This is a genomic window from Actinokineospora sp. NPDC051303, from assembly GCF_055586285.1.
The window spans coordinates 1-46631 of the sequence record NZ_JBVJIN010000012.1; the positions used below are offsets into that span (position 1 = coordinate 1).

General features: G+C 70.2%; 47 protein-coding genes, 2 pseudogenes and 1 CRISPR repeat array. Of the genes and pseudogenes, 21 read left to right on the forward strand and 28 right to left on the reverse strand.

Annotated features, from left to right (window positions below; genetic code table 11):
• Window positions 1-324: 324 nt before the first annotated feature.
• The 4 genes from ACZ6SD_RS11855 (at window position 325) to ACZ6SD_RS11870 (ending at window position 3336) form a co-directional block, all read left to right on the forward strand.
• Window positions 325-855: a hypothetical protein gene (locus ACZ6SD_RS11855; RefSeq protein WP_465316910.1), complete on the forward strand. Its 531-nt coding sequence runs from the start codon at window positions 325-327 to the stop codon at window positions 853-855.
• A 21-nt stretch (window positions 856-876) separates the two neighbouring features.
• Window positions 877-1350, forward strand: coding sequence for a thioredoxin-dependent thiol peroxidase (bcp, locus tag ACZ6SD_RS11860; RefSeq protein WP_465316911.1), 474 nt, complete (start codon window positions 877-879; stop codon window positions 1348-1350).
• A gap of 75 nt (window positions 1351-1425) precedes the next feature.
• Window positions 1426-2427, forward strand: a complete 1002-nt coding sequence (locus ACZ6SD_RS11865) for a serine hydrolase (protein ID WP_465316912.1) — start codon at window positions 1426-1428, stop codon at window positions 2425-2427.
• Window positions 2428-2478: 51 nt separating this feature from the next.
• Window positions 2479-3336 carry a serine hydrolase gene (locus tag ACZ6SD_RS11870; RefSeq protein ID WP_465316913.1) on the forward strand — a complete coding sequence of 286 codons (858 nt, stop codon included), beginning with the start codon at window positions 2479-2481 and terminating at the stop codon, window positions 3334-3336.
• Between the two features lie 294 nt (window positions 3337-3630).
• Window positions 3631-3904: direct repeats of the CRISPR family, unit length 30 nt; unit sequence GGGTCTTCCCCGCGCACGCGGGGCTGTTCC.
• A 138-nt stretch (window positions 3905-4042) separates the two neighbouring features.
• Here ACZ6SD_RS11870 and ACZ6SD_RS11875 read toward each other — a convergent pair.
• The 8 genes from ACZ6SD_RS11875 to ACZ6SD_RS11910 form a co-directional block, all read right to left on the reverse strand.
• Window positions 4043-4249, reverse strand: a complete 207-nt coding sequence (locus ACZ6SD_RS11875) for a helix-turn-helix domain-containing protein (protein ID WP_088985077.1) — start codon at window positions 4247-4249, stop codon at window positions 4043-4045.
• Window positions 4249-4728 carry a DUF2975 domain-containing protein gene (locus ACZ6SD_RS11880; protein ID WP_465316914.1) on the reverse strand — a complete coding sequence of 160 codons (480 nt, stop codon included), beginning with the start codon at window positions 4726-4728 and terminating at the stop codon, window positions 4249-4251. Before ACZ6SD_RS11880 ends, ACZ6SD_RS11875 begins: the two co-directional genes overlap by 1 nt.
• A 31-nt stretch (window positions 4729-4759) precedes the next feature.
• Entirely contained in the window at window positions 4760-5374 is a 615-nt protein-coding gene (gene rdgB, locus ACZ6SD_RS11885; RefSeq protein ID WP_465316915.1) for an RdgB/HAM1 family non-canonical purine NTP pyrophosphatase, read from the reverse strand.
• A complete protein-coding gene (rph, locus tag ACZ6SD_RS11890) occupies window positions 5371-6132 on the reverse strand; it encodes a ribonuclease PH (protein WP_465316916.1) in 762 nt (253 codons plus the stop codon). The genes rdgB and rph overlap by 4 nt, the downstream gene beginning before the upstream one ends.
• Before the next feature lie 23 nt (window positions 6133-6155).
• Window positions 6156-6926, reverse strand: a complete 771-nt coding sequence (locus tag ACZ6SD_RS11895; RefSeq protein WP_465316917.1) for an MBL fold metallo-hydrolase — start codon at window positions 6924-6926, stop codon at window positions 6156-6158.
• Between the two features lie 36 nt (window positions 6927-6962).
• Window positions 6963-7763, reverse strand: a complete 801-nt coding sequence (gene murI / locus ACZ6SD_RS11900) for a glutamate racemase (protein ID WP_465316918.1) — start codon at window positions 7761-7763, stop codon at window positions 6963-6965.
• Window positions 7760-8389 carry a rhomboid family intramembrane serine protease gene (locus ACZ6SD_RS11905; RefSeq protein WP_465316919.1) on the reverse strand — a complete coding sequence of 210 codons (630 nt, stop codon included), beginning with the start codon at window positions 8387-8389 and terminating at the stop codon, window positions 7760-7762. Before ACZ6SD_RS11905 ends, murI begins: the two co-directional genes overlap by 4 nt.
• Before the next feature lie 420 nt (window positions 8390-8809).
• A complete protein-coding gene (locus tag ACZ6SD_RS11910; protein WP_465317040.1) occupies window positions 8810-9493 on the reverse strand; it encodes an aspartate/glutamate racemase family protein in 684 nt (227 codons plus the stop codon).
• Between the two features lie 56 nt (window positions 9494-9549).
• Between ACZ6SD_RS11910 and ACZ6SD_RS11915 the strand changes: the two genes are divergently transcribed.
• Entirely contained in the window at window positions 9550-10401 is an 852-nt protein-coding gene (locus ACZ6SD_RS11915; protein WP_465316920.1) for an SMP-30/gluconolactonase/LRE family protein, read from the forward strand.
• A gap of 28 nt (window positions 10402-10429) precedes the next feature.
• Window positions 10430-11158, forward strand: coding sequence for a Type 1 glutamine amidotransferase-like domain-containing protein (locus ACZ6SD_RS11920; RefSeq protein ID WP_465316921.1), 729 nt, complete (start codon window positions 10430-10432; stop codon window positions 11156-11158).
• Here the strand turns inward: ACZ6SD_RS11920 and ACZ6SD_RS11925 are convergent.
• Window positions 11133-12428, reverse strand: a complete 1296-nt coding sequence (locus ACZ6SD_RS11925; RefSeq protein WP_465316922.1) for an XRE family transcriptional regulator — start codon at window positions 12426-12428, stop codon at window positions 11133-11135. The two genes, ACZ6SD_RS11920 and ACZ6SD_RS11925, sit on opposite strands and share 26 nt — an antisense overlap.
• Window positions 12429-12697: 269 nt before the next feature.
• Between ACZ6SD_RS11925 and ACZ6SD_RS11930 the strand changes: the two genes are divergently transcribed.
• Entirely contained in the window at window positions 12698-13108 is a 411-nt protein-coding gene (locus tag ACZ6SD_RS11930) for a hypothetical protein (protein ID WP_465316923.1), read from the forward strand.
• Window positions 13105-13716 (forward strand): hypothetical protein, encoded by a 612-nt coding sequence (locus ACZ6SD_RS11935; protein ID WP_465316924.1) that lies wholly within the window; start codon window positions 13105-13107, stop codon window positions 13714-13716. Before ACZ6SD_RS11930 ends, ACZ6SD_RS11935 begins: the two co-directional genes overlap by 4 nt.
• Before the next feature lie 4 nt (window positions 13717-13720).
• On the opposite strand, the gene ACZ6SD_RS11940 is transcribed toward ACZ6SD_RS11935, so the two are convergent.
• The 6 genes from ACZ6SD_RS11940 to clpS all read right to left on the reverse strand — a co-directional run bounded on the left by ACZ6SD_RS11940 (window position 13721) and on the right by clpS (window position 17411).
• On the reverse strand, window positions 13721-14671 hold the full coding sequence (locus tag ACZ6SD_RS11940) for a PLP-dependent cysteine synthase family protein (RefSeq protein WP_465316925.1): 951 nt from the start codon (window positions 14669-14671) through the stop codon (window positions 13721-13723).
• A 22-nt stretch (window positions 14672-14693) separates the two neighbouring features.
• Complete coding sequence (locus ACZ6SD_RS11945) at window positions 14694-14972, reverse strand: MoaD/ThiS family protein (RefSeq protein ID WP_465316926.1); 279 nt, start codon at window positions 14970-14972, stop codon at window positions 14694-14696.
• Between the two features lie 76 nt (window positions 14973-15048).
• Window positions 15049-15510, reverse strand: a complete 462-nt coding sequence (locus ACZ6SD_RS11950; RefSeq protein ID WP_465316927.1) for a M67 family metallopeptidase — start codon at window positions 15508-15510, stop codon at window positions 15049-15051.
• 55 nt (window positions 15511-15565) lie between these two features.
• Entirely contained in the window at window positions 15566-16528 is a 963-nt protein-coding gene (locus tag ACZ6SD_RS11955) for a P1 family peptidase (RefSeq protein ID WP_465316928.1), read from the reverse strand.
• A gap of 26 nt (window positions 16529-16554) precedes the next feature.
• Window positions 16555-17115: a DUF2017 domain-containing protein gene (locus ACZ6SD_RS11960; RefSeq protein WP_465316929.1), complete on the reverse strand. Its 561-nt coding sequence runs from the start codon at window positions 17113-17115 to the stop codon at window positions 16555-16557.
• Window positions 17112-17411, reverse strand: a complete 300-nt coding sequence (gene clpS / locus ACZ6SD_RS11965) for an ATP-dependent Clp protease adapter ClpS (protein ID WP_091455904.1) — start codon at window positions 17409-17411, stop codon at window positions 17112-17114. The genes ACZ6SD_RS11960 and clpS overlap by 4 nt, the downstream gene beginning before the upstream one ends.
• Window positions 17412-17529: 118 nt before the next feature.
• Here clpS and ACZ6SD_RS11970 point away from each other — a divergent pair, with 118 nt between their 5' ends.
• Entirely contained in the window at window positions 17530-18855 is a 1326-nt protein-coding gene (locus ACZ6SD_RS11970) for a nicotinate phosphoribosyltransferase (RefSeq protein ID WP_465316930.1), read from the forward strand.
• Window positions 18852-19427, forward strand: a complete 576-nt coding sequence (locus ACZ6SD_RS11975; RefSeq protein WP_465316931.1) for an isochorismatase family protein — start codon at window positions 18852-18854, stop codon at window positions 19425-19427. Before ACZ6SD_RS11970 ends, ACZ6SD_RS11975 begins: the two co-directional genes overlap by 4 nt.
• Before the next feature lie 2 nt (window positions 19428-19429).
• On the opposite strand, the pseudogene wecB reads toward ACZ6SD_RS11975, so the two are convergent.
• The 3 genes and pseudogenes from wecB to ACZ6SD_RS11990 all read right to left on the reverse strand — a co-directional run.
• Window positions 19430-20551, reverse strand: a pseudogene (wecB, locus tag ACZ6SD_RS11980) (non-hydrolyzing UDP-N-acetylglucosamine 2-epimerase); the annotation flags it as partial.
• A gap of 31 nt (window positions 20552-20582) precedes the next feature.
• On the reverse strand, window positions 20583-20747 hold the full coding sequence (locus tag ACZ6SD_RS11985) for an LPXTG cell wall anchor domain-containing protein (RefSeq protein WP_465316932.1): 165 nt from the start codon (window positions 20745-20747) through the stop codon (window positions 20583-20585).
• Between the two features lies 1 nt (window position 20748).
• The gene (locus ACZ6SD_RS11990) at window positions 20749-21492 is read right to left on the reverse strand and encodes a choice-of-anchor P family protein (RefSeq protein WP_465316933.1); all 744 of its coding nucleotides are present in this window, start codon (window positions 21490-21492) and stop codon (window positions 20749-20751) included.
• A gap of 209 nt (window positions 21493-21701) precedes the next feature.
• On the opposite strand from ACZ6SD_RS11990, the gene xrtP reads away from it, so the two are divergent.
• The 4 genes from xrtP to ACZ6SD_RS12010 all read left to right on the forward strand — a co-directional run bounded on the left by xrtP (window position 21702) and on the right by ACZ6SD_RS12010 (window position 26292).
• Window positions 21702-22277, forward strand: coding sequence for an exosortase P (xrtP, locus tag ACZ6SD_RS11995; protein ID WP_465316934.1), 576 nt, complete (start codon window positions 21702-21704; stop codon window positions 22275-22277).
• Window positions 22278-22499: 222 nt separating this feature from the next.
• Window positions 22500-23804 carry a glycosyltransferase gene (locus ACZ6SD_RS12000; protein WP_465317041.1) on the forward strand — a complete coding sequence of 435 codons (1305 nt, stop codon included), beginning with the start codon at window positions 22500-22502 and terminating at the stop codon, window positions 23802-23804.
• Between the two features lie 89 nt (window positions 23805-23893).
• The gene (locus ACZ6SD_RS12005; RefSeq protein WP_465316935.1) at window positions 23894-25936 is read left to right on the forward strand and encodes an ATP-dependent DNA helicase; all 2043 of its coding nucleotides are present in this window, start codon (window positions 23894-23896) and stop codon (window positions 25934-25936) included.
• A 41-nt stretch (window positions 25937-25977) separates the two neighbouring features.
• A complete protein-coding gene (locus ACZ6SD_RS12010) occupies window positions 25978-26292 on the forward strand; it encodes a hypothetical protein (RefSeq protein WP_091455893.1) in 315 nt (104 codons plus the stop codon).
• Window positions 26293-26549: 257 nt separating this feature from the next.
• Here ACZ6SD_RS12010 and ACZ6SD_RS12015 read toward each other — a convergent pair whose 3' ends face one another.
• The 4 genes and pseudogenes from ACZ6SD_RS12015 to ACZ6SD_RS12030 all read right to left on the reverse strand — a co-directional run.
• Window positions 26550-27320 (reverse strand): peptidyl-tRNA hydrolase, encoded by a 771-nt coding sequence (locus ACZ6SD_RS12015; protein ID WP_465316936.1) that lies wholly within the window; start codon window positions 27318-27320, stop codon window positions 26550-26552.
• The gene (gene serB / locus ACZ6SD_RS12020; RefSeq protein ID WP_465316937.1) at window positions 27317-28549 is read right to left on the reverse strand and encodes a phosphoserine phosphatase SerB; all 1233 of its coding nucleotides are present in this window, start codon (window positions 28547-28549) and stop codon (window positions 27317-27319) included. Before serB ends, ACZ6SD_RS12015 begins: the two co-directional genes overlap by 4 nt.
• A gap of 209 nt (window positions 28550-28758) precedes the next feature.
• Complete coding sequence (ctaD, locus tag ACZ6SD_RS12025; RefSeq protein ID WP_465316938.1) at window positions 28759-30537, reverse strand: aa3-type cytochrome oxidase subunit I; 1779 nt, start codon at window positions 30535-30537, stop codon at window positions 28759-28761.
• A gap of 151 nt (window positions 30538-30688) precedes the next feature.
• Window positions 30689-31960, reverse strand: a pseudogene (locus tag ACZ6SD_RS12030) (aldehyde dehydrogenase family protein); the annotation flags it as partial.
• A 19-nt stretch (window positions 31961-31979) separates the two neighbouring features.
• On the opposite strand from ACZ6SD_RS12030, the gene ACZ6SD_RS12035 reads away from it, so the two are divergent.
• Complete coding sequence (locus tag ACZ6SD_RS12035; protein ID WP_465316939.1) at window positions 31980-32768, forward strand: class I SAM-dependent methyltransferase; 789 nt, start codon at window positions 31980-31982, stop codon at window positions 32766-32768.
• 15 nt (window positions 32769-32783) lie between these two features.
• On the opposite strand, the gene ACZ6SD_RS12040 is transcribed toward ACZ6SD_RS12035, so the two are convergent.
• The gene (locus ACZ6SD_RS12040) at window positions 32784-33425 is read right to left on the reverse strand and encodes a M50 family metallopeptidase (protein ID WP_465317042.1); all 642 of its coding nucleotides are present in this window, start codon (window positions 33423-33425) and stop codon (window positions 32784-32786) included.
• A 146-nt stretch (window positions 33426-33571) separates the two neighbouring features.
• On the reverse strand, window positions 33572-34696 hold the full coding sequence (locus ACZ6SD_RS12045; RefSeq protein ID WP_465316940.1) for an FAD-dependent monooxygenase: 1125 nt from the start codon (window positions 34694-34696) through the stop codon (window positions 33572-33574).
• A 59-nt stretch (window positions 34697-34755) separates the two neighbouring features.
• Between ACZ6SD_RS12045 and ACZ6SD_RS12050 the strand changes: the two genes are divergently transcribed.
• Together ACZ6SD_RS12050 and ACZ6SD_RS12055 are read left to right on the forward strand one after the other, a co-directional pair.
• Entirely contained in the window at window positions 34756-35325 is a 570-nt protein-coding gene (locus ACZ6SD_RS12050; protein WP_465316941.1) for a TetR/AcrR family transcriptional regulator, read from the forward strand.
• 414 nt (window positions 35326-35739) lie between these two features.
• Window positions 35740-35943, forward strand: a complete 204-nt coding sequence (locus tag ACZ6SD_RS12055; protein WP_465316942.1) for a cold-shock protein — start codon at window positions 35740-35742, stop codon at window positions 35941-35943.
• A gap of 975 nt (window positions 35944-36918) precedes the next feature.
• Here ACZ6SD_RS12055 and ACZ6SD_RS12060 read toward each other — a convergent pair.
• From ACZ6SD_RS12060 to ACZ6SD_RS12070, 3 genes are all read right to left on the reverse strand, one after another.
• A complete protein-coding gene (locus ACZ6SD_RS12060) occupies window positions 36919-37533 on the reverse strand; it encodes a LutC/YkgG family protein (protein WP_465316943.1) in 615 nt (204 codons plus the stop codon).
• Window positions 37530-38963 carry a LutB/LldF family L-lactate oxidation iron-sulfur protein gene (locus ACZ6SD_RS12065; RefSeq protein WP_465316944.1) on the reverse strand — a complete coding sequence of 478 codons (1434 nt, stop codon included), beginning with the start codon at window positions 38961-38963 and terminating at the stop codon, window positions 37530-37532. Before ACZ6SD_RS12065 ends, ACZ6SD_RS12060 begins: the two co-directional genes overlap by 4 nt.
• A 247-nt stretch (window positions 38964-39210) precedes the next feature.
• Window positions 39211-39945 carry a (Fe-S)-binding protein gene (locus ACZ6SD_RS12070; protein ID WP_465316945.1) on the reverse strand — a complete coding sequence of 245 codons (735 nt, stop codon included), beginning with the start codon at window positions 39943-39945 and terminating at the stop codon, window positions 39211-39213.
• 196 nt (window positions 39946-40141) lie between these two features.
• Between ACZ6SD_RS12070 and ACZ6SD_RS12075 the strand changes: the two genes are divergently transcribed.
• Entirely contained in the window at window positions 40142-42550 is a 2409-nt protein-coding gene (locus tag ACZ6SD_RS12075) for a Tex family protein (protein ID WP_465316946.1), read from the forward strand.
• A 706-nt stretch (window positions 42551-43256) separates the two neighbouring features.
• Here the strand turns inward: ACZ6SD_RS12075 and ACZ6SD_RS12080 are convergent.
• A complete protein-coding gene (locus ACZ6SD_RS12080; protein WP_465316947.1) occupies window positions 43257-44696 on the reverse strand; it encodes an ankyrin repeat domain-containing protein in 1440 nt (479 codons plus the stop codon).
• A 61-nt stretch (window positions 44697-44757) separates the two neighbouring features.
• Between ACZ6SD_RS12080 and ACZ6SD_RS12085 the strand changes: the two genes are divergently transcribed.
• The 3 genes from ACZ6SD_RS12085 (at window position 44758) to ACZ6SD_RS12095 (ending at window position 46401) form a co-directional block, all read left to right on the forward strand.
• The gene (locus tag ACZ6SD_RS12085; RefSeq protein WP_465316948.1) at window positions 44758-45492 is read left to right on the forward strand and encodes an arginase family protein; all 735 of its coding nucleotides are present in this window, start codon (window positions 44758-44760) and stop codon (window positions 45490-45492) included.
• A 590-nt stretch (window positions 45493-46082) separates the two neighbouring features.
• The gene (locus ACZ6SD_RS12090; protein ID WP_465317043.1) at window positions 46083-46211 is read left to right on the forward strand and encodes a tetratricopeptide repeat protein; all 129 of its coding nucleotides are present in this window, start codon (window positions 46083-46085) and stop codon (window positions 46209-46211) included.
• Complete coding sequence (locus ACZ6SD_RS12095) at window positions 46174-46401, forward strand: tetratricopeptide repeat protein (RefSeq protein WP_465316949.1); 228 nt, start codon at window positions 46174-46176, stop codon at window positions 46399-46401. The genes ACZ6SD_RS12090 and ACZ6SD_RS12095 overlap by 38 nt, the downstream gene beginning before the upstream one ends.
• Window positions 46402-46631: the final 230 nt, after the last annotated feature.

Below are 46631 nucleotides of genomic sequence, written 5' to 3' on the forward strand. Positions count from 1 at the left end.
ACGACGGGATCTTCCTTCGTAGGGGCCCCAAAGAAACCACTCCACCCCATCGAGCAGACAGACCCAGCCAGCCACCCGGGAACCCGCTCCACCCCATCGAGCAACCCCACCACGCAAACCCACGAGAGCCCAGGACGGCTGCAATTCCACAGCTGCAACCAGCACCAAGTGGCCCCCATCACCACCAGCCCCACCCCTGATCACGGCTCGGCCACAGTGCGACACCAGCTCCGACTCGACGCCCGATTGAAGGCCACGTCCACGGCATCCGCCCGTCACTGTAGAGCGCGTACCCACACGTGACGAAGAAAGAGGCAACCGCCCGTGAAGACCGTCGGACTGGCGGCCGCGACCAGCGCGCTCCTGGTGGTCCTCACCACCAGCGCGTGCGGCGGCGGACCCGCGACGGCCCAAGCGGGCGCCCCCACCACCTCCGGCGAGCAGGTGGCCCGCTCCGCTGGCCCGCTGTCCCGGAGCAACGACCGCGTCGACCTGGGCAACGGCATCACCATCGTGATCTCCGCGCCCAAATCCTTCGTGCCGACCGCGTCCGCGTCCCCCGTCGCCCCGCGGGCGGTCGGGTTCGAGATGACCCTGCAGAACGACGGCGCCACCCCGTACCGCCCCACGCTGCTGTCCCTGTCGGCGAGCGCGGACGGGACGGGCACCCAGCAGGTGATCGACTCCACGCAGGGCTACAGCGGCGTCGTCGGCCAGGACGAGATCCAGCCTGGGCGGAGTGTCCAGTTCTCGGTGGCGTTCGCCGTGCCCGCGGAGAAGGCGCTCGTGGTGGTCGAGGCGCAGCCGGACCCGGCGCGCGGCGCCACCGTGACCGTGTTCCACGGGGTGGCGTGAGGGCCCGCTAGCGTCAGCGGCATGAGTGAGCAGAACCGCCTGTCCGCTGGCGATCAGGCCCCCGACTTCACCCTGCCCGACAGCGAGGGCAACCCGGTGTCGCTGGCCGACTTCCGCGGCCGGTCCGTGGTCGTCTACTTCTATCCGGCGGCGGCGACGCCGGGCTGCACGAAGCAGGCGTGCGACTTCCGGGACAACCTCGCCGAGCTGAACGACGCGGGTTTCGCCGTGCTCGGCGTCTCGCCGGACAAGCCCGCGAAGCTGGCGAAGTTCGTCGCCGACGAGGGCCTGACGTTCCCGCTGCTGTCCGACGCCGACCGCGCGGTGATGACCGAGTGGGGCGCGTACGGCCAGAAGCAGCTTTACGGCAAGACCGTGACGGGTGTGATCCGGTCCACGTTCGTGATCGACCCCGAGGGCGCGGTGACGCACGCGCTCTACAACGTGCGGGCCACCGGGCACGTCGCCAAGCTGCGCAAAGACCTCAAGATCTGACGTTTTCCGGCCAGTTCGCCCCGCTGGGGCAACCATCGGGGCCGGTGCGCCGTAACGGCGTGCTGAGCGGAGAAGTTGACCCACGATCGGGTCAACTTTTCCCGCCGGGTGGGCGTGTTTCCCGACATGCGCCACCACCGGATCGGGACTTCGCTGGTCTTGCTGAGCCTGTTCGCCGTCGCGGCCACCGGCTGCGCGAGCCCGTCGAGGACCGTCGCGCTGCCCGCCGCCGCACCTGCCGTGGAGTCGATCGTGGAGTCACCCGCCGCCTCGCCCACTCCGGAACCGAAGCCGTCGGCGATGCCGTCCCTGGAGCCGTCCCCGACACCGACGCCGTCCCCGCCGCCGACCCGGTCGCCGGGCAAACCCCCGAAGGCCGCCAAGCCGGACGCGATCACCGCGGCCGTCCGCGCCGTGCAGGGCTCGGCGACCGTGGGCGCGCTGGTGATCGACCGGGAAAGCGGCGACGAGGTGCTGGCCGTCCAGCCCGACCGCGGGTTCCGGTCGGCGTCGCTGGTGAAGCTGCTCATGGCCATCGACGCGCTCGGCCGGGGCGCGGACGCGCGGACCCGGCAGCGGATCGAGGTCATGCTGCGGCTGTCCGACGACGACGTCGCCGACGACCTGTGGGTCCAGGGCGGCGGCGCGGCGCTGGTCACCCGGACCGCGCGGGCGATCGGCCTGACCGGCGCCCGCCCGCCCGCGATCCCGGGCCGCTGGGGCGATGTCCTGCTCACCCCGCGCGACGTCGGCCGGATATACCAGCACGTGCTGAACCGGCTGCCCTCGGCGGACCGCGACCTGATCGTGGCCGCGCTCGCCGCCGCCCCTCGGCAGGCGGCCGACGGGTTCGACCAGTACTTCGGCATCCCGGACGGCATCTCGGCGCGGTGGGCGGTGAAGCAGGGCTGGTCGAACAGCAAGAGCGACATCGTCCTGCACAGCACGGGACTGGTCGGGCCGGAGTGGCGGTACGTGGTGGTGCTGCTGACCGAGCACCCCTTGTCGGTGCGGTGGAAGACCGCCGCGCACTCGGTCACCGCTGGGGCGGAGACCCTGAACCGCCTGTTTACCTGATCTTTTCACGCGTTGCCGAACTCTCCCGGCCGATCTCGCGTTGACGCCGGTATGCGCAGTCGATCGACTCGGCTCGCGGCGACGGGGGCGGTCGCGATCACCGTGTCGTTCGTCCTGGTGGCCTCATCGGCCGCCGCCCCACTCGCGGCGAGCGCCAGTTCGCCGGTGGCCTCGCTGGCTCGCCCAGCGGCACCACCCGTCCTCGCCGCGGCCAGCGTCGACTCCGCCGCCGTCGCCACGGCCGTCACCGCGGCGGTGCGCGCGGTGTCGAAACGCGCCGACGTCGGCCTGATCGTGTGGGACCGCGCCCTGGCCGGGCCCCTGGTCTCGGTCGAAGCCGACCGCCGATTCCGGTCCGCGTCCCTGGTCAAACTGCTCATCGCGATCCAAGCCGCCCCCGACCCCACCCACCGCGCCCGCGTCGAGCGAATGCTGCGCGACAGCAACGACAACGACGCCAGCATCCTCTGGGGCTTACACGGCGGCGACGCGCTGCCCGCCACCGCCGCCACCACCCTCGGCCGAACCGGCCCCACCGCCCCCGACATCCCCGGCCGGTGGGGCAACACCCCACTCACCCCGAACGACGTCCTGGCCGCCTACCAACACCTGCTGACCACCCTGCCCACCCTGATCGACCCCATGCGCGCCGCCCCCCGCCACGCCGCGGACGGCTTCGACCAGCACTTCGGCATCCCCTCGGCCTTCCCTGCGCCCTGGGCGGTGAAACAGGCCTGGGGCAACGCCGCCGACCACGTCGCCGTCCACTCCACCGGCACCCTCGGCCCCGACGACCGCTACATCGTGGTGCTGATGACCAACCACCCACCCGGCACCCCGTTCAGATCAGCCACGGCAGCCGTCACCGCAGGCGCCCAAGCCCTCGCCAGCTCCCTCCCCCTGACCTGACCACGTTCCACGTCGGGCCCCGACCACTCCCAGCTCCTGTCAAGTCCCCTGTCCACATAGGCCGAACCTGTCCACAGCTTTCGCGCACCCCCTCCCGCAGGCCCCCACAGCCGATAGACTGGAGCGGGGGCGGCCCCCAGGGAGGGCGGGGTTGTGCCGGGGCCTGTTCGCGCCGGTTCTGGGCGGTGCCGGTCCAGCCCTATCGACACGGACATCGACGGATCGCCCCAGCTCCACCTCGACTGAAAGTGAATTCAAAACACCGTTCCGACTCATAGACCCCCAGGTCAACAAGTGTCTTCCCCGCGCACGCGGGGCTGTTCCCGCCTGGTCGCCGCCCTGACGGCCGCCTGGCGGGTCTTCCCCGCGCACGCGGGGCTGTTCCCAACGCCCAAACCGTCCCGCACCAGGCGCTGGGGTCTTCCCCGCGCACGCGGGGCTGTTCCTCCGTGGGGAATCACCTACCCCTTTTACGGTGGGTCTTCCCCGCGCACGCGGGGCTGTTCCCGTCCTGCGCCAAGTGGTCCCCGCCATCGCCGATTCTTCCCTGCGCACGCGGGGCTGGTCCGGCTTCGGCCGTCGCTCGGGAGTCCCTCGATGCTCTCTCCCCGCCCGGGAGATCCTGGGACCCAACCGACCACCACCGCTGGCACCCACAAACCGTTAAGCGGTCGTCTGGGGATCAGGGCGGGGAGGTGGGCACCTTTCAGTCCTCGACCCATTCGAGCAGGTCGCCAGGCTGGCAGCCGAGGACTCGGCACATGGCTTCGAGGGTGCTGAACCGGACGGCCTTGGCGCGGCCGTTCTTGAGGACCGCCACGTTCGCCGGGGTGAGGCCGACGCGTTCGGCGAACTCGCCGACGCTCATTTTGCGTTTGGCCAGTTCGACGTCGATGCGCACGACGATCGGCATCAGATCACCGCTTCCATGTCGGTGCGCAGCGTGGTGGCCTGCCGCAGCAAGGCCCGCATCACCACCATCAACAACCCCACCACCGTCAGACCCACGCACAGCAGGAACAAGAGCATCGGCATTCCCGGGTCGTCCGCGTTGATGGTGACCAGGAACGACACGCCCACGAGTGCCACCCACGCCGCGCCGATCGCCCACACGATCGCGTCCACCCACCGCATGGACGCCGCACTGAAGATGCGGTCGTTCTTGACCAGGGTGAGCAGCTTCCAGGTGGACACCACCACCACCTGCACGCACAGCACCCAGTAGACCGCCAGGGCGGTCAGCGGCCACCGCAGGTGCGCGTCCTGCGGCGACTCCTGGGCCATGTGCGCGAACTGCCCGGGCAGCGACAACGTCTGGAAGACGACCAGAATCCCGAACAGCACCACCAAAAAGACTCGGAGCAGGGCAACAGCCCGATGCGTTGTGATCATGCATCGAGTATCGCTAGCTACCTATCGAAAGTCAATCGACAGTTATCGCTCCGCGATCTAGGTGCGGCAGCAGCATGCGCAGCGCCCGCGCCCGGTGGGACAGCGCGTCCTTCTCCTCGGGCGCGAGTTCCGCCGAGGTCCGGTCATGCCCCTCCGGCACGAAGATCGGGTCGTAGCCGAAGCCGTTGGCCCCGCGCGGCTCCCGGATCAACCGGCCCCGCCACTCGGCGCGCAGGACGGTCTCACCGCCGCCCGGCACGACGAAGGCCACCGTGCACACGAAGGCCGCGCCGCGCCGGTCGTCGGGGACGTCGGTGAGCTGCCCCAGGACCAGGTCCAGGTTGGCCTGGTCGTCGCCGTGGCGGCCCGACCAACGGGCCGAGAGGACGCCCGGCATGCCGTTGAGCGCGTCGACAGCCAGGCCCGAGTCGTCGGCGATCGACGGGAGGCCGGTCTCCCGGGCGGCGTCCCGCGCCTTGGCCAGGGCGTTCTCCTCGAACGTCGCCCCGGTCTCGGGGGCGTCGGGGAACTCCGGGACGTCGGCCAAGCCGACGATCTCGACGCCGGAGATGTTCTCGGCGGCCAGGATGCGGCGCAGCTCGGTGAGCTTCTTGGCGTTGCGGGTGGCGAGCAGGACGCGGGTCACTTGGCCGCCTTCGGCTCGGGCAGCTCCTTGGGGTACGGCAGGGCCAGCGCCTCGGCCTGCACTCGGTTGAGCTCAGCGCACCCGGCCAACGCCATGTCCAGCATCCGGTCGAGGGTGGACCGGGCGAAGGTCGCGCCCTCGCCGGTGCCCTGGACCTCGATCAGCGTGCCCGCGTCGGTCGCGACCACGTTCATGTCGACCTCGGCGCGGACGTCTTCCTCATACGGCAAGTCCAGCCGAACCCGGCCGCCGACGACGCCGACGCTGACCGCGGACACCGCGCACGACAGCGGCTGCGGGTCGGCCAGCCTGCCCGCGGCGGCGAGCCAGGTGACCGCGTCGGCCAGCGCGACATAGGCCCCGGTGATGGCCGCGGTGCGGGTGCCGCCATCGGCCTGGATGACGTCGCAGTCGAGGTGGATGGTGTTCTCGCCGAGCGCGGCCAGGTCGATGCACGCGCGCAGCGACCGGCCGATGAGCCTGCTGATCTCGTGCGTGCGGCCGCCGATGCGGCCCTTCACCGACTCCCGGTCGCCGCGGGTGTTGGTGGCCGAGGGCAGCATGGCGTACTCGGCGGTCACCCAGCCCAGCCCCGAGCCCTTGCGCCACCGGGGCACGCCCTCGGTCACGCTGGCCGCGCACAGCACCCGGGTGCCGCCGAACTCCACCAGGACCGAGCCCGCGGGCCACAGCTGGTAGCCGCGGGTGATCTTGATGTCCCTGAGCTGGTCGTCGTTCCTGCCATCGCTTCTCACCACGACGGCCAGCCTAGAGGCCGGTCTCAGATCTCGTAGCGAGCGCCCTGCTCGACCCGGATCGTCTCCCCGCTGAACGCGGCCTCCGCCTCGGCCATGACGGCGTCGGCGTCGGTCCACGGCGGGATGTGGGTGACCAGCAGCCGCCGCGCGCCCGCGCTCTCGGCCAACTCGCCCGCCTCGCGGCCGGACAGGTGCAGGTCGGGGATCACCGCCGCGCCGTGCGTCCAGGACGCCTCGGCCAGCACCACGTCGGAGCCCTCGGCGAGCGCGGTGACCCCGGCGCTGACACCCGTGTCACCGGTGTAAACGAGGGTGCGGCCCGCGTGGGTGATGCGGAAGCTGAACGACTCGCACGGGTGCGCGGCGGACGCGGCGACCACCTCGAACGGGCCGATGTGGAACTTGCCCACGGCGAGCGCGTGGTAGTCGTACACATCGGACAGATCGGTGATCTGCCGGTCGGCCTCGTCGGTGGCGTAGGCGTTGATGAACCGCTGCGGCGCCTCGTGCGGTGCGTACACCGGCAGCTTGTGCACCCGGGGGTCGCGCGGCGGGCGCGGGTGGTAGCGCCGGTACACACTCAGCCCGGCGAAGTCCGCGCAGTGGTCGGCGTGCAGGTGCGAGAACAGCAGGGCGTCCAGCTCGAACGGGTCGCGGATCGCCTGCAGCGCGGCGAAGGTGCCGTTGCCGAGTTCGATGCCGAGCAGGAAGCCCTCGGCCTCCAGCAGATAGCCGGACGCGGGGGCGTTGGGTCCGGGAACACTCCCGGAGCAGCCGAGGACGGTCAGCAACACGTGGGACAGAGTGTCACAGCCGAGCCCCGAGCACGATCACCGATCGGCCAGCGAGGCCACGCTGGCCAGTTCCGGGCCGAGGAACCGGCGGGCCAGCCGGTGGAACGGCTCGGCCGCCCCGGTGGCGGCGAACTCGTGCTTGGGCTCGGCGTCGGACTCGGCGAGCAAGCCGTTCTCGGTGAGCACCCGGAAGACGTCTTTGGCGCACTCTTCCGCGCTGGACACCAGGGTGGTCTCCGGCCCCATGACGACCTGCAGAACCCCTGTGAGCAGCGGATAGTGCGTGCAGCCGAGCACGACGGTGTCGACGTTGGCCTGTTGCAGCGGCTCAAGGTAGGTCTGCGCGAGACCCAGGATCTGCCGCCCGGAGGTGACGCCGTGCTCGACGAAATCAACGAATCTCGGACACGCCGAACCGGTCACCGTGATCCCCGGCGCGGCGGCGAACGCGTCCTCGTAGGCCCGCGACCGAATCGTTCCCGTGGTTCCGATCACGCCGACCCGCCCCGTCCGCGTCGCGGACACCGCACGCCGCACGGCGGGCACCACGACCTCCACGACGGGTATGTCGTACCGCTCCCGCGCGTCGCGCAGGCAGGCGGCGGACGCGGTGTTGCAGGCGATCACGAGCATCTTGACCCCGCCCGCGACAAGATCGTCCGCGATGCGCAAGGCGTGCGCCCGGACCTCCGCGATCGGCAGGGGCCCGTAGGGGCTGTTGCGGGTGTCGCCGACGTAGCGCAACCGCTCGCGCGGAAGCTGGTCGAGGATCGACCGGGCGACGGTCAGCCCGCCCACTCCGGAGTCGAAGATCCCGATCGGGGCATCCGGGTTCACGCGGCGAACCCGCCGGGCGCGGGCTTGGGCGCCCGTTTGTCGCTCAGCGCCACCAGCCAGGCCGCGAGCACCCCGCCGAGCGCCCCGAACAGGTGCCCCTGCCAGGAGATGCGCGGGTCGCCCGGCAACACGCTGAACAGCATCGTGCCCCAGTACAACAGCAGCACAGCGGCGACGCCGAGTTGCCGCAGGCTACGGTTGAACACGCCCCGGACCAGCAGGAACAGCAACCAGCCGAAGCACAGCCCGGACGCCCCGACGGTCACCGCGCCACCGACGCCGGTCAACCAGACCCCGACCCCGCTCACCACCCAGATGGTCGCGGTGACGGCCGCCCACTGCCCGATCCCGTTGGCCATGGCCAGGAACGCGAACACCAGCAGCGGCACGGTGTTGGACACCAGGTGCCCCCACCCGTCATGCAGCAGCGGCGCCCACAGAATCCCGTCGAGCCCAGCCACTTCGCGCGGCAAGATCCCATTCTGGTCCAGACTCGCAGGCACGATGACGTCGACAAGCTCAACCAGGTACAGCAGCACGGCGAACACGCCGACAACCACCGCGGCCTGCCCCGGATCCGGCGGCAGGACCCGGCCACCACCAGGTTTGACGGGCGAGATGCTCACCTGTCCGAGGTTACGTGGGCTCGGCACCCGATGGGCAGGCAGCAGCGAACCCGCCCCTCCTGCCAACCGAACCCAAAGCTGCGAGGTGCTCGACGGGAGCGAAACACCGAACCCGCCCTCCCACCAACCGCACCCGAAGCTGCCAGGTGCCCAACGGGGGCGAACACCGAACCCGCCCTCCCACCAGCCACACCCCAACGCTGCCAGGTGCCCGATGGGCCAAACAGCGAACCCGCCAACCGCCGCCCGGTCCCGCCAGGTGCTCGATGGGGTGGAGTGGTTTCTTCGGGGGAGAAGGAAGATCGCTAAGCTGGCTGCGCGTGTGAGGCCGTAGGCTTCCCACCCGTCTTTCACACGGCGATCTTCCTTCGTAGGGGCCCCGAAGAAACCACTCCACCCCATCGAGCAAGACAGACAAAATCACCCAACCCCGAGAGCCACATCGACCGCCAACTCAGCATGCAGTCGGGCGCTGGGAAAGACCGGAACCGGGCTGTCCGCCTGGTCAACGAGCAGTTCGATCTCAGTGCAACCGAGGATGACGCCTTCCGCCCCACGGTCCACCAAGCGGTCTATCACCTGCCGGTAAAGCTGACGCGACTCTTCGCTGACGACACCGACGACCAACTCTTCGTAGATGACGCGGTGGACAGAGGCACGGTCATCGGAATCAGGCACGAGGACGTCCAAGCCGTGCCCGGCGAGGCGACCGGTGTAGAAGTCTTGCTCCATCGTGAACGCCGTGCCCAGCAGCCCGACGCGGGTAAGGCCCGCCCGGATGACAGCGGTAGCGGTGGTGTCGGCCAAGTGCAGCAGGGGAACGCCCAGATCGTCGGCGACCTTGTGCATGGTGTTGGTGCACAGCACGATCACCTCCGCCCCCGCCCGCACCAGGGCCTGCGCGGCGGCGCGCAGCACGGCCGCCGCATCGTCCCAGCGGCCGTCGGCCTGCATCCGCTCGATCTCGGCGAAGTCGACCGAGTACAGCACGCAGTGCGCCGAGCGCAGCCCGCCCAGCCGCTCCCGGACGCGCTCGTTGACCACCCGGTAGTACTCGATGGACGATTCCCAGCTCATGCCGCCGAGCAGCCCGATCACCTTCACCCGGCGATCGTGCCGCAGCGGATGCGCCCTGGTCATCCCTATTACATGATCAGCCCATGGACGTGGCGGTGCGCGCGGAAGCGGTGCTCGGCGAGGGCCCGACCTGGGACGTGCTTACCCGCACGCTGGTTTGGGTCGACATTCTCTCGTCAGAAGCGCACCGCTATGACCCGGTCACCGGTAAGGACGAGGTCTTAGCGCTACCGCAGCACGTCGGCGCCGTGAAACCGCGCGCGTTTGGCGGCTTGGTCGCCAACCTGCGCGACGGTGTGGCGCTGCTGGACCGGGACGGGTCGCGGCGCTGGCTGGTCTACTGGGGCCGCGAGGGCTACCGAGGCAACGACGCGGGCGTTGACCCCGCCGGGCGCCTCTGGGCGGGCACGACAGCCTACGGGGCAGGCTCGGCGGCGGGCTGGCTGGCGCGGGTGGACCCGTCCGGCGCGGCCCACGTCGTGCTTAACGACGTCCAGGTAAGCAACGGCATCGGCTGGAGCCCGGACGGCACCCGCCTCTACTTCATCGACTCCCCCACCAACCGCGTCGACGTCTTCGACTACGACGTGACCACCGGCGACGCGGTAAACCGACGCCCCCTGTGCGCGGTAGCGGGACCAGGCTTCCCAGACGGCCTCTGCGTGGACGCCGACGGCTGTGTCTGGGTCGCCCTATGGGACGGCAACGCCATCCACCGCTACACCCCCACCGGCGACCTAGACCGCGAGATCCAGGTCCCAGTGTCCCGCCCGACCGCCTGCTGTTTCGGCGGCCCCGACCTGACCGACCTCTACGTCACCACAGCCCGCCGGGGCCTCACCGACACCCAACTATCCGAGCAACCGTTAGCCGGTTCCGTCTTGGTCTTCCCCGGCGCGGGCACCGGCCACCCCACCACTGCATTCGCGGGCTGATAAGTCCGGAAGAAGTCAAAGGGGAACCATGCCCACGAACAACCCGACAATCCTCGCCACCTCCATGGGATTCAACCGCTCTTGCGAACCCTGGCAACCGTCCCCTGTGTTTTCCTACGCCTTCGACCTCGCTCGAACCACAACCCCCCGTTTGTGCTTCATCTCAACCGCCACCGGCGACAACCAGCACAGCATCACCAACTTCCACCACGCCTTCACAAACAGCGACGTCCAGACCAGCCACCTCACCCTGTTCGACAAACCCAATGTGCCCGATATCGCGGCCCACCTACGTGATCAAGACGTCATCTGGGTGGACCGTGGCAGTCTCGCCAATCTGGTGGCAGTGTGGCGCGCACACGACTTGGACTGGATTCTGCGAACCTGCTGGCAAGACGGAATCGTTCTCGGCGGCGAGTCAGCGGGCTCACTCTGCTGGTTCACCGGCTGCACAACAGATTCCTTCGGCGAAGTCCGGACCTACCCAGACGGCCTAGGATTTCTGCCATTCTCAAACGCGGTACACTACCAAAATCGGCGCGAACCATTCCGCACCGACATCAAAAGCGAAAAACTGCCTGATGGCTATGCCACGGACACGGGCGCGGGCTTGCATTTCGAAGGCACAGAGTTGGTCACAGCAATCTCCGACCGAGCGAAGTCCCGCGCGTACCAGGTGGCAAGAACCGCAGCAGGTGAGGTCGAAGAACGAGCCTTGGCCACACTCCTACTCAAGCGATACCAGGCTGCCCAGTGAGAGCGGAAGCGCGCAGGGCCGTGTCCACCCGGTGGTTCAACTCCCGCACTGACGGCATGCTCCGATGCTGCCGTCCCGCGAGACGCAACTGCCGTAGCGCCTCGAATATCCGGTCGGAACGCACAAGCCCCAACGCGTCCAGGGCAGCATTCCCCAGGGCCACCGCATGTCCGGGGTCGTCGCGGGCCATGGTCAGGTGGGCGAGGTTGGCTATGGCCAGGGTTTTACCCCGGGATTGGGGCTGCGGATAGCGTTCGATCGCGGCGGCGAGGCGCGTCTGCGCCCGAGTGTGGTCTCCGCCGTTCACCGCGAGGTGCGACAGCGCCCGCCCGAGGTCGCGTTCCAGGTGAGCGACCGTGTAGTAGGAGATCCATTCCGGTTCGTCCCCGTTTCCGGCGGCGAAGTGGTCCTCGGCTCGCTGGACGGCAGCCAGACAGTCGGATTCGCGGCGCTTGCCGCTGAGGCCAAGCGCTCGGGCATGGCGGGTATGCATCACCGCTCGGGTGACGGGGGTCAGGCGGTCGGCCCGCACCAACGCCATCTCCGCCATGCTGAGGGCGTCGTCGGGCCGCCCCTGGTGCACCGCCAGGTTGGCCAGGCCGGAGAGTCCCTTGGCGCGCATCGCCCAGTCGCCCGCTTCGGTGGCGCAGCCGACCGCGAAACGAAAACAGCGCTCGGCCCGCGCGGCTGCGCCCGCGTCGAAGCACATGCCCCCCGCGACGTCGGCGAGTTCGGCGACCGCCGAAAAAAGCGCACGCCGCACCACGTCCTGGGAGAACCGGCCGTCAAGGAGGTCCGCCGAGGTGGAGAGTTGGGCGACCACGGCCTCGGACGACAGACCACCCACGAACCCGTTGTCCTGCTGGGCGAACGTGCGGGCGAGGGAGCGCACTTGGTCGACTTCCGCTTGACCGACGCGCCCCTGGGCGCTTCTGGCCGCGAAGTCGTTCAGGGGATCACTGAAAGCGAGGCCAGCGACCGAACCCGCCAAGACGCGCAGGAATGCTTGGCGTTCCACGTCATCCCCTCCATCCACATGCCGAGGACCGTGCTCCACGGTAGCGGCCCTGGAACGGGTGCTGAAAAAGCCGAGTTCGGCGTCGGACTGGCGACGCAGTGCCCGGCGCAGCGCGGCGCGGTACTGCCGATTGGGCCACCGGTGCACTCCCCGTTCCAACTTGCCGATGTAGTCGGCATCCATCGCCCCCGGTTTGCCGGTGGCCTGCTCAACCTGGGTGTTGGCGAACTCAGCGAGCTGCCCCTGAGTCATCCCGACGGCTTCGCGGGCCGTCCGCAACAGGCGATTGGGCTCCGGTGACACAGCTTCCCTCCGTACAGGTTCAGTGTCGGAGAGTAGCGCCTGGGGTGGATGAATCCGACCGTTGAGCGCCAATTCTCCGCACAAACCTCCGGGTTGACGCCTGACTCGCCGCCGTGACAGGCGGCGTCTTGATCTACGCCTTGGCCTCTGTTCCGGCAATGGGTCGCCAGGACCAGGCTCGATCCCAAGACCATGAAGCCAAGCCAGGAGTGGACCGGATGCCGCACGCCATCATCACCCAAGCCGATGCCCTGTCCTGTTTTCCTGAACTCGATAACCTTCCCGCCAACGGGAACGGGTGGGGTTTCCACTCGCTGAGCAAGGCAGGCGCCGTGTTCGGTGTCGCGGCCAGTCGCGCCCATCGGCACTACACCGACGCGGTCTTCGTCTTCGAGCACCGGCACGTGCTCGGAATACGGGTGGTGCCGGGCAGGGGTGGCGGGATCGTGTGGATGCGGCACGGCGACGGCATCGCCGAGATCGCCCGGGAATTGGTGGCGGTTCCCGCGCCGGGCGAGCCGGGGGCGCCGGGCTCGATCTTGCCCGTGGACGCGCTGTTGACACCGACGTCAGACATGCTGGCAAGCAACGTCCACGCGGCGGGAGCGGCTGCGGGTGGTGGGCTGTGACCGGCAACGATGCCACCGCAGGTCGGACCGGGATGGTCGTTCCGTACATCGCCTCCTGGAGCGGGGAGGAGTGGGCCGATCTCCCGCGCATGGTGGAGCGGCCCGGTGGGGGAATCGGCTACGCCGACGAGCATCTCAGCGACCGCGACAGCCGCGGCATCCTCTGGGACCGAGTCAGCGGCACCCCTGGGCACGGCAAACCCCTGTACGCCAAGATTCACCCCCTGCGCCAACGACGGGCCATGCGCAGGCTGCTCTGCCAGGTCTGCGGCCAGCCAGCCGCGACGACCCGCCACGGCGTCCTCTGGATACTCCCCAACACCGGCCACCCCTGGTCACAGGACATGCTGACCAGCGAACCGCCGATCTGCCAGCTCTGCGCGCGCCTGGCCGCCAACGCCTGCCCAGCCCTCCGCCGAGGCCATGTCCTCCTGCGCGCGGGGTCATTCACCCTTTACGGCATCGATGGCATCCACTACCGACCCGCCAGCCCGCACCCGGCGCCCGTCGACCATCACACCGTGTCCTTCGCCGATCCCGCCATCAGATGGACCCTCGCCTCGAAACTGGTGCGCGAGATCGGCGACTACACCATCCTCGACCGTTGACCGGTCACGCCCAGAGGTGGCCGTCCAAGCGTTCGGAGGCCTCGTCCAGGGAGCCGCTGTACGCGCCGGTTGACAGGTACTTCCAGCCCGCGTCGGCGACGACGAAGACCACGTCGCCCGATTCTCCGGTGCCTGCGACCTTCTCGGCGACGGCGAGGGCCGCGTGGAGGATGGCGCCGGTGGAGATGCCAGCGAAGATGCCTTCGGTCTCCAGCAGTTGCCGGGTCCTGCGCAGCGCGTCGTAGGAGCCGACCGAGTATCGGCCGGTGAGCACGTCCGGGTCGTACAGTTCCGGGACGAAGCCCTCATCGAGGTTGCGCAGGCCGTAGACCAGTTCGCCGTAGCGGGGTTCCGCGGCGATGATTTGGACGTCCGGTTTGTGCTCGCGCAGGTAGCGGCCTACGCCTACCAGGGTGCCGGTGGTGCCGAGGCCCGCCACGAAGTGCGTGATGGTGGGCAGGTCGCGCAGGATTTCCGGGCCGGTGCCGGTGTAGTGCGCGTTGGCGTTGTCCGGGTTGCCGTACTGGTAGAGCATCACCCAGTCCGGGTTCTGCTCGGCCAGCTCCTTGGCCCGGCGGACGGCCTCGTTCGAGCCGCCCGCCGCCGGGGAGAACACGATCCGCGCCCCGTAGGCCTGCAGGAGCTGCCTGCGTTCCTCGGAGGTGTTCTCCGGCATCACGCAGACCAGGCCGTAACCCTTGAGCTTGGCCGCCATGGCCAGCGCGATCCCGGTGTTGCCCGAGGTGGGCTCCAGGATGGTCGCGCCCGGCATCAGCCGCCCGTCGCGCTCGGCCGCCTCGACCATGGCCAGCGCGGGCCGGTCCTTGATCGAGCCGGTCGGGTTGCGGTCCTCCAGCTTGGCCCACAGCCGGACGTTCTCCGATGGGGACAGCCTCGGCAGCCCCACCAGGGGGGTGTCGCCGAGCGCGTCCAAGAGCGAGTCGTACCGAGCCACGGGGCGGCCCTCCAAAGGGGGTTTAGCGGGCGCCGCCTGCGACCGCGGGGAGGATGGTCACGTTGTCGCCGTCGGCGACCTTGGCGTCCAGGCCGCCCGCGAAGCGCACGTCCTCGTCGTTGACGTAGATGTTGACGAAGCGGTGCAGGGAGCCGTCCTTGACCAGGCGCGACTTGAGGCCGCCGTGGTTGGCCTCCAGGTCGTCGATGATCTCGGCGACGGTGCTGCCCGCGGCGGGGACGGTCTTCTCGCCACCGGTGTGGGTGCGCAGGATGGTCGGGATGGAGACGGTGACGGCCATGGTGAACCTCCGGGTGTGCCAGTTCTACAGGGGTTGACGTGCGCGGGGACGTCGCTATTCCGCCCCGCGCGGAAACTCACTGCTCGGGGACGTCGTCCGGGCCGGTGTGGGCGAACCGGTAGGACTCGACCACCTCGATGGGCTCCTCGGTGATGACGCCGTCGACAATCCCGAACGACCGGATCTCGTGCTTCTCGGGGTCGCGGGTGGACACCAGCACGTAGTGGGCGTTCGGCTCGGAGGCATAAGAGACGTCCGTGCGGGACGGGTACGCCTCGGTCGCGGTGTGCGAGTGGTAGATGACCACCGGCACCTCGTCGTTGGCGTCCATCTCGCGGTAGAGCTTGAGCAGGTCGGCTGAGTCGAACTCGTAGAACGTGGGCGAGCGCGCCGCGTTCAGCATGGGGATGAACCGCTCCGGGCGGTCGGATCCCTCGGGGCCCGCGATCACGCCGCACGCCTCGTCGGGGTGGTCACGGCGGGCGTGGGCCACCATCGCGTCCACGAGGTCCCGGCGGATCTTCAGCACGACACCCATCCTACTGGGTGGTTAGCGACCTCCCAGTAGGTGAGAGACCGCATGTGGGAGACCATTACGCCCAGAAGTCGCGATAGGCGCGCAGCCCGCCGACGGTGGTCGCGGCGAGCACGCCCCGGGCGACCGCGCGGGCGAAGACGTCCGCGGCAGCAGCGTAGAGGTCGTCCAGGTCGGCCGCGCCGGTGACCGGGTGGGCGCCGGTGGCCGCGGCGAAGACGGTGTCGCCGTCGAACAGGGAGTGCGCGGGCCGGACCGCGCGGGCCAAGCCGTCCTGGGCGGCCATGGCGAGGCGGCGGCACTCGGCCTTGTCCAGCGCGGCGTCCACGGCGACGACGCCGACGGTGGTGTTCAGGTCGGACTTGAGGGGGACGTCGAGGTCGGCGGCGTATCCGGCGGCGGGCGGGAACTCGTCGGCCAGGCCCAGGTCCGCGGCCCACAGCCCGCCGGTGGACAGGTCGACGGCTTCCCCACGCGCGTTGACCACGGCCAACGCGCCCAGGGTGACCGCCCCCACCCGGATGCTGGCGGTGCCGACCCCGCCCTTGAGCGATCCGGCGCGGGCGCCCGCCCCGGCCCCGACGCTGCCCTCGTCTACCGGCCCGTCGTTAGCGCTCTCGCAGGCGAGGTAGCCGAACTCCGCGTCCGGCCGGTTGCCCCAAGAGCTACGCGGTAAGTCGAAGATGACGGCGGCGGGCACGATCGGCACGACCTCGTGCGGCTCGTCGCCCACCCGGAAACCCCGGCCGCGCTCGCCCAGCCAGCGGGTGACCCCGTCGGCCGCCGCGAGCCCGTAAGCGCTGCCGCCGGACAGGCAGATGGCGTCTATTCTGCGCACGAGGTTCTCCGGGGCGAGCAGGTCGGTCTCCCGGGTGCCCGGCGCGCCGCCGCGGCCTTCGACGCCGCCTACCGTGCCCTCGGGAAGCAGCACGACGGTCGTCCCGGTGGCCCAGCCGTCGCCGAGACGGTGGTGGTGCCCGACCTGGACGCCCGCGACGTCGGTGATGGCGTTATGCGTCATCCGTGCGCGTCATTCCCGTGCGTCTCTTATTCCGCGGTAAGCGCTTGGACCATCGACTCTTGCACCCAGGTCAGCCAGTGGTAGACCGCCAGGTGGGGGCTGCGCGGGTCGTCTTCGGGCAGCTCGTCGGGCATGTCCTCGGTGACCTCGATGGCGGTGCCGAGCGCGAGCCGCACGTCGTTGAGCGCGGACAGCCACGCCTCGGCCTGCTCCAGCGACAGCCGGATGCCGCCGCCGTACATCGGGCAGGTCTCCATGACCACCGCGGCCACGCCGGTCTTGAGGTCGAGCAGGGTTGGCTCGTGCAGCGAGCGCAGCACCGCGGCCGAGTCGAGGTCGGCCTTGCTGGGGTTGTCGTCGTCGAGCCGGTGGAAGTCGGGCAGCAGGCGCGACAGGATCGGGTCGTCCGGCGAGGTCGACGGCCCCGTGCGGATGCCGGTCAGCTCGGCGAGCTCGTCCTGCGGAGCCTCCTCGATGCGGGCGCGCAGCATGTCATCGATCTGCGACACCAGCCCGCGTAAGACCGCCGCCTCCTGCCTATCGATGTCGGCGTAAACCTTGTCGCCCTTGCGCTTCCACGGTTTCACGAGGTGTGTTCCATCGTCGCCCAGAGGCCCGCCGCGTGCAGCTTCGCGACATCGGCCTCCACCTTCTCCTTGGAGCCCGACGACACGATGGCCTTGCCCTCGTGGTGGACGTCGAGCATGAGCTTGGTCGCCTTGTCGCGGCTGTACCCGAACAGCTTCTGGAAGACGTAGGTCACGTACGACATCAGGTTGACCGGGTCGTTCCAGACGACCGTCTGCCACGGTCTGTCCTCGGACACGATCTCGGCACCGGCAGGGGTGGCCTGCGTCTGCTCCATGTCGACGGCTGCGGTCATGTGTCAATGGTGGCATGACCGGATTCGACCGGTACGGCGGATCTTCATTCGTTCGGAGTACGACTTTCCCCGATCGCGCCGCCGAGTGCTCAACGGCCGCCGCTTAGGCTCACCGACCATGGCCGTGAACCTCCCCAGCGCCGCGCCGACGCCGAGCACCGCGCTGCTGACCGACCACTACGAACTGACGATGCTGGCAGCGGCCTTGTCCGACGGCACGGGCGAGCGCTCGTGCGTGTTCGAGACCTTCGCCAGGCGACTGCCCGACGGGCGGCGCTACGGGGTCGTCGGCGGGACCCAGCGGGTGCTCGACGCGATCGCGGAGTTCCGGTTCGGCGCCGCCGAGATCCACCACTTGCGCGACACCCAGGTGGTGGACGAGGCCACGCTGTCCTGGCTGGCCGACTACCGGTTCCAGGGCGACGTGGACGGCTACCCGGAAGGCGAGCTGTACTTCCCCGGGTCCCCGGTGCTCACCGTGCGCGGCACGTTCGCCGACGCGGTGGTCCTGGAGACCCTGGTGCTGTCGATCCTCAACCACGACAGCGCGATCGTCTCGGCGGGCGCGCGGATGGCGAGCGCGGCCAACGGCCGCCCGATCATCGAGATGGGCTCCCGCCGCACGCACGAGCGGGCCGCGGTCGCCTCGGCGCGGGCCGCGTACCTCGCCGGGTTCGCCACAACGTCCAATCTGGAGTCCGGCCGCGCGTTCTCGATCCCCACCGCGGGCACCTGCGCGCACGCGTTCACCCTGCTGCACGACAGCGAGCGGGCCGCGTTCGAGGCGCAGGTGGCCGCCCTCGGCCCGGAGACCACGCTGCTGGTGGACACCTACGACATCACCCACGGCATCGAGACCGCCATCGAGGTCGCGGGCACCGGGCTCGGCGCGATCCGCATCGACTCCGGCGACGTGGGCGTGCTCGCCCGCCAGGCCCGCGAGCAGCTCGACAAGCTCGGCGCGAAGGAGACCCGGATCGTGGTGTCCGGCGACCTCGACGAGTACGCCATCGCGGCGCTGCGGGCCGAGCCGGTCGACGCGTACGGGGTGGGGACGTCGCTGGTGACCGGCTCGGGCGCGCCCACCGCGGGCATGGTCTACAAGCTCGTGGAGGTCGACGGGCGCCCGGTGGCCAAGCGCAGCTCGCACAAGGAGTCTCGCGGCGGGCGGAAGCTGGCGCTGCGCAGGCACAAGCCGACCGGCACCGCTCTGGAAGAGGTGGTCTATCTCGCCGACGCGCCCGCCCCCGAACGCGGAGAGTGCGACCGGGATCTGCAAATCCCTCTTATGCGCGGCGGACAGCCATTGTCCGGTCTGCCGAACCTGGAGGACAGTAGGCAGCGGGTCCGTCAGGGCCTGGTAAGCCTGCCCTGGGAGGGCCTCAAGCTCTCCGCGGGAGAGCCTGCCATCCCGACCGTCTACCCGCACCAGGAGCAGGTATGAAAGACCGGACCGCATTGATCGTCGTGGACGTCCAGGTGGACTTCTGCGAGGGCGGCTCGTTGGCCGTCACCGGCGGCGCCAAGGTCGCCGCCGCGATCAGCGAGCACATGGCCACGACCCGGTACGACTACGTGGTCGCCACCCGCGACTTCCACATCGACCCCGGCCCGCACTTCAGCGACACGCCGAACTACGTCGACTCCTGGCCGGTGCACTGCGTGGTCGACACCGCGGGCGCGGCCTTCCACCCGGCGCTGGACGTGGCCCCGATCGACGTGGTGTTCTCCAAGGGCGCCTACACCGCAGCCTATTCCGGCTTCGAGGGCGTCGGCCCGCGCGGGGAGTCGCTGACCGACTGGCTGCGCGCCCACAAGGTCACCAAGGTCGACGTCGTGGGTGTCGCCACCGATCACTGCGTGCGGGCCACCGCGTTCGACGCCGCCGCGGCCGGGTTCGCCACGACCGTGCTGCTCGACCTGACCGCTGGCGTGTCCGCGCCCACGGTGGAGACCGCGCTGGCGCGGCTGCGCGCGGCCGAGGTCGCGCTGGTCGGCACGCCGAACGTGGGCTGACGCAGCAGCCGCTCCAGGGCCGCGCACACCCGCTGGGCAGCGCGGCCGTCGCCGAAGGGGTTGCGGTCGGCGGGCACCCGCATCCCCGAGGTGAGCACCCGCTCCGCGGCGTCGAGCAGGCGGGCGGCGTCGGTGCCCACCAGCCACGCGCAGCCCGCCCGCACCGCCTCCATCCGCTCGGTGGTCTCGCGGGCCACCAGCACCGGCACCCCGAAGCTGGGGGCTTCCTCCTGGATGCCGCCGGAGTCGGTGACGACCAGCGCGGCCCGGCGCAGCGCGCGCACCAGGTCGGAGTAGTCCAGCGGCTCGGTCACCGCGATCCTCTGGTGGCCGCCGAGCGCCCGGACGACCTGGCCCTGGACGTCCGGGTTCGGGTGCGCTGGCAGCACGACCAGCACGTCCGGGTACCGGTCGGCCAGGGCGCGGACGGCGCGCAGCACCTCGTCCAGCGGCGCGCCCCACGACTCCCTGCGGTGCACGGTGACCAGGACGAGCCTGCCGCCGCTCGCGTCGACTTTCCGTTCCGCCGCGGCCAACGCGGGGCTCACCGGCGGCAGTTCCGCCGCGGCGATGTGCAGCACCGCGTCCACGACGGTGTTGCCGGTGACCGCGATGGCCTCGTCCGGCACCGCCTCGGCCCGCAGCGCCGCCGCCGCCGCGGGCGTCGGAGCCAGGTGCAGGGCCGCCACCCGGGCGACCATCTGCCGGTTGCCCTCTTCCGGGAACGGGGCGGCCAGGTCGCCGGTGCGCAGCCCGGCCTCCAGGTGCGCCACCGGGATGCCGCGCCAGAACGCGGCGAGCGCGCCCGCGAGCGTTGTCGTGGTGTCGCCCTGTACGAGGACCACGCGGGGCTCCCGCCGGTCGAGGACGGCGTCGAGGGCGGGCAGCAAGGCGGACACGAACTCCGCCTGGCCGCCCGCGTGGCGGCGCACCGACAGCGTCTCCCGCGGCGCCAGCCCGAACGGGGCCAGCGCCTGCTCGACCATCCCCGGGTGCTGTCCGCTGTGGACGATCACCGGCCGCAGCGTGGGGTGCGCGGCGAGGGCGAGCGCGACCGGGGCCGCCTTGACGGCCTCCGGCCTGGTGCCCACCAGCAAGAGGACTTCGTGCGCCTTTCCCAACATAAGAGCCTTCCGTAGGTCCGCGTGCGTGGTTCTACTCGGCGCGCGGTAGTCCGCGCCTGCGCCTGCTCGCGTGCAGCAGCAGGACGCCCGCGATGAGCAGCGCGATGGCCAGCGCGGGCCACCACCCGAGGTCGGTGCCGGTCGCCGCGAGGCCAGCGCCGCCGCCGATCGCTCCCGCTGTGGGCTGTCGGTACATCTCAGACCTCCCGCAGCCGCTTGCCGACGACGACGCCCACGGGCACCGCGGCGAGCGCGAGCAGGCCGAGGCCGAGCCAGAGCCCCAGGCCGGTCGCCAGCGGGATCGGCGGGCAGGGCAGGCCGCAGGTGGCGCGGCCCAGGATGATGTCTCCCGAGCCGAGTTCTGGGGTGAGCCGCAGGTGGACGCCGTTGATGGTGAGGCTGCCGTCGGCGTTGTGAATCTGCTCGTTGAACACGATCGACACCAGCGACGCCGGGAGGGGGCCGGGCGGGGCGGCGAGCTTGGTGTTCGGCTTGGGGTTCGCCGCGACCGACACGCCGGGGAGCGCGACGTGCGTCAGGGACGTCGACCCCGCCGTGCCGGTCTGGGTGGCGTCGCAGACGACCTTGACCGCGCCGATCTTGCCGAGTTGGCCCAGGATGAGCCGGATGTCGGTCAGGCTCGCCTCGGCGTGCACCGCCCCGGTGGCGTCGTCGCGGGCGGCCCCGCTGCTTACCAGGCCGGTGGTAAGCACGTCGGGAGCCGTGATTGTCGCCTGGCGAGCGGTCACCGGGCCGTCCGCGGTGCTGGCGGCCAGCGGGCCGATGTCGAGCGAGGGTCCATGGTGGACTCGCACGCTGACGTCCGCCGCGTACGCCGACCCGTCTCCCGGCTCGGCCGACGCGGGCACGGCCCCGGTCACCATCGCGGCAGCCACCACGACGCCGCCGAGGCAGACCTGGCGCACCCATCGCTTACGCATAGATTCCTCCCAAGGAAAGAGCACGACCCGACCGCTGCCAGCTTGCGGGTCCGCACGCCGAACCGCCCCCGATGCGGGCGCTGACACGGAACTCATAACCGATCGTGTCGATTGGACAGTCGAAACCGGAGTAGCGCGGACCACCCGTGGCCGGGCGGCACGGCGAAGACCACCCCATTCAGCGATCGCGCGCTTTACCGGTCCGGCCGATGATCCTGCTGGACTGGTGGACCGAGGGAGGCACGGTGGTGTCAGCCGAATCGCCGCCCCGGACCACGGCGAGCACCCGGCTCCTGGTCGGCGCGCTCGCCGCGCTCGCCCTGGCGCTGCTGATCGGGAACCGGGTCTACCGGGCCGTGGAGATGTCCCTGGCCAGCGTGATCCTGCGGCTGACGACCTCGTCGGGAGTGCACCTGGCCGCCGAGCGCCAGGCCGTCTACTTCGGACTGGGGACCGACCACGCGTTCGGGCTGCGGATGAGCCCCGAGTGCACCTCGGCGTTCCTCATGCTGCCGATGCTCGTCGTCGGCGCCGTGATGATCGCGCTGCGCCCCCGGGTCAGCACGCGGGTGCTGACGGCCCTGGCGATCGCGGGCTTCGCCGTGATCGCGGTCAACCAGCTCCGCATCCTGACGCTGGTCGGCCTGGTGGGCTGGCTGGGCCCCGACCGCGGCTACTACTGGGGCCACACCCTGCTGGGGTCGATGGTCAGCGTGCTCGGCGGCGCGGCGGCGCTGGTGTCGTTCGTGTGGCTGTCCACCCGCGACCCCAAGGTGGTCCGGTGAGCGAGCTCGCGAGCGAACAAACGACACAGTGCGAGCTTGCGCGCGAGCAATCGACACCGTGCGTGGGCTCGCGGGGCTACCGAACTTGTGAGGTGGTCCGGTGAGCGAGCTTGCGCGCGAACAATTGACACAGTGCGTAGGCGCGCGGGGCCACCGAACTTGTGAGGTGGCCCGGTGAAGCTGCCGCTGCTGATGGGGTTCACCCAGGCGCTCGCGCTCACCATGAGCGTCGCCTTCCTGACCTACGTGTGCCTGATCGTGGTGCCCTACCTGCGCCGCCGCCGAGCCGAGCCGGGCGAGCCGGACCGGTACGACTGGCACTTCTTCGTGCCCTGCCGCGACGAGGAAGCCGTCATCGGCGGCACGATCGGCTACCTGCGCGAGCAGTTCCCGCGCGCGCACGTCTGGGTGATCGACGACGCGTCCGAGGACGGCACCGCCCGCGTCGTCGCGGGCCTGCGCGGCCCCCGCCACGGCGGCGACCGACGCCTGCACCTGGTCAGCCGCAGGCGGCCCGAGGCGCGCACCGGCAAGGGCGACGCGCTGAACTCGGCCTACCGCGCGCTGAAGGAGTGGCTGGGCGAGCACGCCGACGCCAGCCGGGTGGTCGTGGTCGTGGTCGACGCCGACGGCAGGCCCGCGCCGGACTGCCTGTCGGTCTGCGCCGCCGACCACCTCTTCGGCGATCCGCGCGTCGGCGCGGTGCAGATCGACGTGCGGATGATCAACCGGGGCGTCCCGCCGCCCGGGGTCGGCAGGCTGCGGCGCGCGTTCGGCTCGGCCATGGTCCGGATGCAGGACCTGGAGTTCCGCGGGGCCATCGCGGCCATCCAGCTCTCCCGCGGCCACACCGGGACGATCGCGATGGGCGGCAACGGGCAGTTCACCCGCCTGTCCGCGTTGGACTCCATCGCCGAGGCCCGCGGCCCGTGGCGCGGGGCGCTGCTGGAGGACTTCGAGCTTGGCGTCCACCTGCTCACCGCGGGCTGGAAGACCGGGTTCACCATGGACACCCACGTCGACCAGGAAGGGCTCTACAGCCTGCGGCGGTTCCTGGCCCAGCGCACCCGGTGGGGGCAGGGCACGATGCAGTGCGCCCGGTACCTCCGCCGCATCTGGGACTCCCGCTACCTGTCCACTCTTGGCGCCGCCGAGATGCTCTATTACCTGGCGCAGCCGTGGATGCAGCTACTCGGCACGGTGGTCTACCCACTGCCGTTCATCCTGCTGGCCTTCCGCACCGCGACCGAGCCCGGCGAGGTGTGCACCTGGTTCTTCGCCGACGGGGCCTGGGTCCTGTTCGCCGTGTACGGTTCGTTCGGTTTGCTCCCGTTCGTCATCTGGGGTCCGATCTACCGCGCCCGGTGCGAGCCCGCTACCGGCTTCTGGCGTGCGCTCGCCTACGGTTTCGCGTACGCGCTCTACATCTACACCTTCTACATAACCTCTTGGCGGGCCGCGATCCGGCTCATCCGCGGCCACAACGGGTGGACGAAGACCCAGAGAAACACCGAACCCGCCTTCTGAGCCCGCCCACCGTCCACCTGACAGCCGACACAGCCGACACGGCCGACCGCTGGGCCGGGCTGACGGACCCCACCGGTACCGTCTTCGCTGTGCCGGACACCCTGCCTTCGCTGCGCGATCTGCTCGCCACCGCGGTCGCCGCGGTGGGCGGGGCGGAGCGGCCGGGCCAGGTCGAGATGGCCGAAGCGGTGCACGACGCCATCCGCACCGGTGCCCACCTGGCCGTCCAGGCGGGCACCGGCACCGGGAAGTCGCTGGCCTATCTGGTCCCGGCGGTGCGGCACGCGGTCGAGAAGAACACGACGGTCGTCATCTCCACGGCCACGATCGCGCTGCAACGGCAGCTGGTCGACCGCGACCTGCCCCGGCTGGCGAAAGCGCTGGCCAAGTCGCTGCGCCGGACCCCGACCTTCGCCATCCTCAAGGGCAGGCGCAACTACCTGTGCCTGCACCGCCTCGACGGCGGCCCCCAGGAAGACCCCGACGACCAGGCGCTGTTCGACCCGTTCGCGGTGTCCCGGCTCGGCCGCGAGGTCACCCGCCTGCGCGAGTGGGCGAGCGACACCGAGGCGGGCGACCGCGACGAACTCGTGCCCGGCGTGTCCGACCAGGCGTGGCGGCAGGTGTCGGTGTCGGCCCGCGAGTGCCTGGGCGTCTCCCGCTGTCCGATCGGCACCGACTGCTTCGCCGAGCGCGCCCGGGCGGAGGCGGGCCGCGCGGACGTCGTGGTCACTAACCACGCGCTGCTGGCCATCGACGCCCTCGGCAGCGCCCAAGTGCTGCCCGAGCACGACGTGGTGATCATCGATGAGGCGCACGACCTGGTCGACCGGGTCACCTCCGCGGCGACCGACGAGCTTTCCGCGACCTCGGTGGCCATCGCGGCGCGCCGGGTGGGCCGGATCATCGAGGACGACATCGCCGACCGGCTCACCGAAGCGGGCGAGGGCCTGGCGATGGTGCTGGAGGACGTGCCCTCGGGCAGGCTCGACACCCTGCCCGAGCCGATCCGGATCACCCTGACCGCGATCCGCGACGCCGCCCACAACTGCGTCACCGTCCTCGGCCCCGAGCGCCAGGGCGACGTCGAGGCCGCGACCGCGCGCAAGCTGGCGATCTCGGTTCTCGAAGAGGTCCACGACACGGCGGTGCGCGTGCTGGAGTCGTTCGGGTCCGACGTCGCCGACCGCCGCGACGTCGTCTGGGTCACCGGCGACTACGGCTCCGGCACTCCGCGCCCGCCGACGCTGCGGGTCGCCCCGCTGGGCGTGGCCGGGCTGCTGCGCGAGCGCCTGTTCGGCGAGAACACGACGGTGCTGACGTCGGCGACGCTCACCCTGGGCGGCACGTTCGACGCCCTGGCCAAGCAGTGGGGCCTGCCCGGCAGCCAGCGCGCCGGGGTGAAGGCCGAAGGCGCGGCCACCGACAAGGAGGCGCCGTCGGACGACGACTCGATCCGGTGGCGCGGCCTCGACGTCGGCTCCCCGTTCGACCACGGCCGCGCGGGCATCCTCTACACCGCCCCCCACCTGCCGCCCCCCGGCCGAGACGGGCTGCCCTCGGCGTACCTGGACGAACTCCGCGAACTGGTCGAGGCCGCGGGCGGGCGGACGCTGGGCCTGTTCTCCTCGATGCGCGCGGCCAAACAGGCCACGGCGGCGCTGCGGGAGAAACTGGACCAGGAAATCCTCTGCCAGGGCGATGACTCGACGTCGCTGCTGGTCAAGAAGTTCGCCGAGAACCCGGCGACATGCCTGTTCGGCACCCTGTCGCTGTGGCAGGGAGTGGACGTGCCCGGCCCGGCGCTGTCCCTGGTGGTCATGGACCGCATCCCGTTCCCCCGCCCAGACGACCCGCTCGCCTCCGCCCGCCAACGCGCCGTCGAAGCCCGCGGCGGCAACGGCTTCCTCACCGTGGCCGCCACCCACGCGGCCCTGCTGCTCGCCCAAGGCGCGGGCAGACTCCTGCGGTCGACCAACGACCGCGGCGTCGTGGCCATCCTCGACCCCCGGCTGGCCACCGCCCGCTACGGCGGCTTCCTGCGCGCCTCACTGCCGCCCTTCTGGCCGACGACGGACCCCGAAGTGGTCCGCGCCGCCCTCCGCAGGCTCGACGCCGCCGCAACACCCTGAGCATCCCCGCAGTTGAACCCGGTTCCATCCACGGAGGTCGCGTGTCAGGCAATTCCGGCATCACAGTCGACGACGACGGCGTCCGGCGCCTGCTGGCCGACGGCAATGAGGAGACCGTGTCCTGGGCTGACCTGGCCGAGGTCGCCATCCGGACCACTCCGGAAGGGCCGTGGAAAGAGGATGTGTTCTTTCTGCTGATGAAGCAGGGGGGTGGGGGGTGTGCTGTTCCCGCCGGTGATCCGTCTGCCGATGAGCTGATGGCTCGGCTTCAGTCTCTGCCTAACTTTGACAATGACGCGTTTGTTGAGGCTATGACGACTACTGAGGATGGGCTCTTCGTCGTCTGGCAGCGGTGAGGTTTTCGGGGTTGGTTTCGTGGGTCTGCTCGATGGGGTGGAGTGGTTTCTCTGGGGCCCCTACGAAGGAAGATCGCCCGTGTGAAAGAGGGTGGGAAGCCTGCGGCCTCACACGCGCTGCCAGCTTAGCGATCTTCCTTCTCCCCCAGAGAAACCACTCCACCCCATCGAGCACCTGGCAGCGTTGGGTTTCCGCTGGTAGGGGGCTTGGGTTTGCTCGCTGTTCCCATCCCATCCCATTGCGTGGTGGGTGGGGTTCAGGGCCATTGGGCGAGGATGGTGACTGTTCCGGGGGCGACTTCGGTGAAACCCGCGTCTCGGACCGCGACCACTGTGTTGGTGCGCCAGGCTTGGTCGGGGTCTGTGCCGGGGTGTAGGTCTGCCCAGTGTCGTGCCGTGGGGGTGCGGACGGCGCAGCGGAAGTCTCGGGTGGACCAAGTCTTTAGGCGGTCGTGTTGGCCGGAGGCGTGTAAGAGGGCGGCTAGGAGCATGGTGGCGTGGCCTACCTGGGCCGCTGCCTTTCCCGCTGTCATGGGGACGTGGGGGTTGCACCAGAGGACTGGGGTGTCCGGGGGAACTGGGCCGGGGGTGTCGTCGGGGAGTTCGCTGCCGGAGATTTGTAGGCGGGAGACCTCGCGGGGGGCGGTGGCCACGCGGCCGGGGAGTAGGGCGCGGGCGGCGGCTCCGTTGACCTCGATGGTGACGCCGGGGAGGTTTTGGACCGCTGCCCAGTGGGCGCCTCGGGCCCGGCGGGAGACCTTGCGGATTCGGCCGCGTACCCAGGTGTCCACCTCCTCGTGCCATGGGCCGTCTGGTTCGGCTCTGGGGTCGAGGCAGACTGCGATCGCGGCTGCGGCGGCTGCTTCCAGCAGGGGGGTTCGGGCGGGGAGTGGGTCGCGGTCGATGCGGAGGATTACCGGCATGGCGCGGACGGTTTCCGGGGTTTCGCCCGCTGTGTCGTTGGTGGCTTCCGGGGGAAGGCTTAGCCAGGTGGCGTAGCGGGCGGCCAACGGGTCCAGGATGCTCACAGGCGTTCCAGGTCCATGCCGTCTGCCGCGTCGGCTGCTTCCACTTCGGCTCGGGTGACGCCGAGGACGAACAGGACTACGTCTAGGTAAGGGTGGGACAGGGCGGTGTCGGCTACCTCGCGGAGGGCGGGTTTGGCGTTGAAGGCTATGCCCAGGCCAGCGGTGGAGAGCATGTCGATGTCATTCGCGCCGTCGCCGACCGCTACGCACTGGGCCAAGGGGATTTCGTAGTCGTTGGCGAAGCGGCGGAGGGCGACGGCCTTGCCCTCGCGGTCAACGACGTCGCCGATGACGCGGCCGGTGAGGACGCCGTCGACCACTTCCAGGGTGTTCGCGGCGTGGAAGTCGAGGCCGAGGTCGTCCACCAGGCGGTCGATGACCGAGGTGAAGCCGCCGGAGACGACGCCGCAGCGAAAGCCCAGGCGCTTGAGGGTGCGAATGGTCGTGCGGGCGCCGGGGGTGAGTTCCAGCGCGTCGGCGACCTCGTCGAGCACCTTCGCGGGCAGGCCGGCGAGCTGCTTGACCCGGCGGTGCAGGGACTCGGTGAAGTCGATCTCGCCGCGCATGGCGGCTTCGGTGATCTCGCGGACCTGGTCCTCGCAGCCCGCCTTGGCCGCCAGCATCTCGATGACCTCGCCCTGGATCAGGGTGGAGTCGACGTCGAAGACGATGAGGCGCTTCGCCCGCCGGGACAGCGAGTCGCGCTCCACGGCGATATCGAGGCCCACCCTTACCGATAGCTCGGCAAGCGCGGACCGGAGGGCCGCGTCGGCGACGGGAGTGTCCTGCGGCACGGAAACCCGCAGCTCCAGGCCGGTCACCGGGTAATCGGCGACGCGGCGGATGGCGTCGATGTTCACCTCCAGCGCGGCCAGCCTGCGGGCGACCTCGCCGAACGCGCGGGCGGTGACCGGCCTGCCGAGCACCACGAGCACGTGCGACGAGCCGGTGCGGGTCTGCTGCGGGTCGACGCCCACCTCCACGTCCACCCGCATGGACACCGTCGCCATGGCCTGCTCGACGGTCTCCTGAAGTTCCTCGGCGTCGTGGTCGGTGGCGACCAGCGCCCCGAGCACAAGCTGCCCCCGGATGACGACCTGCTCGACATCGAGGATCTCGACGCCGTGCCGGGTCAGCACCGCGAACAGCACCGAGGACACCCCCGGCTTGTCGGGGCCGGTGACGGTGATCAGAACGGGCGTGTGCTGGGCGCCAGGTGTTGCGGACACGATCCGATGTCTCCCAGGACAGGGCAGACCCGTGACCGCGAGGTCCGAGGCTGCGTTGGGGTGGCAGGCGGTGAGCGTCCCCAAGTCGGCCTGGGGGACGTCAAGGGCGCAGCGTCGAGCCCGGACAGAGCACTGCGGGTGGTGCGAAGGCCGTCACCGGCCTCCGATCCACCCGCAGTCGCACTCGCGTTCACATACCGACCAATCGGTCAGTTGGGCAACTTGGGGTCGCCCTTGGAGATCTCGTCGGGGTTCATCTTCTCGGCGAGGATCTCCGACGGAGCGGGCGGCTGGCCGTGGTTGCCGCCCATCAGGCCGACGTACTTGTCCGCGTTGCTCTGCTCGACCATGTGCGGATAGTGCAGGTCGAAGGCAGGGCGCTCGGACCGGATGCGCGGCAGCTCGGTGAAGTTGTGCCGCGGCGGAGGCGAACTCGTCGCCCACTCCAGCGAGTTGCCGTAACCCCACGGGTCGTCGGCGGTGACGATCTCGCCGTAGCGGTAGCTCTTGAACACGTTCCAGATGAACGGCAGCGTCGACGCGCCCAGGATGTAGGCGCCGATCGTGGACACCATGTTCAGCTCGTTGAAGCCGTCGCTGGCCAGGTAGTCGGCGTAGCGGCGGGGCATGCCCTCGTTGCCCAGCCAGTGCTGGACGAGGAACGTGCCGTGGAAGCCGATGAACGTGGTCCAGAAGTGCAGCTTGCCCAGCGGCTCGTCGAGGAACCGGCCGGTGATCTTCGGGAACCAGAAGTAGATGCCCGCGAACGTGGCGAACACGATGGTGCCGTAGAGCACGTAGTGGAAGTGCGCGACGACGAAGTACGTGTCGGACACGTGGAAGTCGATCGCGGGCGCGGCCAGCAGCACGCCGGTCAGACCGCCGAAGAGGAACGTGACGAGGAAGCCGACGCTGAACAGCATCGGCGTCTCGAAGGTCAACTGCCCCTTCCACATGGTGCCGATCCAGTTGAAGAACTTCACACCGGTCGGGACCGCGATGAGGAAGGTCATGAAGGAGAAGAACGGCAGCAGCACCGCGCCGGTGGCGTACATGTGGTGCGCCCACACTGTCACCGACAGCGCGGCGATGCCCAGAGTCGCGTAGATCAGGCCGCGGTAGCCGAACAGCGGTTTGCGGCTGAACACCGGGAAGATCTCGGACACGATGCCGAAGAACGGCAGCGCGACGATGTAGACCTCGGGGTGTCCGAAGAACCAGAACAGGTGCTGCCAGAGGATCACGCCGCCGTTGGCCGGGTCGAACACGTGCGCCCCGAGCTGGCGGTCGGCGAGCAGGCCGAGCAGCGCCGCGGTGAGGATCGGGAACGCGAGCAGCACCAGCAGGCTGGTGATGAGGATGTTCCAGGTGAAGATCGGCATCCGGAACATCGTCATGCCGGGCGCGCGCAGGCAGACGATCGTGGTGAGCATGTTGACCGCGCCGAGGATGGTGCCGAGACCGCCGACGACCAGGCCGGTGATCCACAGGTCGGCGCCGACGCCCGGGGAGTGGATCTTGTCCGACAGCGGGGTGTAGGCGAACCAGCCGAAGTCGGCCGCGCCGCCCGGGGTGAGGAAGCCGGTCATCACGATGATGCCGCCGAACAGGTACAGCCAGTACGAGAAGGCGTTGAGGCGCGGGAACGCCACGTCCGGCGAGCCGATCTGCAGCGGCAGGACGAAGTTCGCGAAGCCGAACAGGATCGGCGTCGCGTACAGCAGCAGCATGATCGTGCCGTGCATCGTGAAGAGCTGGTTGTACTGCTCCTGCGACAGGAACTGCTGTCCGGGGACGGCCAGCTCGCTGCGAATCAGCATGGCCATCGCGCCGCCGACCATGAAGAAGGCGAACGACGTGACCAGGTACATGATGCCGATTTGCTTGTGGTCCGTCGTGCGGAACAGCCGCAGCAGGTACGAACCCTTGGCCGTCTCGCGGGCCGGATACGGCCGCGTGGCGATCGGCTGCGGGGCTACTGCCGTCACTCCTGCCTCCTGCACTCCGTCGTGGTGGGATGACTCGGGTCGAACGTGAGCCGGCTGCCCGACTCACGGGGGATCGTAGCCCGCCCAAACCGGCGTGGCGCGGGTGGGCGGGGTGTGCTGTGGATAACTCGCTCGGTGACGGTCGCGCAGGTCACACCGGCAGCACCGCGTATTGACGAAGGCGCAAATCCGTGAATGTGACCGGGCCGCGGGGACCGGGCACGCGGTCGATGTTGATGCCCGTCTCAGGCACTCCGAGCAGCTTGAACCCGTCCAGCAGGCGGGTCGGAGCGTTCCAGAACACGCCGGTGCCGGTGTAGGCGGAGATGAATTCGTCCGCGGCGGCTTTGTCCTCGGTGACAATTCCGGCGGCGAGTCCGGAGGTGTCCTTGTTCGCAATGCGCGCGGCGTGCCGCAAATCGTCGACCGGCGCGATGGTGACGGTCGACTCGCGCTCGGCGTCGAGCGCCCACTCGTAGCCGATGGGGTGCTCGTGCGGGGGCAGCGAGGCGCGCACGCCGACCGCGTCGAGGGCCGCCTGGACCCCGGGCAGCGCGGTGTCGTAGACGTCACGGTGGATGAGCAGGAGGTTGAGCCGGTTGCACACGCCGAGCCGGTCGAGGCTGCGGCGGATGAGGTCGGCGGCGAACCCGGGGTCGGCCTTGGCGTCGTAGTACAGCACTCCCCCGCCGTCGGCGTGCGCGAGCGTGCGGACCCCCACGGCGGCGGCGCGGCGGCCCAACTCGCGGGTGCTCTCGCCGCTGCCGCGCAGGATGACCAGCGGCACCAGGTCGGGCAGCTCCACCAGCGCCCCTGCGGCGGCGCGGTCGGCGCTGGGGACGAGTTGGACGGCGTCGGGGTCGAGGTCGGCGTCGGACAGCGCGGGGGCGACGACGTGGCGCAGCAGGGCGGTGGCCGAGCGCAGGGCCGCCGAACCGGTGCGCAGGACGCCCGCGTTGCGCGACTTGACCAGCTGAGAGGCCACGTCGACGGTCACGTTCGGGCGGGCCTCGTAGTTGGCGCCGATGACGCCGACCGGCCTGCTCAGCTCCACCAGCCGCAGGCCGCCGTCGAGGATGCCGATCTCGCTGGACCGGGCCGGGTGCGCGACCGAGGCGAGCAGCCGAAGCTGCTCAGCCATGCCCTCCAGACGCTCCTCGGTGATGCGCAGCCGGTCGAGCAGGCCGCTGCTCATCCCGGACTCCTCGGCCGCGGCGATGTCCTCGGCGTTGGCGGCGAGGATCTTCGCGCGCGACGAGGACAGCCGGGCGGCCATCTCGGCGATGGCGTTGTCGATGGTCTCGTCGGAGGCGCCCGCCAGCGACGGCGCGGCGGCGGACGCCTTGGCCGCGCACGCGGCGACGAGGTCGCCGATCTCGCTGGGGGTCTGCTCGTCGGACACGGTTGTTCCCTTCGTCCTGCCTGGTCGCCAGGAGCAAAGTGTGCCTCATCGACGTCTGTGGTCGGATGGCGGCGTGATCCCGCAGCACGCCCTGCTCGACCTGCTGGCCGAGCCACCCGCCACCCCGGACACCACGCACGGCTACCTGGACCTCTTAGGAGAGGCCGACCAGGCGGGACCGCCCACCGGTCTCGCGCAGCGGCTAATGCGCACCGGTCTTGTCCCGACTGTCTACGAGCGGTGGTGGCGGCCCACTCTGGGGCGGATCGCCAAGGGGCTGACCGGGCCGAGCATGGCGGACGAGCGCGCCTTGGCCGTGCGGCTGCTCGGGTTGGCGCCCGGTAGCACTGTCCTCGACGTCGCGTGCGGAACCGGTGGCTTCACCCGGCACTTCGGTAGCGTGGTCGGCCCGGACGGCCTCGCGGTGGGACTCGACGCGTCCGTGCCGATGCTCGCCCAAGCCGTGGCCGCGACACCGCCGACCGCCCCGGTGGCCTACCTGCGCGCCGACGCCGTCCGACCGCCCCTGCGCGAGGCGTCGGTGGACGCGGTGTGCTGCTTCGCGGCGCTGCACATGTTCGCCGAGCCCGCGGTGGCGCTGTCGTCGTTCGCTCGGATACTGCGCCCCGGCGGGCGCGTGGCCCTGCTGACCACGGCCCGACACCCCTGGCAGCCCGCCCGCGCGGCGGACACCGCGCTGGGCGCGCTGTCCGGCCAGCGGATGTTCGACCGGGACGAGATCGCGAACCTGCTCACCGAACGCGGCTTCACGGACGTCGAGACCCGGTTCGCGGGGGTGACGCAGTTCGTGGGCGCCACCTTGGCCTGAATAAGAGGCCGGTGGTCAGAGCAAGAGCCAGCTACACGCGAGGACAAGAGCACCCAGGTTAATCAGCGCGAACGAGCCCACCCAGAAGAAGCCGGGCGCCCCGGTGAGACGGGCCAGTTGGTCGGCGTCGGAGTCACGGGCGTGGCCGCGCCTGCGCTTGGCCTGCAACTCCCCGACCGGCCGGACGCCGCCGAGCAGCAGGAACCAGGCGATCAGGTAGGCGAACGCGGCCTGGACCTCGTCGGTGGCGAACCACGACACGGCGAACAGCACCGCGCCGGTGGCCACGATCGACAACACCCCGTAGGCGTTGCGGATCATGACCAGGACCGCGAACAGCAGCAGCGCGCAAATCACCAGCACCGCCGAGACCCGGTCCGCGCCCAGCAGGGCGGCGAAGGCGAGCCCGAGCAGCGACGGCGCGATATAGCCCGCGAGCGCGGTGCACACCATCCCCGGCCCCTCCGGCTTGCCGCGCGAGACGGTGACCCCGGAGGTGTCCGAGTGCAGGCGGATGCCGGACAGCCGCCTACCCGCGAGCACGGCGACCAGGGCGTGCCCGGCCTCGTGCACGATGGTGATCACATTGCGGGCGGGCCTCCACAGAACGTTCACGGTGACCACGACGACCGCGAACGCGGCGGTGACCAGGACCATCGTCGCGGGCGGCTGCCACTGGTCGCCAAAGATCTGCTGCCACAGGTCGGGTTGGGAGAGACGCACACCGCGAGTTTCCCCTAAGCGCGGAGTCGAAGTGCGGGCACTTCGAAAAAGGGCCTAGTGCCGGTACTTCGATACAGGCCCTAGTCCGGCGGGCGCCAGTCGAGCAAGGACGCGGTTGACCGGCGGAGCATCACGTCCGGCAGGAGACGCAGAGCGGTGTTCCGCAGCGCGGCGGCGGGCCGGTTGGCCACGTGGACGAGTTTTCCGGCCATTCGGGAGCGGGCCGAGACCCACTGGCTGCGTGGCCTGCGCAGCGCGTCGTACTCGCGCAGCCCGTCGTCGCTGTCGGCCAGGGCGGCGAGGGTGACCGCGTCCTCCAGCGCCTGGCAGGCGCCCTGCCCGAGGCTGGGCGGCATGGCGTGGGCCGCGTCGCCGACCAAGGCCACCGGGCCGTGGACGTAGGCGGGCAACGGCGGCAGATAGTACAGGTCATGGCGCAACACGGCGTCTTCCGCGACGGCGGCAAGCAACGTCGGGATCGGCTCCGGCCAGCCCGCGAACCGGCGGCGCAACTCGGCCCGCTCGCTGTCCGCGCGGCTGTTCGCGGGCATCAACGCCGCCGCGTAGCAGTAAATCTGGTCCGCGCCCATCGGGAACGCGCCGAAGATGTTGCCGTCACCCCAGGTCTCGCTGCCGTCGAACGGCTCGATCCCGGCGGCTGGAAGCACCATCCGCCACGCGGTGTAGCCGGTGTAGACGGGATCGGGCGCGTCCGGCCAGAACGCGCGCCGGACGGCGCTGCGCAGGCCGTCCGCGCCGATGAGGAGATCCACGGTGTCGTCGGTGTCGTCGCCACCCCCACCGACTCCGCCGATCACGGCCCGGCCGCCCTCGACGCGGAAGTCCTGCCGCCGCTCACCGGGACGCAGAGCCTCGGCGGGCACGGCGTCGAGCAGGATGCGCAGCAGGTCGGCGCGATGCACCATCACCAGGTCGTCGGGAACGCCGGAGCCGCGCAAGATCCAGTGGCCGCGCCGGTTCCGGAAGCCGCCCTGCCCCGGACGCGCGCCAGCGGCCCGCACCGCGTCCCCGACACCCAGCGCGTCCAACGCTCGCAGCGCGTTGCCCCAGATCGAGATTCCGGCTCCCACCTCGCCGAACGCCGCCGCCTGCTCGTGCACCCGCACCGCCCAGCCCCGGCGCGCGAGCCCCGCCGCGACCGCGAGCCCGCCGATGCCACCGCCGATTACCGCCGCTGTCCGCATAGCGCCCTCCTCTACATCCGTAGAGCCACTCTACGCTTGTAGAGAGCCAGGAGGAACCCGTGACAGACCGACGCGACCAGATAACCGACGCCGCGATAGCCACCCTCGCCCGCGACGGCCTACGCGGGCTCACCCACCGCGCTGTCGACCGCGCGGCAGGGCTGTCGGAGGGTTCGAGTTCGTACTACTTCCGCACTCGGCAAGCCCTACTGGCGGCGACGGTGAACCGGCTGGCCGAGCTGGACACAGCGGACCTGGCCCCGATCACGCCGGTACCCGATCGGGTGGACGCGGCCCAGTTGGCGGCGATCATCGCGACGATGGTCGACCGCGCGGCGACGGTGAACCGGCACCGCATGGTGGCCCGGTACGAGCTGTCCCTGGAAGCTACCCGCCGCCCGGAACTGCGCGCCGCGCTGGTCGCGGTCGGCGAGCGCTACCGCGAACTGGCGGCGGCCCTGCTGTCGGCGGCGGGCGCGACCGCGCCGGAGCGCCAGGGCCGCGCCCTGGTGGCCTTCCTCGACGGCGCGATCTTCGACCGGATCGCGGGCGCGGGCCGAGTCGCCCTGACCGGCGAGCAGACACGGGAGTCGTTCGCCGAACTGCTCTCCGCCATGCTCGCGGAGTAGGAGTGCCCCCGTTTACCGCGTCATATCCCGTTTTTCCGGTTCGTGAGGGCGTTGGAGCGTTGCGGGCGGAAGTCGATGATGTGACAGCCGCCAGGCACATCGGCCCTTGACGTCGAATCACCCGCAGCCTCGCTCGTCCAGCCTGGGTGACCCGCGGCCCAGTGCGGCCGAATGCCACGGCGCCGCTGCCGCCGTTCGGGTCTGTGACCGTTGGGGGTGCTGGATTCCCGGGGTGCCCACCTCCGCGTGAAGGTGGTCGCGGAACCTCGCCCCAGACCCGGTGTTGTGGTTGACTGACAGTGGTCGTTCGCTTCGCCACCGTGTTCGCGCGGTGGCGGTTTCGGCCCTCCACCACCGGTGGTGACCGGTGTCCGCAGCAGCGGTCACCGCAAGCAGGACGTCTAGGAGATAAGCATGGCCCAGGGCACCGTCAAATGGTTCAACTCGGAGAAGGGCTTCGGGTTCATCGCCCCCGATGACGGCAGCTCCGACGTGTTCGTGCACTACTCGGAGATCCAGTCGAACGGCTTCCGGACTCTGGAGGAAAACCAGAAGGTGCGCTACGAGGTCGGCCAGGGCACCAAGGGCCCGCAGGCCACCGGTGTGACCGTAATCTAAAGTTCGCCCCTGTCTTCGCCGAACGGGCCTCGTTCCACCCGGAGCGGGGCCCGTTCCGCGCACCAGCGCGAAGTGCCGCAAGGGAAGCAGGCCACCCGCGCTCAACCGCGCCCCTGCTGACAGGTATGCCCCGCACCCTCACCGGCGTCACCTCCGTGGCACCCGAGGCCGCCCACCCACACTGCCTCCCAGCGCGTGATGCCCTTGGCATGCCAAGGTTCCTAGGCCACCACAAGGAATCCGCGCGCTCGGAATCCGTGGCTCTGCCCCGCCACGGGCCGACATGGATGACTGCGCCACGCGGCCTCTCAAGCCCGCGATTCCCACACCCAGCGGCCTCATGCGCCCGCAGTCCTGGTGCGCCTCCCTGCACGCGAGGGCGTTTAACGGGACGCTTCACCGCAGCCTCCCGCACTCGGCGACGCGTACCCAGTTGGCTTCACCGCACCCTGGCAATGCCGATCAAGTCAGCTTCACCACACCCTTTCCACACCCGGCAACACTGATCGGGACAGCTCTGCCGCAACCACCCCACCCAGCAACACCAATCGAAACAGCGTCACCACCTTCCGCCACCCCGCAACGCCAACCAAGGCAGCACTGCCACAACCTTCCCGACCGGGCAACACCAATCGGGACAGCTCCGCCACAACCACCCGTATCGGCATCCCCAACCCGAGGCGGCTCCACCGCAATTGCCCCGCCCAGCAACATCGTTCGGAGCAGCGTCACCGCACCGTCTCCGCACCCGGCAACGCCAACCAGGGCAGCTCCATCACAACCTCCCGCACCCGCGACACCGATCGGGACAGCTCCGCAGGGACGTCCTGCGCCCGGTAACGGCAAACCGAGACGGCTTCGCGCTGGTCACCCTGTGGCAGGGGTTTCACGAGGCTGGGCTTGCGGTTTCTTCTAACTCTTTGTCTTCTGGTGTGCGTTTCTCCTGGGTTGGCGCCAAGCGCGGCGGGGCGCTGGTTATTCGGCGATGAGGATCACGAGGTTTCTTGGACCATGCACCCCCTCCACCCGATGCAGTTCGATGTCGCTGGTCGCCGACGGGCCGCTGATCCAGGTCAGCGGCCGGGCACCGTCGATGGCTTCGACGGCTTGGGGCACTGTGCCGACGATCTGGGTCGCGCGGACCACGCACAGGTGGATGTCCGGGACGAGGGTGAGCGCCCGCCGTCCCTGGGTCGGGCCCGCGTCGAGGATGACGGTGCCCGTTTCCGCGATGGCGACGGCGCATCCGGTGAGCACGGCGTCCACGCTGTCGAGATCGGTCACCGACAGCGGTGGGTCGTCACGCCGGATTCCTCCGTCCACTTCGGACACCCAGGCTGGTGGGAGGTCCGCTGGGGCCGCGACGGTGCGTGCCTTCGCGGTGCGTAACGCGTCGGAGATCGCCGTGGGAAGTTCGGCTTCCGCGACCCTGCGCACGACCGCGCGGTAGTCCGCAGCGCGCTCTTGGAACAGGGCCACCACATCGGCGTCGCCCGCGGTTCGTTGATAATCCCGGGGAACGGCAACGGGTTCCCGGGTTTCGCCCAGAGCGGTGCGGATGCGGGCGAGGATCTCGGCTCGGGCGTTCATCGGCTTTCCCCTCGGTTCAGCCACCACTCGCGGAAAGTCTCCTCGGCGGGCATCGGAGTGTCGCGGGCGTCCGACCACCCGGCGAGCGGCCCCGGCAGCCTGCCAATGCGCCCCTTCCGCGCGAGAACGCGTCCGCCCAGGGCGGCAAGCCGTTGGGCGGCGGCGAATCTGCCCGCGCGGGCGAACACCCATGCGGCCAACCCCATGCCGAGACGTTCCGCGGAAGGCTTGCCACGGTTGGCATCCACGACTTGGCCGCGCAGATGCGTGAGCGCCTTCGGAATGTCGATCAGCACCGGGCAGACCTCGTAGCACGCGCCGCACAATGTCGACGCGTACGGCAGGCTCGCGGAAACCGGATCCGCGTCGACCCCACGCAACTGCGGCGTCAAGATCGCGCCGATCGGCCCCGGATACACCGACCCGTACGCGTGCCCGCCTGTGCGCTCGTAGACCGGACAGACATTGAGGCAAGCTGAGCAACGGATGCAGCGCAACGCGTCCCGCCCGATCTCGTCGGCGAGCGCGGCAGTGCGCCCGTTGTCCAACAGCACCAGGTGGAACTCGCGGGGACCATCGCCGGGGGTGACGCCGCGCCAGGTGGAGGTGTAGGGGTTCATCCGCTCACCGGTGGACGAGCGCGGCAGCAGTTGCAGCATCACCTCCAGATCAGCCCAGGTCGGCACCACTTTCTCGATGCCGACCACGCTGATCAGGACCTCGGGCAGGGTCAGGCACATCCGACCGTTGCCCTCGGACTCGACCACCACGAGCGACCCGGTCTCGGCGACGGCGAAGTTGGCCCCGGACACCGCCACCTTGGCGGAGAGGAACTTGCGGCGCAGGTGTTCCCGAGCCGCGGCGGCCAGGGCTACCGGATCGTCGGTCAGGTCCGCGGGCGCTCCGGGCATCTCGCGACGGAACACATCGCGAATCTGCGACCGGTTGCGGTGGATCGCGGGGACCAGGATGTGTGAGGGCCGGTCGTGTCCCAGTTGGACGATCAGCTCGGCGAGATCGGTCTCGTGGGCGGTGATCCCGGCCTCGGCCAACGCCTCGTTCATCTCGATCTCCTGGGTGGCCATCGACTTGACCTTGACCACCTCGTCGGCCCCGGCCGCCCGCACCAACTCGATCACGACCCGGTTGGCCTCGGCGGCGTCGCGGGCCCAGTGCACCACTCCCCCGGCCTCGGTCACCCGCTTTTCCAGCCGCACAAGGTAGGTGTCCAAATCGCGCAGTGTCCGGTCTTTGATCGCGCGACCCGCCAGCCGCAACTGTTCCCAGTCCGCCCGCTCGCCGACGACCGCGGCCCGCTTCGCCCGGATCGTGCCCGTCGCGGCGCGGAGGTTCGCCCGGAGTTGCCCGTCCGCCAACGCTTCCCGAGCGGCTTCGGGGAACGCGGGCATGCCCATCCACACCCCGCTCACCGGGCCACCTCACCAATTCGGTCCCCCCGCAGGCCAACGCACCGCGTCAACGACTCACTCGCAAGCTCGCTCACCGGGCCACCCCACCAGCTCGACGCACCCACGGACCCACCCGCAAGGCCAACAACCCGCTCACAACCTCGCTCACGCGGCCACCTCACTGGCTTGGCGCCCGCGCGCACCGCTGCGCTGTGTTGGCGATGTGGGAGAAGCAGGCACTGGATCACCGATCCGCTCGCACGCGCGCTCATGCGTCCTCCCCGCTCGCCAGGATCTCCGCCACGTGCATCACGCGGACGCCTGAACGTTGACGGGAGAGCATGCCGCCGACGTGCATCAGGCACGAGTTGTCCACCGCCGCCAGCACCTCCGCCCCGGTCTCGCGGACGTGGCGGGATTTGTCCGCGCCCATGGCGACCGACGTGTCCGAGTTCTTCAGCGCGAACGTGCCGCCGAAGCCGCAGCACTGTTCGGCTCCCGGCAGATCGACCAGGCGCAAACCCCGGACCGCTCGCAGCAGCGCCGTCGGGCGATCCGCCAAGCCGAGCATCCGCAAACCGTGGCAGGTCGGGTGGTAAGTCACCCGATGGGGGAAAACCGCGCCGACATCGGTCGCGCCAAGCACGTCGACCAGGAACTCGGTGAACTCGCGCACCCGCGACCCGGTGTCCGCCACGGCACGGGCGAGCCCGGGGTCTCGGGCGATCTCGGCGACCCTCGGGTGGAACTCGCGCACCATCGCCACGCACGAGGCCGAGGGCGACACCACGTGGTCGATGCCCGCGAAGTCGTCGACGAACTTGCGCACCAGGGGAACGCATTCCCGCTGGTAGCCGGTGTTGAAGTGCATCTGGCCGCAACACGTCTGCGCGGCAGGGAACACCACTTCGTGCCCCAGCCTTTCCAGCACGCGCACGACCGCGCGCGCCGAGGCGGGGAACATGGTGTCGTTGAAGCAGGTCACGAACAGCCCTACGCGCATCGGTCCTCCCTTCCAGTCCAGTCTCGTGCCGGTCGTGGCGTGTCGCTGTCCTTTATCGCACGTCTGGCGATGGGCCGGGAAAAGTTATCCACAGGCTCCGAAGTTATCCACAGGCGCTTGCCCCCTGGCTGCCACGACGCCGCGGAGTCCGACACAATGCAGGTCTGGGACGTGACAAGGAGCGGAAGCGGGAGCGATGACAGCGCCAGCGCAGGGGATCCATCAGCGCATCGCCGAGGAACTCGGCGTGCGGGAGCGGCAGGTGACCGCCGCGGTCGAGTTGCTCGACGGCGGCGCCACGGTGCCGTTCATCGCGCGTTACCGCAAGGAGGTCACCGGCACTCTCGATGACGCGCAGCTGCGTCAGCTCGAAGAGCGGCTGCGGTACCTGCGCGAGCTGGAGGACCGGCGCACGGCCGTGCTCGACTCCATCCGGGAGCAGGGCAAGCTGGACGACGCGCTGACCGCGCAGATCATGGCGGCCGACTCCAAGGCCCGCCTGGAAGACATCTACCTCCCGTACAAGCCGAAGCGGCGCACCAAGGCGCAGATCGCCCGCGAGGCCGGGCTGGAGCCGCTGGCCGACCGGCTGCTTGAAGACCCCTCGCAGGACCCGCGCGAGGTCGCGGCCGGGTTCATCGACGCGGAGAAGGGCGTCGCGGACGCCACGGCCGCGCTCGATGGCGCGCGGTCCATTCTGGTCGAGCGGTTCGCCGAGGACGCCGACCTGATCGGCGAGCTGCGCGAGCGCATGTGGAGCAAGGGCGTGCTGGCCTCGAAGGTGCGCGAGGGCAAGGAAGAGGACGGCGCGAAGTTCGCCGACTACTTCGACTTCTCCGAGCCGTTCGGCAAGCTGCCGTCGCACCGGATCCTGGCGATGTTCCGGGGCGAGAAGGAGGAGGTCCTCGAACTCTCCCTTGAGCCGGACCCCGATGTCGACCCGACGGTGATTCCCCCGGTCCGCAGCGAGTACGAGGTGCGGATCGCGCAGCGGTTCGGGGTGGCCGACCAGGGCCGCCCCGGTGACAAGTGGCTGTCGGACACCGTGCGGTGGGCGTGGCGGACCCGCATCCTGGTCCACCTCGGCATCGATCTGCGCGCCCGGCTGCGCCAAGCGGCCGAGGACGAGGCCGTGCGCGTGTTCGCGGCGAACCTGCGCGATCTGCTGCTGGCCGCGCCCGCGGGGTCGCGGACGACGATGGGGCTGGACCCGGGCTTCCGCACGGGAGTGAAGGTCGCGGTCGTGGACGCGACGGGCAAGGTCGTGGCCACCGACACGATCTATCCGCACGTCCCCCAGCAGCGGTGGGACGAGGCGCTGGTGACGCTGGGCAGGCTGGCGGCCCAGCACAAGGTCGAGCTCATCGCGATCGGCAACGGCACGGCCTCCCGGGAGACCGACAAGCTGGCGGGCGAGCTGATCAAGAAGTTCCCTGAGCTGGCGCTGACGAAGATCGTGGTGTCCGAGGCGGGCGCGTCGGTGTACTCGGCCTCGGCGTACGCGTCGCAGGAACTGCCGGGGCTGGACGTGTCGCTGCGCGGCGCGGTGTCGATCGCGCGGCGCCTGCAGGACCCGCTGGCCGAGCTGGTCAAGATCGACCCGAAGTCGATCGGGGTCGGCCAGTACCAGCACGACCTGTCCGAGGTGAAGCTGTCGCGCTCGCTGGACGCGGTGGTCGAGGACTGTGTGAACGGCGTCGGGGTGGACGTCAACACCGCGTCGGCGCCGCTGCTGACCAGGGTGTCCGGCATCGGCGCCGGTCTCGCGGAGAACATCGTGGCCCACCGGGACGCCCATGGGCCGTTCCGCTCGCGCACCGGCTTGAAGGACGTGCCTCGGCTGGGCGCCAAGGCGTTCGAGCAGTGCGCGGGCTTCCTGCGGATCCCGTCCGGCGACGACCCGCTGGACTCGTCCAGCGTGCACCCCGAGGCCTACCCGGTGGTGCGGCGCATCCTGGCCAAGACCGGTGGCGACCTGCCATCCCTGATCGGGAACACCGGCAAGCTGCGGGCGCTGCGGCCGCAGGAGTTCGTCGACGAGAAGTTCGGTCTGCCGACGGTCACCGACATTCTGGCCGAACTGGAGAAGCCGGGGCGCGACCCGCGTCCGGCGTTCAAGACGGCGACCTTCGCCGACGGCGTGGAGAAGCTGGGCGACCTCAAGCCGGGAATGACGCTGGAGGGCGTGGTCACCAACGTCGCGGCCTTCGGGGCGTTCGTGGACATCGGCGTGCACCAGGACGGCTTGGTCCACGTCTCCGCGCTGTCGAAGACGTTCGTGAAGGACCCCCGCGACGTGGTCAAGTCGGGCGACGTGGTCAAGGTGAAGGTCCTCGATGTCGACATCCCCCGCAAGCGCATCTCGCTGACGCTGCGCCTGGACGACGAGATCCCCGCGCCGGGCACCGCGACCTCCGGCGGGCAACGGCGGGACGGCGGCGGCCGGGGGAACCGGGGCCAGGGCAACGGCTCGGGCGGCAATGGCTCCGGCAACGGCGGCGGCCGGGGGCAGGGCGCGGCGCGCGGCCAGCGGCGGAACGACGCACCAGCGGCGGGGGGTGGCGCTTTGGCGGATGCTCTGCGGAGGGCGGGCTACAAGGGGTGACCACCGAGCCGCGCTTTGGACAGCGGAGTGGCCACAGGGCTGCGCGCACTGGCTCGGGCATGGTTTACGGCGTGGGCGCACGGCTCCGCGCAGCGACTCGGTCCCGGTTACAGCGCATGGCTGCGCCCAGTGAGGCGGCCGCTGGGTAGGGCCAACTGCTGATCATGCCTGTCCCGGACGTGCTGTGGACGGCTTGGCTGGGAGCTGGCCGGTGGTCGGGTTAGCGCGATGACCGGTGTGGCGCATCGGGGCTTCGGCGGTGTCGTAGGCGCGGAGGTGGGCTTCGGGCTCGGCTGCACCGGAGGTGAGTGCGGCGCGGGCCGAGCACGAACTGTCCAGCTCAAGAGGCCAACGAGGCGAACTCCGGAACCCGGCAGCCCGAGACGGCTCCCGGGCTGGCCAAGCACGAGCTGTCCGGCTCAAGAGACCAACGAGGTGAACTTCGAGCCTCGGCTGCCCGAGGCGGCTCTCGGGCTGGCCGAGTTCGGGCTGTCGAGTTCAAGGGGTAGTAGTTCAAGGGGGCAGTGAGGTGGGCTGAGGAAACTCGACTGCGCTGAGAGTGCGACTCGACATGGCCGACCGCGGGTCGCGGGCGGTGGACCGGTTGGCCAGGGCAGGCCGTCGCGGACGGGTTCGGTGGCAGGGTTCTGCGCGACCTGGCGGTATCGGGGTAGCGGGTCCCGACGCTGTCGCGGCGAGGTTGGGGTCAGGGGGTGGGGCTGTGTGACCGCAGGAAGGCCGCCACTTCGTGCTGGTGGTTGTGCTCGGCCCAGTCCAGCGGGGTGGAGCCGAACTCTGAGTCCTCTGTGGACGGGTCGGCACCGAGGTCCAAGAGCAGGCGCACCAGGGGGAGGTTTCCGATGAGCGCGGCTTGGTGCAGGGCGGTTTCCCTGGCCGCCGCGTTGATGTTCCAGCCTGCTTCGGTCAGGACCCGGATGGCGGTGGGGCGGGCCTGCTCGGCCGCTTTGACTATGGCGTAAGGGTGTTCGTCTCTGGCGCGCGCCAGGAGGTCGGGGGGTGCGGCGCGGACCGTAGTGGCGTCGCCGCGTAGGGCTGCGGCGACCAGGAGGGTGACCTCGTCCAGATCAACTGGGTGCGCTCCGGCCGTTGTCAGCTGGTCGGCGATTTCCGTGTTGCCCGCGCGGATGGCCAACTCCAGTGGGCCGCGGCCGTGGTGTGTCGGGTGGCCGGGGAAGTCGGCGTTCGGGTCGACGCCGTGGGACAGGAGAAGGGCGACGCGGTCGGGGTGGTTGTTCGCGGCGGCCCAGAGGAGTTGGTCGTGCAGCATCTCGGTGGGCGTGGGGTGGCGGGGGGCCATGCGGGCGTGCCACGGTCCGCCGTCGCCAGTGCCTAGGCCGAAGTCGAAGAGCAGGCGCAGGTGGGAGTCGTCGCGGCCGAACATGCGGTTGTAGAGGGCCTGGCTGTCGTTCGGGTCGGCGCCCGCGGTCAGCAGGAGGCGGGCTAGGGGGATGGCCAGGCGGTGTTGTGGCTGGTTCGCGGCGTCTTCGCCTTCGCCGAGGGCGCCGGTGAGGGCGGTGAACGGGGAAGGGAGACCTTCCCAGAGGTAACCCGCGTTGGGGTCGGCTCCCGCGTCCAAGAGCAGGCGGGCAGTGGCGAGTGGGTCGCCGCCGTCCAGCCGGGAGTAGGTGAGGTAGAGCAGTGGCTCCCAGGCGTGCGGGCCGCCGGGGCGGGTAGCCAGTGTCGGGTCGTGGGCGAGCAGCGCGCGGGTGCGGTCGGCGTCGCCGAGTGCGGCGGCGGTGTGGATGCCCGCGTCGGCGATCTCGGGGTGCTCGGCCAGCAGAGCGGCGGCGTGGTCGATGCGGCTTGGGCTCTCGATGCCGTAGGTGAGGCAGGCGTGGGCCAGGAACTCGTCAGCCGGGTCGGCGAAGTCGGTGGCCCGGTGCGGGAAGCGGGTGAACCGCTCGATTAGGCGCAGGTGGTCGACCAGGCTTTGCCACTCCGGGAAGTCGTACTGGCGGGCCACCACCAAGCGGGCGGACTCGACGGTCAGCGGGCCTGGCCGGTGGAACTTCTCGACCAGGGTGGTTGCCCAGGTTCCGCCCTCGGCGTGTTGGTCGAGCAGGTCTCGTGCCTGCTTCTCGACGTCTTCCAGTTTGGCGTTGTCAGGCAGGTCGCGGGCGGCCACGCGCTCGACGCTACGCGGAAATCCCCTGCGTTCCCACCGAAATCCGCACTACAGTCCGGCGGTGACCACGATCCTCGTGCCCTACCACCAAGACGAACCGCTGGGCCCGGACACGATCCCGCTGCGCGAACCGACCGTCACCGTCCGGCCGGACCTGCCGGCGGGCGCGCTGTGGCCGCGCCTCAATGTCCTCCATGCCGCGGTGGCCGACGCCGTGGCCGCGCATGATCGCCCGACCGTGTTGTCCGGTGACTGCCTGGTCACCTTGGGTGTCCTCGCCGGACTCCAGCGGGCCGGGATCGACACGGCCGTCATCTGGTTCGACGCCCACGGCGACGTGCACACCCTCGAATCCTCGACCTCCGGCTACCTCGGCGGCATGGCGCTGCGCCTCGTCCTCGGCGCGCACGCCGACCTCGCCGCCGAGCCGCTCGGCCTGCGGCCGCTGCCCGAGGACCGCGCGGTGCTCGTGGACGCCCGCGACCTCGACCCCGCAGAAGCCGACTTCCTCGCGGGCGCACGGGTCCGGCGGGTCGAGGTCGGCGACCTGGCCGACCTGCCGGACGGTCCACTGCTGCTGCACATCGACGTGGATGTGATCGACGCGGCCGAGTTGCCCGGGCTGCTTTTCCCGGCGCCGAACGGCCCGTCGACCGACGCCGTCCTCACCGCCGCACGGCGGGTGATGGCGACCGGCCGGGTGGCGGCCACGCATGTGTCCCTGCCCTGGCACCCACCGACCGAGAACGACGGCCCGATCCGTGCGCGTCTGCTCTCCGCATTGATCGGCGACTGATCGCACACGGGGCAGCTTTATCGACGCCGCGCCTTCGAGTTATCCACAGATTCATTAACTCGAACGTGTCAGCGGCGGCGAGTTATCCACAGGTTTCGCGCGCCTCTTCTCCGCCTGCCCCAGCGCCGATAGACTGGAGCAGGGCCGGCCCCCAGGGTGGGTGGGGTTTGTTGTGGGGGCGTTTGGGGCGGATTTTGGTTCGCGTGTTTTGGTGGGGTGTTAGTTCGGCGCGCGGTATTTGAGCGGGTTGGTCTGTGAAGGCGTTTGCGAGGGGGCGATATGGGTGGGGCGGTGGGCTGGGGGGTGTCTCGTGGTCGGCGCTTTTGGGGTGCGTGGGGGGGTTGGGCGAGTGGGGTGATGTGGGAGAAGTTGCTGGGGGGCAGAAAAAGGGGGTGTGCGAGGCTGGGGGTGTGACTGAGGACGAGTGGGAACGGCGATTGGCTGCGGCTTGGGCTTCTCTTGACGAGCGGGAGGGGGTGGAGTTTCGCGGGGTGATTGACGGGCTGGCGGGCGAGTTGCCGGAAGGCAGTGCGGTGGCGGCGTTTGAGCGGGCCTGTGCGTTTGACTCGACTGGGGAGTCTGGGCGGGCGGTGCCGTTGTATCGGGAGGCGCTTGCGCGGGGGTTGGTTGGGGAGCGGCGTCGGCGGGCTGTGATTTCAGTTGGCCAGTTCGTTGCGGAATGTGGGGCGGGCGGGGGAAAGCGTCGAATTGCTCACTGAGGAGGTGGGGCGGGGGTCGGATCATTTGGATGACGCGGTGGCTGCTGTGTTGGCGTTGGCGCTTGTCGATGTTGGGCGGGAGCGGGAGGCGGTGTCGGTCGCTGTGGGGGCGTTGGCGAAGCATCTGCCTCGGTATCAGCGGTCGATGGCGAACTACGCCCGGGCATTGGTTGAGCCGGACCAGGGTTAGTGCGCGGCGAGAATGGGCGCCGATCGAAAGAAACCCGGCTAGAGCGCAGTCGGGACCGTCAGCGATCGAACTAAACCGGGCGGGCGCAGTCGGAAATCGTCTCCGACCGAGCCGAACCAGGACTAGGGCAGCGAGGCAGCGAGGCAGCGAGGCAGCGAGGCAGCGAGGCAGCGAGGCAGCGAGGCAGCGAGGCAGCGAGGCAGCGAGGCAGCGAGGCAGCGAGGCAGCGG

Coding starts and splice junctions, on each gene's coding strand:
- ACZ6SD_RS12040 (WP_465317042.1), bottom strand. CDS start 33,425: ATGGTCCTGGTCACCGCCGCGTTCGCGGTCGTCGTGGTCACCGTGAAC.
- clpS (WP_091455904.1), bottom strand. CDS start 17,411: ATGACCGCAGCCGTCGACATGGAGCAGACGCAGGCCACCCCTGCCGGT.
- ACZ6SD_RS11985 (WP_465316932.1), bottom strand. CDS start 20,747: ATGTACCGACAGCCCACAGCGGGAGCGATCGGCGGCGGCGCTGGCCTC.
- ACZ6SD_RS11945 (WP_465316926.1), bottom strand. CDS start 14,972: ATGGCCGTCACCGTCTCCATCCCGACCATCCTGCGCACCCACACCGGT.
- ACZ6SD_RS12000 (WP_465317041.1), top strand. CDS start 22,500: ATGAGCGTCGCCTTCCTGACCTACGTGTGCCTGATCGTGGTGCCCTAC.
- ACZ6SD_RS11955 (WP_465316928.1), bottom strand. CDS start 16,528: ATGACGCATAACGCCATCACCGACGTCGCGGGCGTCCAGGTCGGGCAC.
- ACZ6SD_RS12075 (WP_465316946.1), top strand. CDS start 40,142: ATGACAGCGCCAGCGCAGGGGATCCATCAGCGCATCGCCGAGGAACTC.
- ACZ6SD_RS12045 (WP_465316940.1), bottom strand. CDS start 34,696: ATGCGGACAGCGGCGGTAATCGGCGGTGGCATCGGCGGGCTCGCGGTC.
- ACZ6SD_RS11930 (WP_465316923.1), top strand. CDS start 12,698: ATGCCGCACGCCATCATCACCCAAGCCGATGCCCTGTCCTGTTTTCCT.
- ACZ6SD_RS11880 (WP_465316914.1), bottom strand. CDS start 4,728: ATGATCACAACGCATCGGGCTGTTGCCCTGCTCCGAGTCTTTTTGGTG.
- ACZ6SD_RS11875 (WP_088985077.1), bottom strand. CDS start 4,249: ATGCCGATCGTCGTGCGCATCGACGTCGAACTGGCCAAACGCAAAATG.
- ACZ6SD_RS11990 (WP_465316933.1), bottom strand. CDS start 21,492: ATGCGTAAGCGATGGGTGCGCCAGGTCTGCCTCGGCGGCGTCGTGGTG.
- ACZ6SD_RS12055 (WP_465316942.1), top strand. CDS start 35,740: ATGGCCCAGGGCACCGTCAAATGGTTCAACTCGGAGAAGGGCTTCGGG.
- ACZ6SD_RS12060 (WP_465316943.1), bottom strand. CDS start 37,533: ATGAACGCCCGAGCCGAGATCCTCGCCCGCATCCGCACCGCTCTGGGC.
- ACZ6SD_RS11920 (WP_465316921.1), top strand. CDS start 10,430: ATGCCCACGAACAACCCGACAATCCTCGCCACCTCCATGGGATTCAAC.
- ACZ6SD_RS11925 (WP_465316922.1), bottom strand. CDS start 12,428: ATGACTCAGGGGCAGCTCGCTGAGTTCGCCAACACCCAGGTTGAGCAG.
- ACZ6SD_RS11970 (WP_465316930.1), top strand. CDS start 17,530: ATGGCCGTGAACCTCCCCAGCGCCGCGCCGACGCCGAGCACCGCGCTG.
- ACZ6SD_RS11975 (WP_465316931.1), top strand. CDS start 18,852: ATGAAAGACCGGACCGCATTGATCGTCGTGGACGTCCAGGTGGACTTC.
- ACZ6SD_RS11950 (WP_465316927.1), bottom strand. CDS start 15,510: ATGGGTGTCGTGCTGAAGATCCGCCGGGACCTCGTGGACGCGATGGTG.
- ACZ6SD_RS11870 (WP_465316913.1), top strand. CDS start 2,479: ATGCGCAGTCGATCGACTCGGCTCGCGGCGACGGGGGCGGTCGCGATC.
- xrtP (WP_465316934.1), top strand. CDS start 21,702: ATGATCCTGCTGGACTGGTGGACCGAGGGAGGCACGGTGGTGTCAGCC.
- ACZ6SD_RS11915 (WP_465316920.1), top strand. CDS start 9,550: ATGGACGTGGCGGTGCGCGCGGAAGCGGTGCTCGGCGAGGGCCCGACC.
- bcp (WP_465316911.1), top strand. CDS start 877: ATGAGTGAGCAGAACCGCCTGTCCGCTGGCGATCAGGCCCCCGACTTC.
- ACZ6SD_RS12070 (WP_465316945.1), bottom strand. CDS start 39,945: ATGCGCGTAGGGCTGTTCGTGACCTGCTTCAACGACACCATGTTCCCC.